This window comes from Streptomyces sp. NPDC101160, from assembly GCF_044768205.1.
Lineage (GTDB): Bacteria > Actinomycetota > Actinomycetes > Streptomycetales > Streptomycetaceae > Streptomyces.
Map to the genome: position 1 here is coordinate 496,791 of NZ_JBIWPJ010000002.1, position 57,671 is coordinate 554,461.

Annotated in this window: 40 protein-coding genes, 1 tRNA gene and 1 pseudogene (1 of these 42 only partly in view); 22 read left to right on the forward strand and 20 right to left on the reverse strand. The window is 72.7% G+C overall.

Annotation, left to right across the window (positions count from 1 at the left end):
* Positions 1 to 110 precede the first annotated feature (110 nt).
* Positions 111 to 7,100: a ricin-type beta-trefoil lectin domain protein gene (locus ACIRSU_RS07845; RefSeq protein ID WP_403789839.1), complete on the reverse strand. Its 6,990-nt coding sequence runs from the start codon at positions 7,098 to 7,100 to the stop codon at positions 111 to 113.
* Positions 7,101 to 7,481: 381 nt separating this feature from the next.
* Here ACIRSU_RS07845 and ACIRSU_RS07850 point away from each other — a divergent pair, with 381 nt between their 5' ends.
* The 6 genes from ACIRSU_RS07850 (at position 7,482) to ACIRSU_RS07875 (ending at position 16,801) form a co-directional block, all read left to right on the forward strand.
* Positions 7,482 to 11,828, forward strand: coding sequence for a ricin-type beta-trefoil lectin domain protein (locus tag ACIRSU_RS07850; RefSeq protein ID WP_403789840.1), 4,347 nt, complete (start codon positions 7,482 to 7,484; stop codon positions 11,826 to 11,828).
* 223 nt (positions 11,829 to 12,051) lie between these two features.
* Positions 12,052 to 12,957, forward strand: a complete 906-nt coding sequence (locus ACIRSU_RS07855) for a site-specific integrase (RefSeq protein WP_403789841.1) — start codon at positions 12,052 to 12,054, stop codon at positions 12,955 to 12,957.
* A 6-nt stretch (positions 12,958 to 12,963) separates the two neighbouring features.
* Positions 12,964 to 13,305 carry a tyrosine-type recombinase/integrase gene (locus tag ACIRSU_RS07860; RefSeq protein WP_403790213.1) on the forward strand — a complete coding sequence of 114 codons (342 nt, stop codon included), beginning with the start codon at positions 12,964 to 12,966 and terminating at the stop codon, positions 13,303 to 13,305.
* Positions 13,306 to 13,467: 162 nt separating this feature from the next.
* Complete coding sequence (locus ACIRSU_RS07865) at positions 13,468 to 15,729, forward strand: tyrosine-type recombinase/integrase (protein ID WP_403789842.1); 2,262 nt, start codon at positions 13,468 to 13,470, stop codon at positions 15,727 to 15,729.
* Between the two features lie 62 nt (positions 15,730 to 15,791).
* On the forward strand, positions 15,792 to 16,247 hold the full coding sequence (locus ACIRSU_RS07870; protein ID WP_403789843.1) for a Ku protein: 456 nt from the start codon (positions 15,792 to 15,794) through the stop codon (positions 16,245 to 16,247).
* The gene (locus tag ACIRSU_RS07875; protein WP_403789844.1) at positions 16,244 to 16,801 is read left to right on the forward strand and encodes a hypothetical protein; all 558 of its coding nucleotides are present in this window, start codon (positions 16,244 to 16,246) and stop codon (positions 16,799 to 16,801) included. Before ACIRSU_RS07870 ends, ACIRSU_RS07875 begins: the two co-directional genes overlap by 4 nt.
* A gap of 3 nt (positions 16,802 to 16,804) precedes the next feature.
* On the opposite strand, the gene ACIRSU_RS07880 is transcribed toward ACIRSU_RS07875, so the two are convergent.
* Genes ACIRSU_RS07880 through ACIRSU_RS07890 form a run of 3 tightly spaced genes read right to left on the reverse strand, consistent with a single transcriptional unit; the run spans position 16,805 to position 19,154 of the window.
* Positions 16,805 to 18,364 carry a multicopper oxidase family protein gene (locus ACIRSU_RS07880; RefSeq protein WP_403789845.1) on the reverse strand — a complete coding sequence of 520 codons (1,560 nt, stop codon included), beginning with the start codon at positions 18,362 to 18,364 and terminating at the stop codon, positions 16,805 to 16,807.
* On the reverse strand, positions 18,361 to 18,804 hold the full coding sequence (locus ACIRSU_RS07885) for a hypothetical protein (RefSeq protein WP_403789846.1): 444 nt from the start codon (positions 18,802 to 18,804) through the stop codon (positions 18,361 to 18,363). The genes ACIRSU_RS07880 and ACIRSU_RS07885 overlap by 4 nt, the downstream gene beginning before the upstream one ends.
* Complete coding sequence (locus tag ACIRSU_RS07890) at positions 18,801 to 19,154, reverse strand: darcynin family protein (protein WP_403789847.1); 354 nt, start codon at positions 19,152 to 19,154, stop codon at positions 18,801 to 18,803. The genes ACIRSU_RS07885 and ACIRSU_RS07890 overlap by 4 nt, the downstream gene beginning before the upstream one ends.
* Before the next feature lie 94 nt (positions 19,155 to 19,248).
* Between ACIRSU_RS07890 and ACIRSU_RS07895 the strand changes: the two genes are divergently transcribed.
* A complete protein-coding gene (locus tag ACIRSU_RS07895; RefSeq protein WP_403789848.1) occupies positions 19,249 to 19,968 on the forward strand; it encodes a TetR/AcrR family transcriptional regulator in 720 nt (239 codons plus the stop codon).
* Between the two features lie 30 nt (positions 19,969 to 19,998).
* Here the strand turns inward: ACIRSU_RS07895 and ACIRSU_RS07900 are convergent, their stop codons facing one another.
* Entirely contained in the window at positions 19,999 to 20,745 is a 747-nt protein-coding gene (locus ACIRSU_RS07900; RefSeq protein WP_403789849.1) for a phosphatase PAP2 family protein, read from the reverse strand.
* A 90-nt stretch (positions 20,746 to 20,835) separates the two neighbouring features.
* Here ACIRSU_RS07900 and ACIRSU_RS07905 point away from each other — a divergent pair, with 90 nt between their 5' ends.
* The 3 genes and pseudogenes from ACIRSU_RS07905 to ACIRSU_RS07915 form a co-directional block, all read left to right on the forward strand.
* Positions 20,836 to 21,447: a Chromate resistance protein ChrB gene (locus ACIRSU_RS07905; RefSeq protein ID WP_403789850.1), complete on the forward strand. Its 612-nt coding sequence runs from the start codon at positions 20,836 to 20,838 to the stop codon at positions 21,445 to 21,447.
* 13 nt (positions 21,448 to 21,460) lie between these two features.
* Positions 21,461 to 21,886, forward strand: coding sequence for a YkvA family protein (locus ACIRSU_RS07910; RefSeq protein WP_403789851.1), 426 nt, complete (start codon positions 21,461 to 21,463; stop codon positions 21,884 to 21,886).
* A 49-nt stretch (positions 21,887 to 21,935) separates the two neighbouring features.
* Positions 21,936 to 22,433: pseudogene (locus ACIRSU_RS07915) on the forward strand (Ku protein); the annotation flags it as partial.
* Between the two features lie 11 nt (positions 22,434 to 22,444).
* Here ACIRSU_RS07915 and ACIRSU_RS07920 read toward each other — a convergent pair.
* Both ACIRSU_RS07920 and ligD read right to left on the reverse strand, forming a co-directional pair.
* The gene (locus ACIRSU_RS07920) at positions 22,445 to 22,816 is read right to left on the reverse strand and encodes a hypothetical protein (RefSeq protein WP_403789852.1); all 372 of its coding nucleotides are present in this window, start codon (positions 22,814 to 22,816) and stop codon (positions 22,445 to 22,447) included.
* Between the two features lie 5 nt (positions 22,817 to 22,821).
* Complete coding sequence (ligD, locus tag ACIRSU_RS07925) at positions 22,822 to 23,751, reverse strand: non-homologous end-joining DNA ligase (protein ID WP_403789853.1); 930 nt, start codon at positions 23,749 to 23,751, stop codon at positions 22,822 to 22,824.
* Positions 23,752 to 23,870: 119 nt separating this feature from the next.
* Between ligD and ACIRSU_RS07930 the strand changes: the two genes are divergently transcribed.
* On the forward strand, positions 23,871 to 25,139 hold the full coding sequence (locus ACIRSU_RS07930; RefSeq protein WP_403789854.1) for a YhgE/Pip domain-containing protein: 1,269 nt from the start codon (positions 23,871 to 23,873) through the stop codon (positions 25,137 to 25,139).
* A 37-nt stretch (positions 25,140 to 25,176) separates the two neighbouring features.
* On the opposite strand, the gene ACIRSU_RS07935 is transcribed toward ACIRSU_RS07930, so the two are convergent.
* Positions 25,177 to 27,723 carry an ATP-dependent Clp protease ATP-binding subunit gene (locus ACIRSU_RS07935; protein ID WP_403789855.1) on the reverse strand — a complete coding sequence of 849 codons (2,547 nt, stop codon included), beginning with the start codon at positions 27,721 to 27,723 and terminating at the stop codon, positions 25,177 to 25,179.
* 365 nt (positions 27,724 to 28,088) lie between these two features.
* On the opposite strand from ACIRSU_RS07935, the gene ACIRSU_RS07940 reads away from it, so the two are divergent.
* Genes ACIRSU_RS07940 through ACIRSU_RS07950 form a run of 3 tightly spaced genes read left to right on the forward strand, consistent with a single transcriptional unit; the run spans position 28,089 to position 30,656 of the window.
* A complete protein-coding gene (locus ACIRSU_RS07940; protein WP_403789856.1) occupies positions 28,089 to 29,159 on the forward strand; it encodes a Dyp-type peroxidase in 1,071 nt (356 codons plus the stop codon).
* 5 nt (positions 29,160 to 29,164) lie between these two features.
* Positions 29,165 to 30,001, forward strand: a complete 837-nt coding sequence (locus ACIRSU_RS07945; protein ID WP_403789857.1) for a family 1 encapsulin nanocompartment shell protein — start codon at positions 29,165 to 29,167, stop codon at positions 29,999 to 30,001.
* A gap of 13 nt (positions 30,002 to 30,014) precedes the next feature.
* Positions 30,015 to 30,656 carry a DUF1345 domain-containing protein gene (locus tag ACIRSU_RS07950; RefSeq protein WP_403790215.1) on the forward strand — a complete coding sequence of 214 codons (642 nt, stop codon included), beginning with the start codon at positions 30,015 to 30,017 and terminating at the stop codon, positions 30,654 to 30,656.
* 110 nt (positions 30,657 to 30,766) lie between these two features.
* Here the strand turns inward: ACIRSU_RS07950 and ACIRSU_RS07955 are convergent, their stop codons facing one another.
* Positions 30,767 to 31,228, reverse strand: a complete 462-nt coding sequence (locus ACIRSU_RS07955) for a GreA/GreB family elongation factor (protein WP_403789858.1) — start codon at positions 31,226 to 31,228, stop codon at positions 30,767 to 30,769.
* 148 nt (positions 31,229 to 31,376) lie between these two features.
* On the opposite strand from ACIRSU_RS07955, the gene ACIRSU_RS07960 reads away from it, so the two are divergent.
* Positions 31,377 to 32,186: an inositol monophosphatase family protein gene (locus tag ACIRSU_RS07960; RefSeq protein WP_403789859.1), complete on the forward strand. Its 810-nt coding sequence runs from the start codon at positions 31,377 to 31,379 to the stop codon at positions 32,184 to 32,186.
* A 172-nt stretch (positions 32,187 to 32,358) separates the two neighbouring features.
* On the opposite strand, the gene ACIRSU_RS07965 is transcribed toward ACIRSU_RS07960, so the two are convergent.
* Positions 32,359 to 32,919, reverse strand: a complete 561-nt coding sequence (locus ACIRSU_RS07965; RefSeq protein ID WP_403789860.1) for a carboxymuconolactone decarboxylase family protein — start codon at positions 32,917 to 32,919, stop codon at positions 32,359 to 32,361.
* Between the two features lie 163 nt (positions 32,920 to 33,082).
* Between ACIRSU_RS07965 and ACIRSU_RS07970 the strand changes: the two genes are divergently transcribed.
* Positions 33,083 to 33,766 (forward strand): HAD-IA family hydrolase, encoded by a 684-nt coding sequence (locus ACIRSU_RS07970; protein ID WP_403790217.1) that lies wholly within the window; start codon positions 33,083 to 33,085, stop codon positions 33,764 to 33,766.
* A gap of 264 nt (positions 33,767 to 34,030) precedes the next feature.
* Here the strand turns inward: ACIRSU_RS07970 and ACIRSU_RS07975 are convergent, their stop codons facing one another.
* From ACIRSU_RS07975 to ACIRSU_RS07985, 3 genes are all read right to left on the reverse strand, one after another.
* The gene (locus ACIRSU_RS07975) at positions 34,031 to 35,140 is read right to left on the reverse strand and encodes a trypsin-like serine peptidase (RefSeq protein WP_403789861.1); all 1,110 of its coding nucleotides are present in this window, start codon (positions 35,138 to 35,140) and stop codon (positions 34,031 to 34,033) included.
* Between the two features lie 92 nt (positions 35,141 to 35,232).
* Positions 35,233 to 40,659 carry a trypsin-like peptidase domain-containing protein gene (locus ACIRSU_RS07980; protein ID WP_403789862.1) on the reverse strand — a complete coding sequence of 1,809 codons (5,427 nt, stop codon included), beginning with the start codon at positions 40,657 to 40,659 and terminating at the stop codon, positions 35,233 to 35,235.
* A gap of 112 nt (positions 40,660 to 40,771) precedes the next feature.
* Entirely contained in the window at positions 40,772 to 41,704 is a 933-nt protein-coding gene (locus ACIRSU_RS07985) for a DNA/RNA non-specific endonuclease (protein ID WP_403789863.1), read from the reverse strand.
* Positions 41,705 to 41,810: 106 nt separating this feature from the next.
* On the opposite strand from ACIRSU_RS07985, the gene ACIRSU_RS07990 reads away from it, so the two are divergent.
* Positions 41,811 to 42,620, forward strand: a complete 810-nt coding sequence (locus ACIRSU_RS07990) for a caspase family protein (RefSeq protein WP_403789864.1) — start codon at positions 41,811 to 41,813, stop codon at positions 42,618 to 42,620.
* Positions 42,621 to 42,632: 12 nt separating this feature from the next.
* Here the strand turns inward: ACIRSU_RS07990 and ACIRSU_RS07995 are convergent, their stop codons facing one another.
* The 6 genes from ACIRSU_RS07995 to ACIRSU_RS08020 all read right to left on the reverse strand — a co-directional run bounded on the left by ACIRSU_RS07995 (position 42,633) and on the right by ACIRSU_RS08020 (position 53,095).
* The gene (locus ACIRSU_RS07995; protein ID WP_403789865.1) at positions 42,633 to 45,818 is read right to left on the reverse strand and encodes an AAA family ATPase; all 3,186 of its coding nucleotides are present in this window, start codon (positions 45,816 to 45,818) and stop codon (positions 42,633 to 42,635) included.
* A 249-nt stretch (positions 45,819 to 46,067) separates the two neighbouring features.
* Complete coding sequence (locus ACIRSU_RS08000) at positions 46,068 to 47,765, reverse strand: S8 family peptidase (RefSeq protein WP_403790219.1); 1,698 nt, start codon at positions 47,763 to 47,765, stop codon at positions 46,068 to 46,070.
* A gap of 514 nt (positions 47,766 to 48,279) precedes the next feature.
* On the reverse strand, positions 48,280 to 49,911 hold the full coding sequence (locus ACIRSU_RS08005; protein WP_403789866.1) for a multicopper oxidase family protein: 1,632 nt from the start codon (positions 49,909 to 49,911) through the stop codon (positions 48,280 to 48,282).
* A 130-nt stretch (positions 49,912 to 50,041) separates the two neighbouring features.
* Positions 50,042 to 50,896 (reverse strand): GNAT family N-acetyltransferase, encoded by an 855-nt coding sequence (locus ACIRSU_RS08010; RefSeq protein ID WP_403789867.1) that lies wholly within the window; start codon positions 50,894 to 50,896, stop codon positions 50,042 to 50,044.
* Between the two features lie 385 nt (positions 50,897 to 51,281).
* Positions 51,282 to 52,298 carry a DMT family transporter gene (locus ACIRSU_RS08015; RefSeq protein ID WP_403789868.1) on the reverse strand — a complete coding sequence of 339 codons (1,017 nt, stop codon included), beginning with the start codon at positions 52,296 to 52,298 and terminating at the stop codon, positions 51,282 to 51,284.
* Positions 52,295 to 53,095, reverse strand: coding sequence for a phosphatase PAP2 family protein (locus ACIRSU_RS08020; protein ID WP_403789869.1), 801 nt, complete (start codon positions 53,093 to 53,095; stop codon positions 52,295 to 52,297). The genes ACIRSU_RS08015 and ACIRSU_RS08020 overlap by 4 nt, the downstream gene beginning before the upstream one ends.
* A 180-nt stretch (positions 53,096 to 53,275) precedes the next feature.
* On the opposite strand from ACIRSU_RS08020, the gene ACIRSU_RS08025 reads away from it, so the two are divergent.
* The 3 genes from ACIRSU_RS08025 to ACIRSU_RS08035 all read left to right on the forward strand — a co-directional run bounded on the left by ACIRSU_RS08025 (position 53,276) and on the right by ACIRSU_RS08035 (position 55,838).
* On the forward strand, positions 53,276 to 53,974 hold the full coding sequence (locus ACIRSU_RS08025) for a TetR/AcrR family transcriptional regulator C-terminal ligand-binding domain-containing protein (RefSeq protein WP_403789870.1): 699 nt from the start codon (positions 53,276 to 53,278) through the stop codon (positions 53,972 to 53,974).
* 41 nt (positions 53,975 to 54,015) lie between these two features.
* Positions 54,016 to 54,396, forward strand: coding sequence for a DUF488 domain-containing protein (locus tag ACIRSU_RS08030; RefSeq protein WP_403789871.1), 381 nt, complete (start codon positions 54,016 to 54,018; stop codon positions 54,394 to 54,396).
* A gap of 179 nt (positions 54,397 to 54,575) precedes the next feature.
* On the forward strand, positions 54,576 to 55,838 hold the full coding sequence (locus tag ACIRSU_RS08035) for a cytochrome P450 (protein ID WP_403789872.1): 1,263 nt from the start codon (positions 54,576 to 54,578) through the stop codon (positions 55,836 to 55,838).
* Here the strand turns inward: ACIRSU_RS08035 and ACIRSU_RS08040 are convergent.
* Positions 55,828 to 56,313 carry a DUF309 domain-containing protein gene (locus ACIRSU_RS08040; protein ID WP_403789873.1) on the reverse strand — a complete coding sequence of 162 codons (486 nt, stop codon included), beginning with the start codon at positions 56,311 to 56,313 and terminating at the stop codon, positions 55,828 to 55,830. The genes ACIRSU_RS08035 and ACIRSU_RS08040 overlap by 11 nt on opposite strands.
* A 116-nt stretch (positions 56,314 to 56,429) precedes the next feature.
* On the opposite strand from ACIRSU_RS08040, the gene ACIRSU_RS08045 reads away from it, so the two are divergent.
* Both ACIRSU_RS08045 and ACIRSU_RS08050 read left to right on the forward strand, forming a co-directional pair.
* Positions 56,430 to 56,503, forward strand: a tRNA-Pro gene (locus ACIRSU_RS08045).
* Between the two features lie 404 nt (positions 56,504 to 56,907).
* Positions 56,908 to 57,671: the 5' portion of a sulfatase gene (locus ACIRSU_RS08050; protein ID WP_403789874.1), read on the forward strand. The gene runs 649 nt beyond the window's last position; 764 of the gene's 1,413 nt are visible here — the first part of the coding sequence; it begins with the start codon at positions 56,908 to 56,910; its stop codon lies beyond the right edge, outside the window.

Here is a 57,671-nt window from a genome sequence, read left to right on the forward strand (position 1 = left end):
CGGGCGATCCGGACGTACGACGAGAAGCCGATGTGCGCCGACTGCAGAGAAGCGGGGGGCGGGGGCCGCCCCCCCCCCCCCCCGCCCGTTTCGTGGGTGAGAGTGCCGGGTCAGCCCTTCGCGGGGCGGACCTGGTCGGTGGCGCCGGCCCCCTTCATGGCGGCGATGGTGTCGAGCATGCCCTGGTGGAACTGCTCCCGGGTCATGCCCGTGCCGTACTGCTTGAACATCTCGATGCCCTGGCGGACGCTGGCCCGGTCACCGGCGTCGTTCCCGCCGACGAGGATGCTCGCGCCCGGGAACGACGCGTCGGCACCGCCCTCCAGGTAGTCCTTTTCGAAACCGGCTGCCGCGCCGACGAAGCCGTAGTGGACGTTCGACCAGACGTCGTAGAACGCCTCGTCCTCGCCGCCGGGTACCGTGAAGAAGTAGTCCGAAGAAGTCGACAGGCCCATCATCTTCTTCAGCTTCGGCTTGTGGTCCCACTCGGCACCGGCGCGGACCTCGGCCACCCAGATGCCGGAGGCGACCAGCCATCCGCCGGCACCGGCCACCGGGTTCGACTCGTCCTCGTGGAGACCGGTGTACATCTTCCCGAAGGCGCCGGACCGCAGGTTCCGCATGATCTCCTCGTACATGTAGTCCTCGGCGATCTTCCAGCGTGCCGCGCCGAGCAGACGCGAGGCGGCCCTCTCCTTGGCGGCGCGCTCGGCCTTGCGGGCCTGGTTGTAGGCCTTCTTGCTCGCCGACATGTGGCCCGAGTGGCCGAAGAGGGGCTGGCCCGGAGCCACGTTCCACTGGCCGGCCTCGTCGGCGGCGTCCTCCATGCGCAGCGCGTCGTCCATGCAGTACGACTGGGTGCAGTTGTTGGAGCCGTCGCCGATGACACCATCGGTGTCGCCGAAGTGTTCCGCGGTGGTCTTCACTCCCGCGCAGACTCCGTCATGACCGCCGCCCGGCGAACCGTGCAGGCACATCTTCCCGTCCGGGTCGGTGTTGGTGACCGGGTTGTTGTCCGCGTACGCGTAGCCGTTCCAGCTCTGCGGGTCGTTGCCGTCGAACAGCGGGTCGGTGCTGATGAAGCGGCCCGCGGTGGGCAGGTACTGGCGTGCCCCGAGGTTGGTCAGGGCCGTCGCCGTGTCCTTGGTGCCGCCGACGAAGCCCTTGTCGCCGGCCCACGCCGACGGCTGGGTGCCGCGGGCGTTGCCGAAGGGGTCGCTGGGGCGCCGGGTGGCGGCCAGCGTCGACAGGTCGATGCTGAGGCCGTTGGTGCCGTGGTGGTCGGCGACCTGGACGACGAACGCGCCCGCGGCGGTGCCCGCGCCCGTGCGGACGATGGTCATGCCGCCGGGGATCGGGTAGTAGCGGACGCCGGTCTGCGGCTGCGGCCTGGTGGCGGAGGTGGTGTCCACGGTCAGCTCGTCGGAGCCGAGGGTGATCGTGGTCTTGCCCGGGTTGCGGCGGACGAGCTGGTTGCCGTCCGCGTCGTAGACGTAGGTCGTCCTCGTGTCGGGGACGGTCCACTTCTGTCCGGCGGGCACCGTGGTGGCGCAGTCGCCGATGACGAGGTCGGTGCCGTCGGTGGTGACGTCGCCGGGGACGGCGAGGCAGCGGCCGGAGGCGGGGTTGTAGAAGGTGGTGTCGGTGCGCGCCGTCCAGGTCTGGGCGGTGGTGCCGTCACAGGGCTGGATCTGGACCGGCGAGCCGGCGGCGGTGCCCATGGCCTGCAGGCACTTGTTGCCGTTGGAGAGCCGGTCGCCGGCGGTGGCGAACTTCTGGCCCGCGCCGGTGTTGCAGGTGTAGATCTGCACCGGGTTGCCGTTGCTGGTGCTGCCGCCCTGCATGTCCATGCACTTGCCGCCGATGCCCTTGATCTGGGCGGCGGTGGTCAGCGAGGCGAGCTTGCCCTCGCTGTTCCAGTTCAGGCTGCTGGTGCCGGCCTTGCCGGCGCGGAAGGACGTGGTGTTGCCGACCGCGTCGTACTGGAAGTTGTCGGTGTTGGTGGTCGTCGCCGTCTTGGCGGTCGAGGTGAGCAGGGCGTGCGGGCCGCCCGTCCCGCCGCCCGTGGTGGGCGCGGTGGTCGGGGTGTTGACGGTGCCCGGAGCGTTGAACGTCTGGGTGGTCGTCACGTCCTTGGTGGTGTCACCGGCCGGGTCGTGGCTGACCTGCCTGGTGCGGTTGCCGGTCAGGTCGTAGCCGTAGTCCTGCCAGTACGGTGCCGGCCCGCCGATGTTCGCGGCCGTCGGCGCCGTGGTGGCGCAGCCGCCTTGGTCCTGGGTCTGTCCGGTCTCGGAGGCCGCCAGGCCGCCGTTGTCGGTCCAGGCCGTCGCGAGCCGGCCGAGCGCGTCGTAGGTGAAGCACTGGCGGTCGGTCTGGGACGGGGTGTTGTCGGCGATGCCGGTGATCGAGGTGACCTGGCCGGAGTCGTTGTAGGTGTAGCCGGTCTGCTGGACGGCGCCCGTGGTGGACGTCTGCTTGTCGACGAGCTGCTGCTTCACCCGGCCGGTGGCCTGGTCGAAGTCCGTGGTGGCGACGACCTGCGAGGCCCACGGGTTGACGGTCGAACGGACCGGACGTCCGAAGGCGTCGTACTCCGACTGCGTGTCGTACGTCGTCGCGCCCGCGTACTTGAACATCTGGCCGTAGTCGTTGTACGAGTACACGATGTCGTCGAGCGGGAGCCCGCCGACCGCCGGGAGCACCGTCTCCTTCGGGTTGCCGGTGATCTTGTCGTAGACGGTGCTGGTCGTGTACGTGAACGTGCCGGAGGCCAGTCCGGCGTCGGCGCCGGGGATGCTCACCGTGGATCCGGTGACGCGGTAGCCGTCGTCGTACCCCTTGATCGTGGTGGTGTAGGCCTGGCCGCCGGTGCCGCCGACATACCGCGTCGAGGAGGCGGGCTTGCCCTTGCCGGCCGTCGCGGTGTCGAAGGTCCACGCCGCGAGCTGCTTGTCGGTGGTGGTGGCGGTGCCGTCGAACATGCCGGCCTTCCGGCCGATCAGGTCGTAGGTGAAGGTGACCGTCTGGCCCTTGCCGTTGGTGGTGCTGCCGAGCCGTCCGGCGGCGTCCCACGTCTGCGTGGTCGTACCGGTGTCGGGGTCGGTCGCGGTGATCTGACGGCCGCGCTGGTCGTAGCCGTACGACCAGGTGTTGCCCGCCGCGTCCTTACGGGTGAGCGGGTTGCCGTCGACCGTGTACGTGTAGCGCGTGACCGTGGCGTCGGCCGGCAGGCCCGTGGCGGTGGGGGTGGTGTACTGCCACAGCTCCGTGGTGTGCCCGCGGCCGTCGGTGAGGGTCGTGGTCGGCGCCGAGCCCTTCGGCGGTACGACGTCGGTCCGGTCGACGCCCTTGTAGTCGGTCGTCGTACGGGACTGCTCCACGTTGTTCGACCAGGACGCGGTGACCACCGCGCGGCCCAGGCCGTCGTAGGTGGTGCGGGTCTGTGACGGGATGCTGCCCTCCGCCGAGGGCAGCAGCGTGCCGGTCGGGCCCGACGCGTCGTTGTACCAGGGCGCGTTGGACGTCCGCGTGCGGCCCTGCGAGTCGAGCAGTGTGTCGGAGACCAGCCGGCCGGTGTAGGCGGGGTTGGCGGGTGACGTCTGCGTCTGCCGGGTGCGGGCGAAGCCGTCGAGGATGTCGACGCTCTTGACGTAGACCGGCGTGTCGCCGTCCTTCGTCAGCTTGTTGGTGGTCGTCGTCGACGGGACGCCGGCCTGGTTGGAGACCCCGTACCCGAAGGTCATGTCGGCGTTCGGGTTGGCCGCGGGGGTGCGGCCGGGGAGCCAGACGGCGGTGAGCCGGCCGAGCGCGTCGTACGTCTCGGTGGTCGTCTTGAGGTTCTGGTCCTTGACGGTCAGCGGCAGGTTGCGCCGGACGTCCATCGTGGTGACGCTGTCCCAGGTGCTCGTCGAGCCGGGCACCGGGGAGGCGACCGTCAGCGTGGCCGGCAGCTCACCGGTCGCGGTGGGCGTGTAGGTCGTCGTGGTGACGGCGCCGTTCGGGTGCTGGTTGTCCTTGCTGTTCGGGTCCGTGACCGTCGCGGTCCGGCCGTAGGCGTCGTAGGTCGTGGTCGCGGTCGGCACGAAGAGGGGCGTGCCGTCCGTCTGGTACCGGTCCAGGATCTCCTGCTTCGTCGCGTCGCCGGTGGCGGCGGCCTGCCCGAACGGCAGGTTGTCGTAGGAGGTACGGGTCCGGGCGACGGTGTTGGCGGCCGCCGCGCCCGCGGTGCAGGCGTCCGTACCGGAGACGACGAGCTTCTCCTTCACCAGGCCGGTGACCTGCGGGTCGGGCCCGGCGGCGTAGTCGAGGCGCGAGCACATGTCCGGCAGGCCCTCGGCCTGCTCCAGGGTGGTGACGGCGCGGTTGTTGTGCGCGGAGTCGGTGGTCGTGGTGGTGACCGTGGAGCGCCAGGTGCCGTCGGCCTTCTTGCCCTGGGCGGTGACGGTGGTCGTGGTGGCGCCGTAGCGGGCGACGAGGTCCGGCAGACCGGAACGCGTCTGGGTGGCGGTGGCCACCTCGCCCGAGGCGCCGTTGACGCTGCGGCTGACGACGCTGCCGCCCGCCTGGTCGTACGTCTCGGTCTGGAGTGTCTGGCCGCTGAGCCAGTCCTGGTCGGTGACCGACCGGCCGAGGGCGTCGGTGAGCTGGACGCTGCGGGTGGAGCCGTCCTTGCGGACGTCACCGTTCATGCCCTGCCGGTAGGTGGTGCGCACCTGTGACTTGGGGCCGTCGCCGCCGCTGCCGGTGGTGGCGGTCACGGTGGCGAAGCCGCGGAACTCGCCCCAGGTACGGGACTTGGGGTCGGTGAACTCGCTGTCGTCCCGGTGCCAGCCGGCCGGTCCGTAGGCGTAGCCGGTGATCTTCTGCGGTGCGTCGGTCGTGGTGTCGTTCTCGGTGAGCGAGGCGACGGTGTAGTGGTTGAACCAGTCGAGCACGGGGTCCGAGCCGACGACCGAGCCGGGCGGGGTCCAGCGGACCGGGTAGCAGGCCATGGTGTTGTCGTCCTCGGCGGGCGGCATCACATGGTTGAGGCGGGAGCAGGCCGGCAGGTTGTAGTCGACGTTGAGGACGCCACCGGTCTCGTTCTTGATCTGCTGGATGCGCGGCCGGTCCATCAGCGGCGGCGCGGGGACGAGGTCGGTGCCGTCGACCCGGTTGGCGAGCATCACGGGGACGAACGTCACCGCGGGCAGCGCGATCTCCGGGCTGCCGGCCTTGCCGGTGCGCTGGACCGAGTCGAGCCACAGGGCCTTCTGGCTGGTGGCGTCCTTCGGGTCGGGGAAGGAGTGCTTCAGGACGTAGGAGTCCACGTCCTGCCAGGCGTTGTTCACCCGGACCTGGGTCAGCACGGTGGCCAGCCGGCGGGTGGTGAAGAACGTCGGCGAGAGGTTGGAGCAGGTGCCGGAGCTCTTGCACTCCTGGTCGACCGGGACGTCGGGCCAGTTGTTCTTGTTCGCCTCGGTGCGCTGTGAGGGGTCGCAGGCGGTCGTGTCGACGCAGCGCTCGGCGGTGCCGAGCGTCACCCGGACGGCGGGCTGGAGGCCGCCCTTGGCCGCGACCTGGTCGGACAGGCGCTGCCCGTACGCGACGGAGGCCAGGGTGTTGGCGCGGGTGTACGCGGTGAGCGTGCCGGCGCCCGGGTTCTGGCCGCCGCCGCGCGCGTAGTAGTTGGTCTCGGGGGCCCAGGTGTACGTCGTCAGGTTGCCGTGGACGTCGACGACGTAGTCCAGCTGGAGCCGCTGCCACATGGTGCACCAGGAGGCGTTGCCCTTGGCCGAGTCGTAGCACGGGTCGCCGGACTTGGGGGAGTACACCGGCACGGCGGAGACGGAGTTCGCCGCCGCGTCGCTCTTGTCGCCGCCGGGCAGGTGGTTGACGCCGAAGTAGTAGACGGTGCCGGCGGTGTCGGTGACCTTGGCGTAGGCCCCGTCCTGGACGCCGTTGGCGGCGCCCGAGCCGAACTCGATCTTCGTGCCGTCGTCGTTCTTCAGCCGCCACACACCGGTCGCCGCGTCGCTGCCGGCCGCGCCGGTGGCGACCCGGACGAGCTGTCCGGAGTGACCGCCGAGCGAGAGGCTCGCGTTGAAGCCGCCCCAGCACAGGTCACCGGAGTGGGTGATGCCCGCCTTGTCGCAGGGCTTGTAGGTGCGCTCGATGAAGCCGGGGTTGAGGTCCCAGCCGTCGCCGACCCAGGACGCCTGGGCGTTGGTGGCGGAGGTGCGGCCGTCCACGGAGGAGGAGTCGTAGCCGAGCGCGAGGGACGGCGGCTGGCCGCCGAGGCCCGGCGGCAGCTGGAACGGGTAGCTGTAGGTCAGCGCGCCCGAGGAGCCGCCGGCGGCCCAGGCCGAGGACGGGTTCAGACCGGACGCCTTGTAGTCGCCGCCACCGCCGGAGGAGCCGGTCTCGGCGGCGAGCAGCATCGGGGCGCTCGCGCCACCAGCCGACGCGAGGAGCGGCGACTGGGCCCCGCCGCCGGTGACCCGGGCGGGTGCGGGCGCCACGGCCGGCACCGCGAGGTCGGCCGTCAGCCGGCCGGTGGCCTTGTCGTAGTGGGCGGCCAGCGGGGTGCGGACCCGGCAGGACGCCAGCTCGGGAGTGGTCGCGGCACACGCGGGCAGCGCCACCAGGCGGCCGCGCGCGGCGAACTGGCCGCCGGTGGCGCGCTGGAGCTCGGCCAGGTCGAGGCCGACCCTGACCGGCACCGTGCCGTGCGCGTCCCGGCCGGTCGCGGCGTCGACCGCGGCGACCGAGAACAGCAGGCCGTGCACGCCGGCGGCGCGGGCCGCCCTGCTGTCGCTGCGTACGACGGTCACCGCGGGCAGCGGGGCCTTGGACGCCTTCGTCGCGGGGCCGACCCAGACGGGGAGCCGGCCGGCGCGGGCCGGGGCCGTCGTGGGCAGCGCGGTGCCGCTCAGCGCGGTGACGGCCGGCACGCCGGGAGCCGCCGTGGCGCGCTTCGGCACCGCGTACGGCGGGGCCACCGGGTGGCGCTTCTTCGCCGTGGTCCCGGATATCGAGGCGGTGTGCGGCAGCGGTGTCTTCGGCGGCTGCCAGATTCTGTCGAAGTCCGGCTTCGCCGGAGCGGCCTGGGCCGCCGGCACTGCCAGAAGGGACGCCGCAAGGGCCACGATCAGCGGAACGGTCGCCCGTCTCCGTGAAAGTCGCCCGGTTCGGCGCATGCCAAAGCGAGGCATCGCTCATCCCCCGTTGAAAGTCGAAAGTAGTGGTGGGCCGCCGGTCCGACTGAGCGACGGCACAATCGGACGGGAAGGTAGCAGTCGCCACAACCGCCCGTATCCCATGAGCAGTTGAAATTTGGACGTGTTCTAGATCACAGTGTGTGCAATTCGTGAAGGCTGGGCACAAGATGGACACGGGCCAGCGTGGCGAATTTTGATCGTTGACCATGTCCTGCCAAAGTGCCCCCGATCTCTGCGCGCCATGCGCCGGGACCACGCACATGCATGGGGGAGTACAGAGGCATGTCCACTGCACCAAGAGCCGGACTGAGACGGCCGGTCGCGGCCGCCGCAGTCCTGGCGATATCGGCCGCGATGCTGGCCGCCACGCCCTACACGGCGCTGGCCGCGCCGTCGCCCCATCCCGATCCGTCGGCCTCCCCGGCCGCTCCCGCCCCCTCCCGGGGGAGCGCCGGGCGCCCGAAGCCGACGGCGGCCCGCACTGCCGCGGAGAAGGCGAAGCTGAAGGCCGCCAAGACCGGCAAGGACGTCCAGGTCCCCGAACTCACCGACGAGTTCAGCACCACGGTCGTCACGCCCCAGGGCAAGCTGCGCACCGAGCGCAGCCTCGAAGCCCAGCGCATGAAGGGCGAGGACGGCGGCTGGGTCGCCCTCGACGACACCCTGGTCACCCGCGCCGACGGCACCGTGGCCCCGAAGGCCGCCGACTCCGGCCTCGTGATCTCCGGCGGCGGCACCGGCCCGCTGGCCACCATGACCACCGAGGACGGCCAACAGCTCGCCGTCTCCTCGCCGTTCCCCGGCGCGCTGCCCAAGCCGGTCCTCAGCGGCAACGGCGCCCTCTTCGAGAACGTGGCGCCCGACACCGACCTGAAGGTCACCGCCACCAAGTGGGGCGGCTACGGCACCGTCGTGATCCTGCGCAGCCCGACCGCCGCCGCCAACCCGGCGGTACGGAACATGGTGTTCCCCACGGAGACCAAGGGCCTCGACCTCGCCAAGGACAAGGACGGCAACCTCACCGCCGCCCACGGCCGTGACACCGTCTTCCGCTCGCCCGCGCCGATCATGTGGTCCGCGAAGGAGGCCCGGCACCCGGGCGTGCGCGGCAGCAAGAACGCCGACATGGACGCCGCCGCGCCTGTCGACAAGACCAACGGCGCCATCGACGGCCTGAGCAGCCCCGAAGGGCCCGGCGCCCGCGCCACCGTCGCCAAGATCCCCGTCACCAAGGCGAAGGTGACCGGCACGGCCGGCAAGGGCCACGGCGCCATCGCCCTGGCCCCCAGCATGGACCTGCTCGACGGCGCGGACACCAGCTACCCCGTCTACATCGACCCGGACTGGTCGCGCGACTCCCGCGGCAAGCAGCACCACGCCTGGGTCATGCAGGCCTGGCCCGGCACCAGCAACTTCGACCGCTCCGGCTCCAACGACCGGGACCACCCCGGATCGGGCTACCAGGGCTGGGAGTCCCCGTACGGCATCGAGCGCGCCCTGTTCGAGTTCGACATCAACGGGTACTACGGCTCGACCATCAACTACGCCAACCTGCGCGTCAACCAGTACATCTCCTCGGACTGGTCCTGCTCCACGACGTACCCCGTGAACGTCTACCGGGCAGGCGCGTTCGACGGATCGGTGTCCTGGAACAACCACGTGGTCGGGGACTGGCTGGACGGCAAGTGGGTGCCCGGCAACGGCACCAACTCCGCCTGCTACAACGACATCCCCGTCGACTTCAACGTCACCGGCGCCATGCGGGACGCGATCCGCGACACCAGCAAGCCGATCGCCTTCGCCCTGCGCGGCAACGAGGGCTCCGGCGACAAGATGGGCTTCAAGCGGTTCAACTACAACGCCACGCTCAGCACCGAGTACGACTTCCCGCCCAACACCCCGGACAACCTGCGCGCCAACCCGGTCCCGCGGCGCGTCGTCGCCGGTGACACCCAGGCCTGCGGCTCGGTGCCCAGCACCTCGTACGGCTGGGTCACCGACACCCACACCGACCTGATCTCCCGGGTCAGCAGCCCCAACCAGGGCCAGCTCACCGAGTGGATCGACCTCTGGGACGAGACCGCGAACGCGACCGCGCACCAGGGCTGGTCCGGCTTCGTGCCGAACTGGTCCGAGGCCACGTACTCCGTGCCGGTCGGCACCCTCCAGAACGGCCACAACTACGCCTGGGCCACCCACGGCGACGACGGCCTGCTGCGCGGTCCGTCCAGCACCACGTGCCACTTCGCCGTCGACATGACCCCGCCGGTGATGTCCTTCGGCCAGTTCACCGACCCCAACACCCAGTACCCGCCGGCCGGCAACGGCCAGATCACCAACCTGCGCCTCGGCGACACCGGCTCCATCCCGATCTCCGCGTCCGACCCGAGCCCCGGCGCCGGACTGCGCTCCTCGGGCCTGGCCTGCGTCCAGTGGAGCTTCGACCCGCAGCTCGCCGGCGCCCAGCAGACCTGCGGCGGCCCGCTCTCCGCGAGCAGCATCAGCGTCAAGCCCACCCACTGGGGCACCAACATCGTCTACGCACGGGTCCTCGACGAGGCCGGCAACGCCTCCCAGACCCTCTCGTACGCCTTCTACGTGCCGTGGAAGGACGGACCGGTCGCCTTCGGAGACACCACCGGTGACGCCCGGCCCGACATCCTGATCCCGGACAACAACGGCAACCTGGTCACCCACGGCCGCGCCACCGACGGCAGCACCGCGAGCTACGTGCCCAGCGGCACCGCCGCGACCGCCCTGCAGGCGCCCGAGGTGAGCTCCGGACGCACCTGGAAGGACTACCGGATCGCGCACCGCGGCTCCCTCGACCCGGGCCGCAACGTCGACGACCTCTTCGTCCACCGCGAGCCCGCCTCGGTCGGCGCGTCCGGCGGGTCCGACCTGTTCGTCTACGACAACACGCTGTCCAACCCGGGACGCTTCACCCTCGGCACCAAGCACACCGTCGACAAGCCGGACTGCGACCCCGCGTACGCGAGCTCCTGCACCGGTTACCGCAACGTCGGCACCTGGCAGTACTCCAGCCAGATCACCCCGACCGGCCCGGCGGGCACCTCGCGCACGCCGAGCCGCAAGGTCTCCGACGCCACTGGTCTGCTCGCCGTCGAGGCCGGCAACCTCTGGTTCTACCCGGTCAAGTCCAACCAGACGCTCGCCCCGCCGTCCCTCGTGTCCGGCACCGGCGACTGGGACGACAAGGACCTGATGATCCCGGGCAACACCCTGGACCTGTCCACCGCCACCACGGCCGACACCGCCCCGGCGCTGTGGGTGCGCAACCGCACCGGTGGCGACATCTTCCAGTACAAGCTCACCACCGGCACCCGCACCGACGACGTCCTGGGCGTCACGTACACCGTGTTCACCGGCGTCACGGCGCAGCCCACGGCCCGCATCGGCTACGGCATCACCGGCACCGGATACCCGCGCGTCGGCTCCGACGGCGACGTCACCGACGACGGCGTGCCGGACTTCTGGGCCCTGGACTCCGCCGGCACGCTGCACGCCTGGGCGGGCACGGTGAACGCCGGCGCGGTGAACGGCTTCACCGGCGAGCACCTGCGCGGCAACACCCAGGCGCCGACCGTGCAGTGGCGCCTGGAGGGCGACACCAAGTCCGTACCGGCAGGCAGTGACGGCACCTCGGCGGGTATCAGCTACGCCCAGGACACCGTCGACGGACGGACGGTCAACGTGGCCGTTCTCAGCGACACGCTGAAGTCGACCATCACGGCGCCGAACAAGATCGTCGACACCCGGCAGAGCTTCACCGTCAGCACCTGGGCGAAGCTCGACAAGCCGGACGGCGTGATCGTCAGCCAGGACATGCTCCACGGCAGCGCCTTCATGCTCTGGGCGGACGCCAACGGCTGGCGCTTCGCGCTGGCCCGCAGCGACGACGACGGCTGGTCGTACGACTACACCGCCACGGCCAACGCGGCCAACGCGTTCAAGGCCGGTGCCTGGACCCAGCTGACGGCGACGTACAACGCCACCACGGGCGCCATGAGCCTGTACGTCAACGGCCGGCTCGCCGCCAGCGCCTACCACCCGGCGAGCACCAGCCCGGCGCCGAGCGGCCAGCTCGTCATGGGCCGGTACAAGTACCAGAGTCAGCCGAGCTCCTGGCTGGCCGGCCGGATCAGCAACCTCGCCGTCTACCAGGGCTACATCCCGCAGGCCACCACGGCCGACAGCCCGATCCGCTTCGCCGCGTCCCCCGACATCTGCGTGGACGCGCCGAACAACAACAGTGGCAACGGCATGCACCCCCAGCTGTGGGGCTGCAACGGCTCCGACGCGCAGAAGCTCAGCCTCAACGCCAACGGCACGCTGACCCAGCAGGGCCACTGCGTCGCGGTCAGCGGCAACCAGACCGCGTCGCAGAGCGCCGTGATCTTCTGGCAGTGCCTGGGCGAGGGCGGCCAGCAGTGGCAGCCGCGCGCCGACGGCTCGATCTACAACCCGCAGTCGGGACGCTGCCTCGACGTGCCCTGGGCCAACCGCACCTGGGGCACCGTGTTCCAGCTGTTCGACTGCAACGGCACCCCGGCGCAGCAGTGGAGCGTTCCGGCGATCTTCACGCCCGCGCTGCCGGTCAATCCGTAGGGCCCCGCGAGGTCGCGCAATCGCCCGCCCGCCCCGTTTCCGGACGGGGCGGGCGGGCATTCGCGTGTCGGAGGGGCGTGACGTGCGTGTGCCTCGGCGGTTGGCGGTGATCGGGATGGCCCGACCGGTCTGGACCGGTGTGCTGAGCTTCGGTCTGTCCCGTTGACTGAACTAGCAAGGGTGTATTCGCAGGTCAGATGGGGTTTCTGCTAGCTTCCCGGCCATGCTTGAGACGGGTGGTTCCGCCCGGGATCTGGTCGGCTTCATGCTGCCGGAATCGGGTGGGTTGGTGGGGTCGGCGGACCCGGCGCGGCCGTACGTGCTGCTGGATGCGGCCGGGGCCGTGGTGGAGCCAGTGGAGCGGTTCTTTAATGAGCTCCAAGCCTGTGGACGGCCACCGGCAACGGTCCGGTCGTACGGGATGGACCTGCTGCGGTGGTGGCGGTTCCTGGCCGGCTGGGGGCTGGCGTGGGATCGGGTGACGCGAGTGGATGCCCGGGACTTCGCCCGGTGGATGCAGCTCGCGCCGAAGCCGGTCCGCGTCCACTGGCGCCGACGCTCCCAGGCAGCTTCCACGCCCCCTCCGGCACAGCCTCTGGTAGGCCTGCCGAATACGGTGACCGGCCGAGCCGCGCCGGGGCCGATGTACTCGGCCAGGACGCGGGTGCACAGCGAGGCGGTACTGAGGTCGTTCTACGCCTTCCACCTGGACGAGGGGACTGGCCCGATCATCAATCCGTTCCCCGACGGCCGGGGTCGCCGCCGTCCACCAGGCTCAGGGCGCTCCTTCCGGGTGCCGAGCGGTGGTCGCTACCGGCCGTCGGTGCCGACTCGGTTGCCGCGGCGGATTCCGGATCACCGGTTCAATGAGCTGTTTGCCGCTCTGAAGTACAACCGGGACCGGGCTCTGCTGGCGTTCTGGGTCTCCAACGGTGCCCGGGCGGAGGAGCTGTTGACGAGCCGGCAGCGGGATCCGCTGCCCGGCGATCAGCTGCTGGGGGTGGTCCGGAAGGGCACGCGGGCCTATCAGCAGCTTCCGTCGTCTCCGGACGCGTTCGTGTGGTTGAGGCTCTACCAGGAGGAGTCGTGGCGGGCCGGGACGCCACGGGATCCGGCGGCGCCGTTGTAGTGGACACTGCGGCGGCCGTTTCGGCCGCTGAACTATCACGCCGCCCGGGCGATGCTGAACCGCGCGAACGCCCTGCTCGGGGCGAACTGGACCCTTCACGACCTGCGGCACACGGCCGCGTACCGGATGGCCCGGGACCCGGAGCTGGCGTTGACGGACGTGCAATGGGTCCTTGGCCACGCCCACCTGACCACCACGCAGATCTATGTGCCGGCCGGTCGCGACGAGATCGTCGAGGCCGTGCGGGCCCATCATCTACGCCAGGAGCGGCTGGCACGCATCCCCGCAGTGCCCGCGGCCGGGTATCGGCCCGAGGCCCTCAACGATCTGTTCGGAGGAGGCTGGTGACGGCACGCGTCCGGCACCTCACGGGCACGCCCGTCGCCGGCCCCGGAGAGCGGGCGCCAGTGCCCCAGGCCGCAGGCGGGCCCCTGGAGCAGGCCCGCGCCCGGTTCCCCGCCCGTGCAGCCGGGACGCGGTGGCCGATGACGTGCAGGTCCCGCGGACGAGGTGCTCGCCGCACTCCAGCTCGCGCCGTACGTCGGGGCCAGCGTCAACACGCGCTGGTACCGGCTCACGGGGGCACGTGCGATCCTCACCTGGCTGGCCACCTTCTCCGGGAGCAGCTGGCAGGAGCGGTGGGAGGCCTCCCCCGCGGCGGTGTCCGCGCGCGGATGGGCCGATCATGGGCACATCTGGGTCTCCTCGGTCACCGAGGTGAAGCGGCGGTCGACGGTTTTGTCGGGTCTGCTGTTGCTAGCCGGAGCTGACGTGCTGCGGCTCCCGGTGGCCTGGCTGGCCGGCCACAGCAGCAACCATCTGCGGGACTTCGTCGAGGAGGTCCGTGATCCTGCCGGATACGCACGGCTGAAGGCACACGTCGGCCCGAAGCGCTGGGAGGAGCTCGGCGCCGGCAAGGCTCGCCGGGCACTGGCCCGGATTCTCCTCGCCAAGGGCGGAGCTCTGGCGGACATCACCGTCGGCGACGCGATCGAGCACCACACGCTCGTACGGGGCGAGGGCGGGAGCAGCCTGTTCTACTCGTGGCTGCGGGAGCTCGGCGATCTGCCGTCCGACGCACCGGCGACGCTGCGGCTGCTCGGCCGGGTCACCGGCCAGCTCACCACCGAGCAGCTGGTGGACCGGCACGGTGTGGCGTGCGTACCTGTGCGCGGGCTGCTGATCGACTACCTGGAAGAGCGTCGGCCCCGACTGGACTACGCCTCGCTGGACGGCCTTGCCCGCCATCTGACCAGGAACTTCTGGTCAGACCTGGAACGGCACCACCCCGGCATCGCCTCTCTTGACCTTCCTTCGGAAGTGGCAGCCGCGTGGAAGGAACGTCTGCGGACCCGAATCCAGCGCCGTCGGCGACTGGACGGCACGGTGGAGGAGACGGTGGTCGAGCGGGCGGACCAGGCCATCGTGCTGATGTCCGTCCGCGCGCTCTACCTCGATATTGCACGCTGGGCGGCGGAGGAGCCGGCCCGCTGGGGACCCTGGGCGGCCCCGTGCCCGATCAAGGAAGCGGAGACCTTGAACGGCAAGCGCACCAAACGGATCAAGGCCCGCATGGACCAGCGCACCCGCGAACGGCTGCCGGCCCTGGAAACCTTCGCACGGGCCGCACTCGACCACCACCGCCACCGCCTGGCCTGCCTCGAAGCCCTGCGAGCCGTACCGCGCGGCGCGACCTTCACCGTCGCCGGCGCGACCTTCGTCCGCACCAGACACGGCGCCGACAGCGCCCGTAACGCAGCCGGCAAGCTCATCTACTTCGACCTCGCCGAGCACCGCGCGTTCTGGGCCTGGGCGGCGGTGGAGTTCCTGCGCCACACCGGCGCCCGCATCGAGGAGATGCTGGAGGCCAGCCACCACGCCCTGGTCCAGTACCGGCTCCCCACGACCGGCGAGATCGTCCCCCTCCTCCAGATCGCCCCCTCCAAGACCGACCAAGAGCGAGTCCTGCTGGTCAGCCCCGAACTCGCCGACATCCTCTCCGCCGTCATCCGCCGGGTCCGCGACCCGAAAACTGGCACCATCCCCCTGCTGGCCGCCTACGACTACGAGGAGCGCACCTGGAGCCCGCCCGCTCCACTGCTTTTCCAATGGGACTGGGCCGGAGAGCGCTCCCGGATGACCGGCGAGCTGATCCGAAAAGCCCTAGGAGAGGTCCTCGACTTCATCGGCCTCACCGACACCAGTGGTCCAGCCCTGGACTTCGCCCCCCACGACTTCCGGCGGATGTTCATCACCGACGCCATCCGCTCCGGCCTGCCACCCCACATCGCCCAGGTCATCGTCGGCCACTCCGACATCAACACCACCATGGGCTACAACGCGGTCTACCCCACCGAGACCATCGAAGCCCACCGGGCCTTCATCACCCGCCGCCGCACCCTGCGCCCCGCCGAGGAGTACCGCACCCCCACGGACGCCGAGTGGGAGGACTTCCTCGGCCACTTCGAACGCCGCAAACTTTCCGTCGGCACCTGCGCCCGCGCCTACGGCACCGCCTGCATCCATGAACACGCATGCGTGCGCTGTTCTCTCCTGCGCCCCGACCCCGCCCAGCGCGGCCGGCTCGTGGAGATCCGCGACAACCTCCTCGACCGGATCGCCGAAGCTGAGCGCGAGGGCTGGCTCGGCGAGATCGAGGGCCTGCGCGTCAGCCTGGTCGGCGCCGAATCCAAGATCGGCCAGATCGACTCGGCGGCGCGCGGGCCCGTCCTGCTCGGCCTGCCCACGCCGAGAGCGGACCGGCACGGGTGATCAGAGCGCAGGCAGGGAAGAAGCGGGAAGCACGGCACAGCAGGCCAAGGTGGTGATCCAGGATGGCCAGACCCGTATGGACAGGGGTCGTCAGCTTCGGACTCGTCTCCCTACCGAGCGCGCTCTACACCGCAACCGACAGCCACACGATCCGCTTCCACCAGCTCCAGCGGGGCACCGCCGACCGGATCCGCAACAAGCGGATCAACGAGCGCACTGGCGACGAGGTCGACCTCGGGGAGATCGTCAAGGGCTACGACACCGGCGAGCAGTACGTGATCGTCGAGCCGGCCGAGCTCGACGACATCGCGCCCGGCCGCTCCAAGGCCATCGAGATCACCGGCTTCGTCGACCTCGACGCGGTCGACCCGATCTTCTTCGACAAGACGTACTACCTCGGCCCCCGCGGCGAGCAGTACAGCAAGATCTACGGGCTGCTGGAACGCGCGCTCACCGAGTCGAACAAGGCCGGCATCGTGACCTTCGTCATGCGCGGCCGCGAGTACCTCGTCGCGTGAAGGCGGAGGACGACCTGCTGACCCTGCACACCCTGCACTGGGCCGACGAGATCCGCGACCCCCACCAGGAGATCCCCGACCTGCCGGGCAAGACGCAGGCGACGGCCGCCGAGGTGAAGATGGCCACCCAGCTGATCGACGCCCTCTCCACCGACTGGGACCCCGAGGCCTTCCACGACACCTTCCAGGAGAAGGTCAAGGCGCTGATCAAGGCCAAGGCCGCCGGCGAGACCGTCGAGAAGGCCGAGGCCGCACCGAAGGCCACCGGCGTCGTGGACCTCATGGAGGCCCTGCGGGCCAGCGTCGAGCGCGCCCGCAGTCCAAAGGACCCCGGCGAGAAGGCCGCCACCGGTGCCGCCCGCGCCACCCGCGACGAGAAGAAGACCGGAGCGAAGAAGCGGGCCACGAGCAGCAACGGCCGCCGGCCGCTGAAGGAGCTCACGAAGGCCGAGCTGTACAAGAAGGCCACGGCCGCGGGGATCGAGGGCCGCTCCTCCATGACCCACGACCAGCTCGCCGACGCCCTCGCCCACACCCGCCGTGGACGGCCTTGAGGGTCAGGTGACCTGGAAGGTGCCCATCATGGCCATGTCCTCGTGTTCGAGGTTGTGGCAGTGGAGCATGTAGCGGCCCTTGTAGCCGGTGAAGCGGACGAGGGCCTCCACGACCTCATAGGGGCGTACGTCCACGGTGTCCTTCCAGCCGGCGTCCATGGCGTCGGCTGGGTGCCCGCCGCGAGCGATGACCTGGAATTGGGCGAGGTGGACGTGGACGGGGTGGTGGAAGTCGCTGCTGAAGCGCCAGCGTTCCACGCTGCCCAGGCGGGGGCAGGCCAGCACGGTGTCGGGGTGGAACGGCTTGCCGTTGATGGTCCACATCTGCTGGTCGTCGCCGCTACTGGTGCGGCGGAAGTCGAAGGTGCGGACCGGCATGCCCTCGGTGGGCGTGAGGGCTTCGAAGCGGTTGGAGAGGCGGGCCGGCACGCGGGTGGAGTCCCGGGCAGCTCGTACGACGTCGAAGCGCATGACGTCGCGCATCGGGCCCTGGCCGGCGGTGTTGCGCAGGGTGATGCGGCTGCCGACGGGGTGGTCGGCGAAGTCGACGATGACGTCGAAGCGTTCCCCGGGCGCGAGGTCGATGGCGTCCAGGTGCTGGGGTGCGGGCAGGAGGCCGCCGTCGCTGCCGATGTGGACGAAGCGGCCGCGGCCGCCGCCTTCGACGTCCAGGCGCAGCTGGTAGCGGCGGGCGTTGGAGCCGTTGAGGAGGCGGAGGCGGTACCGGCAGCCTGAGACCTCCAGCAGGGGCCAGGGTGCGCCGTTGACGAGCTGGACGTCGCCGAGGACGCCGTCGGGGAAGGTGTCGTGGGCGTGGTCGGGGTAGCGGAAGGAGCCGTCTTCGTTGAAGGAGCGGTCACAGAGCATGAGTGGGATGTCGCGGTCGCCGCGTGGGAGCGGGAGGCGGTCCTCCTCGTCGTCGGTGATGAGGAAGAAGCCGGCCAGGCCGCGCCAGACCTGGGGGGCGCTGTGGTCCATGCGGTGGTCGTGGTACCAGAGCGTGGCCGCCTGCTGCGGCACCGGGTAGTCGTACGTGCGGTAGGCAACGGTGGTCTGCCCGCCGTGAGCATCCCCCGCGTGCGGACGGCTCTGGCCGGGCGCGCAGCGGGTGGGCAGGAGCAGGTCGGTGGGGTAGCCGTCGGAGTCCGGCGGGGTGATGCCGCCGTGGAGGTGGGTGACGGTGGGGACGGTCAGGTTGTTGTGGACGCGCACCTTGGTGCGGCGTCCGGAGCGGGCGGTGATGGTGGGGCCGGGGAAGATGCCGTCGTACCCCCAGACCGTGGTGGTGAGCCCGGGCAGGATCCGGGCCTGGCCTTCACGCTGCTCCAGTTCGTAGACGTCCGCGCCGTCTTCGGTCCGCGCGGGGCGTGCGGTCGGCGGAATCGGCAGCGGCACCGCGAACGGGGCGGGGGGCAGGGGCGCCGTGCTCGCCAGCACGCGCCCCGTGGCCGCGCCGGCAAGCCGGGAGAAGCCCGCCGCGCCGAGGGTCATCGCAGCCCCTGCTGCGGCCAGCCCGAGGAAGGCGCGCCGGCCGGGAGCGGGCGGGCGCAGACGCTGGCTCACTGGGCCACCTCCACCGGTTCCGGGCGTTCCTGCTCCGTCCGGCGGGGGCGGGGGCGGGGGCAGTAGGTGAAGGCCCAGCAGACCATCGCGGCGGCACGGCCGAAGATCGCCATGCCGAGCGGCATGTGTGCGGCCAGCACCCGAGCCTCTCCGAGCGCCTGCTGCGCGCCGACGAGCGCGGCCAGCGCGATGCTGGCTGCGAGCGGCCATGCGGGCCCGCCGAGCCGGCGCCACACGGCTGCGGCGGCCGCTGCCTGGAGGAGGGTGAGGGCGGCGAGGATGTCGGCGTTGGCCGAGTGCCAGACCAGCAGGTCGAGGTCGCCGGTGACGAACAGGCCGGCCAGCGCCGCCTGCGCGAGGGTGTCCAGGAGCACCAGTACGGCCGTGGCCCGCATCAGGCGCACCGGCCACCGCCGCCCGCGGCTGTCGTAGCCGCTCATGCGCGGGCCCCGGTCTGCGCCGCGGCGAGCGTGCGCTCGTACGCCTGGAAACCGTCTTGTACCCCGATGAGGATCTCGCCGAGGACGAGGTAGCCGCCGCTGATGAGCGGGGTGTCGCGCAGGGCCTCGATGAGGAAGTAGTACGCGCCCAGGTCCTCGGTCTCCAGGACGGCGAAGTCGGACATCTTCCCGTTGAAGGCCTCGGCGTCGAAGAAGCGGGCCGTGATCCGGTCCGCGTACGCCGCGAAGATCGGCTCGATGTGCGTGGCGCGCATCGCGCTGCGCTCAGCCCGCGACAGTCCCAGCCAGCGCGGCGTGAGCGTGTACGTCAGCACGATCCCGTGGTTCATGAGCCCCCCAGAGCAATTGTTTACAGCGTTAACTCTGATGGGGAGCTAAAGTGATACCTGTTAACTTTGTCAAGTGGAGGGCAGGCCGACGGCCATGACGGACACTCCGGGAACCACGGCGGCCCGACGTCGCCACCGCGTCCGCGAGGAGGCGCTGGCCGACTCCATGCGCATCGCGCGACGGCTGCTGGTCGAGGAAGGACCGGAGGCGGTGACCGTACGGGCGGTGGCCCGCGAAATGAGCCTGACCGCACCGGGCCTGTACCGCTACTACGCCGGCCACCGGGAGCTGGTCCAGGCCCTGGTCTCGCACCTGTACGACGAGCTCGCCGAAGCCCTGGCTGCGGCGCGCGAGGTAGGGCCGGCCGATGAGCCCGGGCGGCAGCTGCGCGAGGTCTGCCGCGGGCTGCGCCGGTGGGCGCTGGCCCACCCCCGCGAGTTCGCCCTGCTCTTCGCCAAACCCGTGCCGGATGCCGACACCACGCCGGGGGCCGCCGCCCACGACCCCAGCTGGCGCTTCGGCTCGGTCATCCTCGGCCTGATGGTCCGGCTCTGGCAGCGCGGCACGATCCAGGCCCCCGCCGACCTCTCCCCCGAGTGGATCGTGCAGCTGGAGGAGGTGCGCGAGCACCTGGGGGGCGAGCCAGTACCGCTGGAGGTGATCTACGTCTTCGTCAGCTGCTGGGCGCGGCTGTACGGGGCGGTCGCGGTGGAGGTCTTCGGGCACCTCGACTTCGCCCTCACCGATGCGGAGCCGCTCTTCGAGCGCACCGTAGGCGAGATCCTCGCCGCGCTGGGCGACCCGGCCGCGTAGCCGTCAGCCGGGTCGCTCTGCCGGGCGAGGTCAGCGGCGGCGACTGCGTGAACGCGCTGTCGGCTCAGCCGCGGAGCGGGTGCTGCTCTGCTCGCCCCGCGCGCGCCGGAGCATGCCGTAGCCGAGGTCGGCGGTAACGAAGGCGAGGGCGGCCGCGGCACCGAGGGCGAAGCCGGCGGTGACGTCGGTGGCCCAGTGCACGCCCAGGTACACGCGGCTGGAGGCCACCAGCCCCGACAGGGCCAGCGCCGCCACCCACCACAAGACGGACGTCTTGCGGGAGCGGGCCCGGCGGGCGGCGAGGTAGGCCATCACGAGCAGCAGGGCGGTGGCGACGGTGGTGTGGCGGGAGGGGAAGGAGAAGCCAGTCTCCTGGACGACGGCGGTGGCCAGCGGCGGGCGGGTACGGGTCGCGACCTCCTTGACGAGGGTGGCCAGCAGCACCGACAGGCCACCGGCGCCGCCGGTGACTACCAGCGGCCGCCAGCTGCGGCCCTGCCAGGCGACGGCGCACGCCAGAAGCACGGCCGCGACCAGCAGCGGGATCTCGGCGGCGGTGCTGACGGCCTCCATGAACACGGTCATCGCGCTGCTGCGGTGTTCAACGGCCTCGCTGAGGACCGTGTGGTCGAGCAGGCCGGCGTGCCGTTCGGCCAGCAGGTCGGCGACCTTCACGAACAGGGCGAGGACGGCGGTCAGCGCGACGACGGCAGCCGCGGCCGTGCCGGCCTCGCGGACGGTGGGAAGGCGCGGCGGCCCGGCCTGGGTGTGGATCATCGACGAAAAGACCTCCGAGGTGGTGCCGGCAGCCGGACCCGCCAGAGCCCGGCGTACTCTGAGTTTCAGGCCGAATGTTACGGTCGTTACATGACCAGTGAGACGACGGTACCCGGGGGACGGTTCCTGCTGGTATCGGTCAGCACCGCCGACGCCCCCGCCGCCACCCGCGTACGGGTCTGGCGCAAGCTGCGCTCCCTGGGCGCGCTCTACCTCCAGCAGTCGGTGTGCCTGCTGCCCGACCTCGACGCCGTGCGCCGCCAGGTCGCCCGCCTTCTCGCCTCCGTGCGTACCGACGGCGGCACCGCGCGGCAGATCACCGTCGACGTTACCGACCCGACGGAGTACGCCCACCTGGTGGCGGAGTTCAACGCCGAGCGGGACACCGAGTACGGCGAGGTTGTCGAACGGGCCCCCGATCTCCTGGCCGAGCTGGAGAAGGAGACCGCCCGAGGCAACGCCACCTACGCCGAGGTCGAGGAGTCCGAAGCCGACCTCGAACGATTCGACAAGTGGCTCGCCAAGATCGCCGCCCGCGACTACTTCCACGCCTCCGGCGCCGCAGCGGCACGGGAGGCGGTGGAGCGGTGCCGCACGGCGCTCGCCGCGTTCGAGGACACCGCGATCGCAGCCCAGGCCGGCGAACACCTCACGACCAAGCCTGAACTGCCCGCATCGGCACGGCTGCGCGCCCTCGACTAACCCGGAGCATCACATGTGGTGGGACATACTCCTCGCGATTGGCGCCGGCCTGCTCGCCACCTGGCTGGCCCTGCTCATCGCCCTGCTCATCGTCCGCCCCAAGGGCGCCCTGCTCGCCGAGGCGATGCGCCTCCTGCCGGACCTGGTCCGGCTGCTGCGCAGGCTGGCCGCCGACAAGACCCTGCCGCGAGGCGTCCGGGTCCGCCTCGGGCTGCTCATGGCCTACCTGGCGCTGCCCATCGACCTCATCCCCGACTTCCTCCCCGTCATCGGCTACGCCGACGACGCCATCATCGTCGCCTTCACCCTCCGCGCCGTCGTCCGCCGAGCCGGCATCGACGCCGTACGCGCCCACTGGCCCGGCACCGACGACGGCTTCACCGCCCTCGCCCGCCTCACCAGACTCCACAACACGAGCGAGACCTCCGACGCCTCCTAAGCGCCCGGCGTCGCCGAGCACCGGCCGCTAGCGGTTCAGTTCAGAGAAGGTGAGCGTGCCCGTCGGCATCCACACCGCGACCGCCGCGCACACCCTCCGCTTCCACCAGCTGCAGCGCGGCACCGCCGACCGGATCCGCAACCGGCGGGTGAACGAGCGCACCGGCGAGGAGGTCGCCGCCGAGGACATCGTCAAGGGCTTCGACACCGGCGACGAGTACGTCGTCGTGGAACCCGAGGAACTCGACGACATCGCACCGGGCCGCTCACGGACGCTGGAGATCAGCGGGTTCGTCGAGCTGGACGCGATCGACCCGGTCTTCTTCGACCGGACCTACTACCTCGGCCCCAAGGGCAAGGAGTACGCGAAGGTCTATGCCGTCCTCGAACGCGCCCTGGCGGAGAGCGGCCGGGCCGGCGTGGCCACTTTCGTGATGCGCGGGCGCGAGTACCTCGTCGCCCTCACCTCCGACGACGGCATCCTCAAGCTGCACACGCTGCACTGGGCCGACGAGATCCGCGACCCCCACGAGGAGGTCCCAGCCCTCAAGGAAGCCCCCTAGGGCTCCAGAGGCGGTTCCGCCGGCATGTAGACGCGCAGCGCGCGTTCGGTCGTCTCCGGCTCCGGGGCGGAGACGGACACGCGGCTGAACGGCGCCTCGGGGGAGAGGTCCATCCAGAGCGCGGGGCCTTCGGCGTGCACCGCGACGAAGTCGGTGCCGTCCGGGCCGTGCCGGAGCCCCACGCAGCGGCCCGGCAGCCACAGGCCCCGGCCCGCCTCGCCGCGCAGCACCCGCCACCAGCTGGTCTCGACGCCGACCTCGCGCAGCGTCGACACCGGGAACCGGATCGTGCGCCGGCGCGCGACGAGCGTCTCGCGCAGGCCCAGCCGGACGACGACCTCGCTGCCTTCCACCGTCACGCGTGCCATGGTGCTCAGCCTCCTTCGCCCGGGCCCGTGCCCTCGTCCTCGCGCAGGGCGTCGAGCCGTCGGTGCGCCGCCTTCGCGGACCGCCCGCGCGGGGTGTCCCACGGGTCCCGGTCGGCGAGCCGGCCGGCGTCGGCGAGGGTCCAGCGGCGCGCGGTGAGGCCGGGATCGTCCAGCTCCGCCCAGTCCAGCGGGGCGGCGACGGGAGCGCCGGGCCGGGCGCGGACGGCGTACGGGGCCACGGCCGTCTGGCCGTACCCGTTGCGCTGGACGTCCAGGTAGAGCCGCCCGCGCCGGGCCCGTCGGCGTACCTCGGTCGTCAGCTCGTCCGGATACCGTGCGGCGAGGAGACCCGCCAGCTCACGGCCGAAGGCCCGTACCTCGTCGAAGGTGTCCCGGCGCTGCAGCGGCACCACCACGTGCAGGCCGCGCGAACCGGTCGTCATCACCTGCGACGGCAGATCGAGCTCGTCGAGGAGCGCGCGCAGCCGCCGCGCGGCCCGCCGCACGGTGGCGAAGTCCTCGCCGTCCGCCGGGTCGAGGTCGAGGACGAGGCGGTCCGGGTGGTCGGGCCGGTCGGCGCGGGAGAGCCAGCGGTGCGGGGTGACGCAGGCCTGGCCGGCCAGATAGACCAGCGAGGCGGTGTCCTCGCACAGCACGTAGTCGACGGTCCCGTCCTCCTTGGGCAGCTCCGCATGGGCCACCCAGTCGGGGAAGTGGCCGGGGATGTCCTTCTGCATGAAACCGGAGTCGTCGATGCCGTCCGGGTGCCGCTCCAGCATCAGCGGGCGCCCGCGCAGGTGCGGCAGCATCCGCGCGGCCACCCGCTGGTAGTAGTCGGCCAGATCGGCCTTGGTGATGCCGTCGTCCGGGAAGAGCACCTTGCGCGGGCGGGCCAGCTCGACCGTCCGCCGCCCGATCCGGAGTTCCGCCGTCATGAGCCGTCCTCCTTGTTTTCGCGCATACCCCGCCTGGCGGTGTCAATACCGGGCAAATCATCCCCGGGCGTCGACCATGGGCACGGACCGATACCGCCCCTTCCACCCCTCGGAGAACCATGGCCTCCGCGACCCCCCGCCGCGCCGGCGAGCTCGTCCGCCGCCCCGGGCTCTGGCCCGTCCCGACCGTCCTGTGCGCCCTCGTCACGATGGTGCTCGCCCTGCTCTACATGGGCGGCATCCTCAGCCCGGGTGACGCGATGCGCCGGCTGCCCATCGCCGTCGTCGACGAGGACCGGGGCGCGCTGGGCAAGGAGATCACCGGCTCCCTCGGTGCCGCGACGCCGCGGGGGCGGGTCCAGTGGCGCCTGGTCGACGCGGCCACGGCACAGGACCAGCTGTCGTCCGGGAAGGTGTACGGAGCACTGGTCGTGCCGGCCGACTTCACCGCCTCCGTGCAGGCCCTGGCCACCCGCCGGGCGACCGCGCCGCCCACGCTCACCGTCCTCACCAACCCGGGCTTCGGCAGCCTGGGCTCCTCGCTGGCCGCGCAGCTCAACCAGGGCGTGGCGCACCAGGCGTCGCTGAACATCGGCAAGAGGCTCGCCGCCGCGGCACCCGACCCGACGGCGAAGGTCCTGCTCTCCGACCCGGTGACCGTGGTGACCCGGGTCGGGCATCCGATCGGCCGGCACAGCGGCCTCGGGCTCACCGCCTTCTACTACACCCTGCTCCTCGTCCTGTCCGGCTTCATCGGCGGCAACCTCATCCACACCGGCGTCGACACCGCCCTCGGCTACACGGACAGCGAGATCGGCCCCTGGCACAGCCGGCACCCCACCGTGCCCATCAACCGCACCCAGACCCTGGTCCTGAAGATGGTGATGACCGCGGGCATCGCACTGCTCACCACCACGCTCCTGATGGTGGCGACGATCGCGATCCTCGGCATGGACGCCGCCCACCTGCCGCTCCTGTGGATCTTCTCGTACTGCGCGACCGTGGCCGTCGGCCTGGGCGTGCAGGCCATCAACGCGGCCTTCGGCGGCGTCGGGCAGCTGGTGTCCATGTTCGTCTTCATCGCGCTCGCCCTGCCCTCCTCCGGCGCCACCGTCCCGCTGGAGGCCGTCCCCGGCTTCTACCGCTTCCTCGGCGCGTTCGAGCCGATGCGGCAGCTCACCGGCGGGGTGCGGGCCATCCTGTACTTCGACGCCCGCGGCGACGCCGGGCTCGGCCGCGCCTGGGCGATGATCGCGATCGGGTTCACGGCCGCGCTGCTCTTCGGCTTCGGGATGACGCACTACTACGACCGCAGGGGCCTGGCCCGCTACACGCCGCAGCCCGCGCCCCCGGCCGAGACGGCGGAGGCGCGGGCTGCGGAGTCGTAGCGCGGAGGCACCGGCTGCGGAGTCCGGCCGCGGAGCCCTACGCCGTCGCCGCATCCGCATCCGCATCCGCATGTGCATCCGTGTGCGTCGCCGCCCGTTCGTCCCTGCGGACCGTGCAGTGCAGCGAGTCCCCCAGCACGTCCGCCACGATCGTGTCCCCCGGGCCGGCCTCGCCGCCGAGCAGCAGCGAGGCGATCCGGTTGTCGAGCTCGGCCTGGATCGTGCGGCGCAGCGGGCGGGCGCCGAACTCCGGCTGGTAGCCGTGCGCGACGAGGAGCTTCTTCGCCGCCTCGGTGACCTCGAGCGTCATGCCCTGCGCGTGCACGCGGTGCTTGCTGCGGTCGAGGAGGTGCTCGACGATCTCCGACAGGTCCTGCTCGGTCAGGCTGTGGAAGACGATGATGTCGTCGATCCGGTTGAGGAACTCCGGCAGGAACCGGCCGCGCAGATCCTCCATCAGCTCGTCCTTCAGCTCCGCCGCGTCGCCCTCGTGGGCGAGGATCCGGTGCGCGCCGATGTTGGACGTCATGATGACGACGCAGTGCCGGAAGTCGACCGTGCGGCCCTGACCGTCCGTGAGCCGCCCGTCGTCGAGGATCTGCAGGAGCGTGTTGAAGACGTCCGGGTGCGCCTTCTCCACCTCGTCGAAGAGGACCACGCTGTACGGCTGGCGCCGCACCTTCTCGGTGAGCTGACCGGCCTCCTCGTACCCCACGTATCCGGGCGGCGCGCCGACCAGCCGGGCCACCGTGTGCTTCTCCTGGAACTCGCTCATGTCGAAGCGGACCATCCGGCTCTCGTCGCCGAACAGCAGCTCCGCGAGCGTCTTGGCCAGCTCCGTCTTGCCGACGCCGGTGGGGCCGAGGAAGAGGAACGAGCCGACCGGACGGTTCGGGTCGCCCATGCCGGCGCGGTTGCGGCGCACCGCCTCGGAGACCGCCGTGACCGCCTCGGCCTGGCCGACGATCCGCTCGTGCATCTCGTCCTCCAGCCTCAGCAGCCGCTCCTTCTCGCTGGTGGTGAGCTGGGCCACCGGGATGCCGGTGCGGCGGGCGACGATCTCGGCGATGTCGGAGGCCGTGACCGACACGACGCCCTCGCGCCGCTCCTCGATGCCCGCGAGCTCGCCCTCGATCTCCGCGATCCGCTGCTTCAGCTCGGACGCCTTCTCGAACTCCTCGCCCGCCACCGCCTGGTCCTTCTCGCGGCGCAGCTTGGCCAGCTGGTCCTCGCGGCTGACGACCTCCGTCGAACGGCCCGCGCTGCGCAGCCGGACCCGGGCGCCGGCCTGGTCCATCAGGTCGATCGCCTTGTCGGGCAGGAAGCGGTCGCTGATGTAGCGGTCGGAGAGCTCGGCCGCCGCCGCGAGGGCGCCGTCGGCGAAGCGGACCTGGTGGTGGGCCTCGTACGCGTCCCGCAGCCCTTCGAGGATCTGGACGGTCTCCTCGACCGTGGGCTCGGGGATGAGGACGGGCTGGAAGCGCCGTTCGAGGGCGGCGTCCTTCTCGACGTGCCTGCGGTACTCGTCGATGGTCGTCGCGCCCACGACGTGCAGTTCGCCGCGGGCCAGCGCGGGCTTGAGCATGTTGCCCGCGTCCATCGAGCCCTCGCCGGTCGCGCCCGCGCCGACGACGGTGTGCAGCTCGTCGATGAAGAGGACGATCTCGCCCTCGGCCTGCTTGACGTCCTCGATGACCTTCTTGAGGCGTTCCTCGAACTGGCCGCGGTACTGCGCGCCCGCCACCATCCCGGACAGGTCGAGCGAGACGACCCGCTTGTCCTTCAGGGTGTCGGGCACCTCGCCCGCCACGATCCGCTGGGCCAGGCCCTCCACGATCGCGGTCTTGCCGACCCCCGGCTCGCCGATGAGCACCGGGTTGTTCTTGGAGCGCCGGGAGAGGATCTCCACCGTCTGCTCGATCTCGTCGGCCCGGCCGACCACCGGGTCCAGCTTGCCGGCCCGTGCCTCCTCGGTGAGGTCGCGGCCGAACTCGTCCAGGGCGGTCGCCGGCTGCTTGGGCGCCGGGGCCGTGCTCTCCGGCCGGGCCGCCTGCTCGGCGAGGCCGCGCAGCTTCTGCACGTCCGTGTCCTCCGCCCGCAGGAAGCGGGTCGCGCCGGAGTCGGGGTCGGAGAGCAGCGCGCCGAGGATGTGCTCGGGACCGATGTACGAGACGCCGGCCGCCTGTGCGTACGCGTGCGCGGCGGCCAGGGTGCGCTTCGCCGCCGGGGTGAGCCCCGGTTCGGCCGACGGCTCGCCGGACTCGCGTGAGAGCATCCCGCCGGAGGCGATCTGCTCGGCGAGCTTGTCGGGGTTCACTCCGGCCCGGTCCAGGATCCGGCGCGAGGGCTCGACCTGGGTGGCCGCCCACAGCAGGTGCTGGGTGTCGAGGTCCGTGGTGCCGTCCTGGACCGCCTTGCGGGTGGCGAGGCCGAGCAGCTCGTGCGACGACTCGGTGAGGAGGCGTCCGATGGGCACGCGCTGCACGGCGGGCGGCGAGGACTGCGGCGACATGCCGAAGAAGTGGTTCAGCAGGTCGCCGAACGGATCGGAGGAACCGAAGGGGGAACCGAACGCCATCGACATCTGAAGCTCCTGATGGGTGGGGGTGACCCACCGTGATCGAACCGAGTGATCGAACCGTCCTGATGGGGCCGTTCCCACTCAAACCCGGGCGCCCGCACCCCGCAAGCGGGGTCACGCACGTGCCCGGCGCGGCTGGGGAGACGGGCGCGGCCCGGGCTGCGCGGGGCGACGGGCGCGGCTAGGCTGGCCGCGATCTTCGTGTCCGGCATGCCCGGAGATCGCCGGAATTGCGTGCCACCCGCCGTCCACCACCCGCCGTCCACGATCTGCCGTCGACCACCTGTCGCCCCCGACCCGCCGCCCACGATCTGCCGTCGACCGCCTGTCGCCCCCGACCGGCCGTCCACCACCTGCCGAGGAGTTCCGTGGTCACCCCCCAGCCCGTCATCGCACCGCCCACGCAGGCCGCCGTCTTCCTGGTCGCCACCGTGCACCCCGGTGGCGAGGCCGTGGTGCGCGACCTCCTCGGCGACCTCGCCGGAATCGTCCGCTCCGTGGGCTTCCGGGCCCGCGAGGAGGAGCTCACCGGAGTCGTCGGCATCGGTGCCGCCGTCTGGCCCCGGCTCTTCGGCGGCCCCCGACCGCGCGAACTGCACCCCTTCCGGCCGCTGCGCGGTCCGCGCCACAGCGCCCCCGCCACCCCCGGCGACCTGTTGCTGCACATCCGCGCCCGGCGCCCCGACCTGTGCTTCGAGCAGGCCCGCCTGGTCATGGAACGGCTCGGCGCGGCCGTCACCGTCGTCGACGAGGTGCACGGCTTCCGCTACTTCGACGACCGCGACCTGCTCGGCTTCGTCGACGGCAGCGAGAACCCGGAGGGCGGGGCGGCCGTCGCGGCCGTGCACGTCGGCGACGAGGACGCGGAGTTCGCCGGCGGCGCCTACGTCATCGTCCAGAAGTACGTGCACGACCTCGGCGCCTGGGACGGCGCCGGCACCGACGAACAGGAACGGGTCATCGGCCGCACCAAGCTGGCCAACATGGAGCTGCCCGACGACGTCAAGCCCGAGGACTCGCACGTCGCGCGCACCACGATCGTCGACGAGGACGGCACCGAGCGCCAGATCGTGCGCCACAACATGGCGTTCGGAAGCCCCGGGCGCGGCGAGTTCGGCACGTACTTCATTGGCTACGCCCGTACGCCGGCGGTGACCGAGCAGATGCTCGACCGCATGTTCCTCGGCGACCCGCCCGGTCTGACGGACCGGATCCTCGACTTCTCCACGGCCGTGACGGGCGGTCTCTTCTTCGTCCCGAGCGCCGACTTCCTCGACGACCTTCCCGACCCGCCCGCCGCCGCAGCCGCCGCCGCAGCCGCCGCCGCAGCGGCCGATGCGGCGGAAGCGGCCGACCCGGCCGAGGCCCTCGGACACGTGGTCCTGCCGTCCGGCGGGTCCACGGAGGGCCTCGGCATCGGCAGCCTGAAAGGAGCGTGAGCGCCATGACGCCGTCCGGTGACCCGTCCGTCGCGCCTTCCGCCACGAACAACCTGCACCGCGAACTCGCCCCCGTTACGCCGGCCGCCTGGGCGCAGATCGAGGAGGAGGCCCGGCGCACCTTCCGGCGCCACCTCGCCGGCCGGCGCGTCGTCGACGTACCCGACCCGGCCGGCCCGCGCCTCGCCGCCGTCGGCACCGGCCACCTCACCGGGATCGCGGAGCCCGCGCCCGGCGTCACCGCCCGGCTCCGCGAGGCGAGGCCGCTCGTCGAACTGCGGGTGCCGTTCACCGTCACCCGGGACGCCGTCGACGACGTCGAGCGCGGCTCCGAGGACTCCGACTGGCAGCCCGTGAAGGACGCCGCCCGCGCGATGGCCTTCGCCGAGGACCGGGCCGTCTTCGACGGCTACCCGGCCGCGGGCATCGAGGGCCTGCGCGACCGCACCTCCAACCCGGTGCTCGCCCTCCCCACCGGCCCCCGCGACTACCCCGACGCGGTCAGCCGCGCCCTCACCGAGCTGCGCCTCGCCGGCGTCGACGGGCCCTACGCCCTGCTCCTGGGCGCCGACGAGTACCGCGCCGTCAGCGAGACCTCCGACCACGGCTATCCGATCGCCGCCCACCTCGCCCGGATGCTCGACGGCCCGCCGATCTGGGCCCCGGCCCTCACCGGCGCCCTCGTCCTGTCCACCCGCGGCGGCGACTTCGAACTCAGGATCGGCCAGGACCTCGCCATCGGCTACAGCGCGCACGACGCGCACGGCATCGAGCTGTACTTCCAGGAGACGCTCACCTTCCTGATCTACACGGACGAGGCCGTCGTCGCCCTCCAGCACTGACCCGCCCGTGTCCATGGTCTCCTGGCTGCCGCGCTCCGCGGTCGTACGGCTGGTGGTCGCGGCCGGCGTCGGCGCGGCCATCGGGGGCCTGGTGGGCGTGCTCACGCGGTTCCCGCTGGGCATCCTCGCGGGCATCGCCACCACCGGCACCGCCTTCGTCACCGCGGGCTGGGCCGTCCTGTGGCCGATGGACGCCGCCACCACCCGCCGCAACGTGCACCGCGAGGACTTCCGGCCGCTCCTGGAGGAGATCGTGATCGTCACCGCGGCCCTGGGCGGCCTCGTCGGCATCGTGATGCTCCTGCTCACCCGCGGAGACGCCGGCGAGCCCGGTCACGCCGCCGCCGGCGCCGCGCTCGCCGGCGTCTTCACGGGCTGGGCGTCACTGCACCTCATGTACGCCACCCGCTACGCCGACATGTACTACCGCGCCCCCGAGGGCGGCATCGACTTCAACTCCGACATCCCGCCCCGCTACAGCGACTTCCTCTACTTCAGCTACAACCTCGGCATGACCTACCAGGTCTCCGACACCAGCGTCTCCAGCCCGGAGATCCGCGCCGTGGCGCTGCGCCACTGCCTGCTGTCGTACGTGTTCGGCGCGAGCATCCTCGCGACGACGATCAACCTGGTGTCGACCATCGTCACGGGATGACTGGTCGTCAGGAGATGGCCTGTCGTCACGGGGTGACCGGTCGTCAGGAGATGGCCAGTCGCCCGGGGATGACCGGTCGTCAGGGGGTGACCGGCGGTCCGGCTCGGGCCTCAGCCGCCGAGCGAGACCACGACCGCGGTCGTCTCTCCCGTGGGCGTCCGGTAGGTGACCGTCTCCCCGGCCCGGCGGCCGAGCAGCGCGAGGCCCAGCGGGCTGTCGGAGGTCACCAGGTCGGGGTCGTCGGCGTCGGCGAGCTCGCCGATGTGGAAGGTCGACTCGTCGCCGTCCTCGAAGCGCACGGTGACCCGGGAGCCGACGCCGACCACGCCGGCGGCCGGGGCGCCCGCGACGGACGCCGCGCGGATGCGGCCCTCGATCGTGGCGATCCGCTGGTCGAGCCGGGCGACCTCCGTGACCCGCTGCAACTCGTCGGCCTCGTCGGCCCGGTCGCCGACGGCGTCCACGTCCTTCAGGGTGGCGGCCACCGAGCCGCGTTCTGCGCGCAGTTCGGAGAGCTCCCGCTGGAGCGCCTGGAGGGCGTCGGCACTGATGGGCTCGGGACCGTCGGTCATTCCTGCTCCCGTGTCACTGGTCAGGTCGGGGACGGATGTCGGGGATCCGGGAATTCCATTAGGTCATCGCCGGACGGACCCGGCAAATCATCGACTGACCCGTCCGGAGCACGCGGGCGCCAGGCCCCGCGGGGCCTATCGTGCCCGCATGATCACCACATTCAGCCGTTCTGACGACGCCCGGGTCGCCGTCTCCGCCGCCCGGGCCGGCGCCGAGGTCGTCCGCGGCCTCTACGGCGGCCGCCTCGACCGTATCGACAAGGGCGACGGCGACTTCGCCACCGCCGCCGACGTCGCGGCCGAGCGGGCGATACTCGACGTCATCCGCGCGGCCCGGCCCGAGGACGCCCTGCTCGGCGAGGAGGGCGGGGAACAGGGCGCCGCCGGGGCCGGGCGCCGATGGCTGGTCGACCCGCTGTGCGGCACCCTGAACTACGCCGCCGGAACCCAGGTCGTGGCCGTGAACGTGGCCCTGCGGGGCGGGGCGGCGCGGGAGGAGGTCGCCGCGGTCGCCGATCCGTTCGGCGACGAGGTCCTCTGGACGGACGGCGAGACCGCCTGGGCCCGGCGCGACGGCGCCGACACGCCGCTGGTGCCGTCCGGCGCCGTACGCCTGGTGGACGTCAACCTGGACCCGCCCTTCCCGCACGCGCCCGCGTTCCGCGCCGTGGACCTGCTCGCCCACACCGGCTTCGCCGCCGCCGGCTTCCGCCCCCGCGTCGTCTCGTCGACGCTCGCGGTCGCCTGGGTCGCGGCCGGCCGGCGCGCCGCGTACGTCACCGACGGCGGCGACCTGTCCGGCAGCGTCCACTTCGCCGCCGGCATCGCGCTGTGCCGTGCGGCCGGCTGCGTCGTCACCGGCATCGACGGCCGTCCGCTCGGCCCGGAGGGCCGCGGCCTCGTCGCGGCGGCGGACGCCGCGACCCACGAGGAGCTGATGGCACTGATCCGGCGCTGACCCGACGCCGAGCAGTGCTGAGCAGCACGGTCCCGCCCGGACCCGACCCGGCGGGGTTCCGCCCGGACCCGACCCGGCGGGTTGGCGTGATCGAGCCCTTTCCGGCGCGGCGGCTCCCTCGATGACAGCCGTCGCGCCGGGGAGGCGCCGGGCAGGCAGCCGAGGGGATCCGCTACTCGCCCTCCTCCTCCGGCTGGATCCCCGCCAGCAGGTTGAACGCGCCCGTCAGCATGTTCAGCGTCACCACGCCCACCACCTCCGCGATGACCCGGTCGCTCCAGCCGTGCTCCCGCAGCTCCGCCACGTCCTCGTCGCCGATTCCGCTCGGCTCGACCAGGACCTTCAGGGCCACGGCGATCAGCGCGGCCTCGCGGGCGTCCGTCGAGGTGCCCTGGCGGGCGAGGACGATGTCGGCGTCGGTGAGGCCGGCGGCGCGGGCGGCCGCGACGTGGGCCTCGCGGCAGGTGCCGCAGCCGATCCACTCCTGGACGGCGAGGGAGATCTTCTCGCTGAGGGCGCGGGGGATCCTCACCCGCTTCATCGCGCGGGAGAGGCTGAGATAGCCCTCCAGGACGGCGGGGGAGTGGGCCATCGTCGACACCATCTCGCCCGCCGAGCCGTGTCGCTCGACGATGTCGGCGAGCAGCTCGCGCGCCGTGCCGGTGGCCTGCTCCGGCTGGAGCGCGGCCAGCCGCCGCGCCGTCCTGCCGCCCCGCGTCGTCGTCTCCTGCACGCTGCCTCCTGGTGCTCCGCTGTCCGGCCGTTGCCTGGACCGCCATCCTGGACCGACATACCCTTGGGGGGTATAACGCGGATGTGCTTGCCGGAGTTCCCCACCCGGCCAGCCCCGTCCCGTCGGTTTCGCGTTCTACGATCGGAGGGTGATCAAAGGTGTCATGTTCGACTTCTCCGGCACGCTGCTCCGCGTCGAGTCCGTGGCCCACTGGCTGGACGCGGGCCTCGCCGCGTCGGGTGTGCGGCTCTCCGGCGACGACTTCGCCCACGCCGTGGAACGGCTCACCTTCCACGGCGCCCTGCCCGGCGGCCCCTCGCCGCAGAAGGTGCCCCGCAGACTGAAGAAGCTGTGGGCGGAGCGCGACCTCGACGCGGAACGGCACCGCGCCGCGTACACCGCGCTGATCCACGAGGCGGGGGTGACCGACCCCGGGCTCGCCCGCGCGCTCTACGACCGGCACATGGCCCCCGAGGCATGGCACCCCTACCCCGACACCGCGCGCACCCTCGCCGACCTGAGCCGGGCCGGCGTCGCCGTCGCCGTGGTCAGCAACATCGCCTGGGACCTGCGCCCGCTGTTCCGCGCCCATGGACTCGACGAGTGGGTCGACGTCTACGCCCTGTCGTACGAGGTCGGTGCCCAGAAGCCGGACCCGGAGATCTTCCGCTTCGCCTGCGAACGCCTCGGCCTCGCCCCGGCCGACACCCTGATGGTCGGCGACGACCGCACGGCCGACGGCGGCGCCGGTGCGCTCGGCGCCCGGGTCCACTTCGTCGATCACCTGCCCGTCGACCGCCGCCCGCACGGCCTGCGCTCCGTCTTCGGCCTCCTCGGCGGCTCCTGAGCCTCACCGGACCGGGGCGGTTGAACGGGTCCGTTGAACCGGGTCCGCCGGACCGGGCTTCTCCGCCCCCGCCCCCTGTACCGCCGCAGGCCCACGGCCACGCCGAACAGGACATCGGGATCGGGCAGCAGCTCGACGCCCGTCTCGCCCGCCTGACCGAGGCCGAACGGGCCGCCGCACGCGGCCGAACGGATCACCTTCGCCAAGGCCCTCAAGGCCCTGCACGACGCCAAGAAGGGCATCTCGCCCTGAACAACCCTCCGCTCACACCCAGTTGACGTTCGCCTTCGCGAGCAGCGGGTCGTCCACCAGCTCCCACAGCGGCACCGCCACGTTCCCGATCCGGTACTTGCCGCCGAAGTGCAGCCCGAGCACCCGGTGGTCGGTCAGGTCGAACACCGGGGAGCCGCTGTTGCCGCCCAGCGTCGAGCAGTCGTGCTTCACCACCAGGCCGCCCGGCGTGAACTCGGTCGTCATGCCCGGCTGCAGCCGCTTCACGTTGTAGATGTCCATGAAGATCCGGCGCATCGACTCCGGCTCGTTGCGCCGCCCGTCCCAGGCCGGATAGCCGATCACGTACACCGGCCGGCCCGGCACGCTCGCCGGGGCGTCCGCCGCGACGGCCAGCGGCGTCGGCAGCGGCTCGTCGTCGGGCGGCGCGATCCGCAGCAGCGCCATGTCGACGTCCGGGTGGATGCCGATGACCTCGGTGATCTCGTACGGGAGGGGCGCCGCGGCCGGCACCGGCACCGGGCCGGGCGCCGGGTGCACGGGCAGCTCCTCGCCGGGGTCGACGCGCGCCGACATGCCCTCCTGGAAGGTCCAGCCGGCGCCGTCGGCGCGGCTGAACTCGGCGGCCACGTGCCGGTTGGTCATCACCGTGTCCGGGCCCACCAGGAAGGCCGTGCCGATCCAGGCCAGGCTGGGGTGCCCGGTCACGTCCACCCGGCCCACCCGGGCGATCGACTCACGGATCGCGGGGCGCGCCGCGTCGAGCACCGACCAGTCGCCGGGCTGCGAGGCGAAGTCCTGCCCCTGCACCAGGATCGCGGGCCGGCCCTCCAGGAGGACGATCGCCTCCACCCCGAAGTACTCGTCCTCGTCGACCTCGTCCGCCCGGCCCGCCGCCAGCTTCTCCAGGCCCGTCACGCCCGCCTCCAGGACCCGGGCGCGCTCCTCCTGGGCGAACCGGGAGATCTCGCCGGCCGGTACGGCGCCGGGTGGCAGCTCCTCGGCGGACTCCTGGATCTCCAGCTCCTGTTCGAGCCGGTCGCGCACCCGCGCCGCCACCTCCGTCAGATCGCCGAAGACCTGCTCGGGTCCGGTCGCGACCGGTGAGCCGGTGTGCGAGCCGCTCCGTGATCCGTAACCCATCTCCCGTCACCTCCGCCGTCCGCTCTCGCTCTCTTTCGCCGACTTCCGGCGTCCGCTCTCGTCAGGCGTCTCTTCATGCGTCTCTTCCGGCGTCAACTCTCCGGGGCCTCCGGCGGCAGCGCCGCCTGCGCCGCCATGATCTCCGCGTACAACTCGGGCCGGCTCTCCCGCAGATGGCCGAGGATCGCGCACATCTGGGTGCCGACGTTGACGACCGCGGTCGTCCTGCCCTGGTACTCGACCCCGCTCTTGCGGCGCGCGCCGCGGTGCAGGGCCACCACCGTCCAGCGGTCGGTGAACACCGGCGAGCCGGAGGAGCCGCCCTGGGTGTCGGTGAAGTACGCGACGTCCTGGTCGTTCGCCTCGTACACCAGGTTGTTGCGCAGGGCCACCCGCTTCGGCTTGCCCTCCGGGTGCTGGATGATGTTGACCGCCTGGGGGTCGTTCCCGCGGCACTCGAAGAGCGAGGTGGTCACCCTCAGCACCGCCCGCTGCGGCTGAGCGGTCCGCAGGCGCAGGATCGCGTAGTCGAGTTTCGGATCCCAGGCGACGAGTTCCTCGGCCGTGGCCTCCTCGGGCTCGACCTCCTCGGCCGCGTAGTCGAAGCGTGAACGGGAGTTGCGCACCTGCATCTGGAGGTCCTCCTCCGTGACCAGCTCCCGGCCGCCGCTACCGCCGCTGCGAGCGTTCACCACATGGTGATTGGTGACCAGGAGCCCGGGAGCGATCAGCCATCCGGTGCCCAGATGGGGATACGGCGGATAGAGCGGCTTCTGGTCCCGGTACGGCGGCACGCTGACCCGGGCGACGGCGGCCCCCGCCAGCAAGCCGTCCTGCAGGAACTCGATGGGGACCATGTCGTCGCGGACGACGATCTCCTCCTTGAACTCGCCCGTCAGGAGGTCGGCCGGCAGCTCCGGCTCGCCCGTCGAGGCCCGCACCACCCGGTCGAGAGCCCGCTGGAAGACGGCGACCGCGCCCGGGTCGGCGGCCATCGCCGTGGCGTTGCGCAGCCACAGCTCCAGCGGCACCTCGCCCTCCAGCAGCCGCTCGGCGATGTTCATGGTGTCCAGGTCCTTCCGCACCTGGAGGAAGGGCGTCGGCTGCGGCGGCAGCATCGCCCAGAAGTACTCCTTGATCCCGCTGAACAGCGAGCCGCGCAGCCCCCGGTCGGCGAGGCCGGCCTCCACGGCCGCGTTCGCCACCGCGAGCAGTTCCTCCGGGTTCAGATACGGTTCGTCCCGCCACTTCGCATCCACCTGGGTCGGCGCCGGCGTGATTCCCACCAGGCCCGCCCCTGCGGCCACCCGCCCGTAGCCGAACCGGGTGTCGGCGCCCGGACCGGCCATCCCCGAGCCCGCGTCCACCGCCGCGGCCACCCCGCGCAGCAGGTCCCCGCTCCGGTCGCTCAGCATCAGCGTCCGCCACGCCAGACCGTCCAGCGTGCCGTGCCGCTGCGCCTCCCGCAGCGCTCCTTCGACCTGGTCGGCGGGTACGGGCTGTCCGTACGGTGCGGGCTGTCCGTAGGGCCCGGGCGGCACGGGCTCGCTGCCCGCCGCAGCCCCGGTCGCGGCATCCGCCGAGCCGCCCGTCGCGGCCCCTGTCGAGCCGCCACCCGCGGCCCCGGCCGAGCCGCCCGGCGGACCCGGCGGCGCCGGGGTCCCGGCCCCCGGACCCTGCGCGCCCGCGGCCGCCGCCTGCAGGATCCGGGTGAGCGGCTCGCGCAGCCGCGGCTCGTCGTCCATCGCGGTCCCGATCCACCGGGTCAGCGTCGCCACCACCGCCTCGTCCTCGTCCGGCAGGCCCACCAGGCGCAGGGTGCGGGCCAGGGCCGGCGGGTCCGCGCGGCAGGCCGAGGCGGCCGCCGCCCGGGCCAGGGCCGGCTGCGCGGCCAGCGTCTCGTCGTCGAGTCCGCGCAGCCGGTCGGCGAGCCGGGCGTCCGCCTCCGCCGAGTCCGCGTTCGCGGCCTCCGCGAGCCGGGAGCGGGCCACCAGGACGCCGATCGACTCGTACGGCATCCGGAGTCCGGCCGCCACAGCCTCCGCCTCCTGCAGGTCCCGGTCGGCGTCGTTGAAGTCGCCCGCGTCCTGCGCGAGCCGCGCCGACAGCTGCAGCAGTTCGAGCCGCGTCTCCGCGCAGCCCGCCTCCTCGGCGCGGTCGACGGCCCGCTCGCAGGCGTCCCGGGCGTCCTCGGCGCGTCCGGACCGGGCCAGGTACTCCACGAGCAGCCCGTGCAGCCTGCTGCACGGCGTCCACGGCTGCCGCTCGGCGAGCCGCTGCCCGGCCGCGTCCAGATAGCCCTGGGTGAGCAGGTCCTCGACCTCGCGCGCGGCGATCCGCTCCCAGTCCTGCTGGTCGGCCTCGGCCATGATCGAGTCGGGTACGTGCCCGCCGATCCGGCCGAGCAGGAAGGCGGCCGACCGCGCCGGCATGTCCCGCTCCGCGCCCGCCAGGTGCTGCTCCACACCGGAGCGCCAACGGGCGTCCACCGTACGGGGGTTCTCGCCGAGCCGCAGCCGGTGGTAGATCTCCTCGGCCCGGTCAGGGACGCTGTCGCGGGCCGCGTAGTAGGCGACCGCCCGGGTGTCCACCGCGCGCATCAGGTCGGTGCGCGCCCCGTCCGACAGCCGCAGCATGATCGAGCGGAGGTCCGGCCGGTGCCGGATCGCCCCCGGTCCCGCCGACTCCATCAGGTCGAGGCGGGAGGTGAGCAGACCGAAGAGCCGGCCGGCCTCGGCGGACGACGACACCTCGAGCCCGGCCGGCCCGGCGAGGACCTCGCGCACCAGGTCGGGGGTGATGAACCGCAGCGCGAGCCCCGCCAGGACCAGCGAGCGCACCTCCGGGTCGGCGATGTGCTTGAGGATCCGGTCGTACAGCGTGCCCTGGATCAGCATCTGGTCGACGCTGTTGTGCAGCCGCCGCTGTGAGCGCAGGCTCGCGAGCAGCTCACCGAGCGAGTCGGCCTCCTCGCCGAGTGACATCGCGGTGCGCGCGGCGAGCTTCAGGCTCAGCGGATGGCCGCCGACCTGCTCGTACAGGGTGTGCGCCACCGACTCGTGGTCGACGCCGCACTCCATGAGCAGCGCCACCGAGGACGGCTCGTCGAGCTCCTCCAGCTTCATGGTGCGCGGGGCGATCACCTTGGCCGGGTGGTCGATCGGCGCGCGCCCGGCGACCACGAACCGCAGCCGCGGATAGGCGGCGCGCAGCGCCGTCCACACCGCCCACATCCGGGAGATGAGCGGCGAGCCCCGGTACTGCGCCTCCTCGAAGGAGTCGACCGCGATCACGAACGGCGGGTCCATCGTGCCCGGCGGGGTGGCGACCGCGCCCGCGACGAGGGTCGCCAGCTCGCGGGCGAGGTCCTGCTCGCGGGCGCTGGCGCGGGCGTGGAAGCCGGCCGAGTAGTCACGGCCGTAGGTGGCCCGGGTCGAGGAGAGCCGGGACAGCTCGTCGAGCTCCTCCAGTTCGCCGCGCTGCACGGAGGTGGTCTCGCCGCAGCGGTCGGCGAGCGAGTCGAACGCCTCGCGGTGGGACGGATACTGGATCCCGAGCTGCCGGGCCGACTCCGCGATCACCGTGGCCGGCTCTTGGATGGACAGCGTCGGACGCTCGAAGTCGATGTACGCGAAGGGGAATCCGTCCGGGGCCGCCTCGCGCAGCCCGTCCAGGAGGAAGCGGGCCAGCAGGGTGCTCTTGCCGATGCCGCCGATGCCGTGCAGCAGCACGGGCGGCTCGGCGGGCTCCGCCGGCAGTGCGATGTACGCGCGCAGCGCGTCGAGTTCGCGGCCGCGGCCGAGGAAGGCGGTCCCGGCCAGGCGGCGCAGCGGTTGGAGCAACCGGGCCCGCTCCAGGCGCTGTTGGACGTCCTCCACGGCGGGCAGCAGACCGGCCGTGCCGGGCACCCGGGACAGCCAGAGCACGGCCTGGAGGGCGTCCGAGAGCTCCTCCACGCCCACCTCCGCCAGATCGGGCGGCACGCCTGAGAGCAGGGCCAGCGCGGACCGCTCGACGCCGGGCCCGCCGGGCAGCGCGTCGGCGTTCGCGAGGAGCGCGGCCCGGGCCGCCTCGGGGCCGGAGAGGCCCGCGAGGGCCGTCTCGCGCACCTCCGGGGTGAGCACCCAGCGCACCGAGCGCTGCGGGGCGGAGAGCGCCGTGCAGTCGTCGACGAGCTCCAGGACCGCCCGCCCGGTCGGCATCCGCTCACCCGGCAGCCGCAGCTGTGCCGGGTCGAACTCGGTGAGCAGGCAGGCGACTTCACGGTAGGCGCGGCGCAGCCCGTGTGGTTCGGAGACGGCCTGCGGGGTCGGGGCGCCGAGCGTGGCGTGCAGCACGCCGGTGAAGTCCTCGCGCGCGCGGACGCCCGCGCCCGGGGACCGGCCGAGCCGGAGCCGTACCGCTTCCTCGACCGCCGTGCACACCCGGCGCATGTAACTGTCCGCGGGATCGGCCGCCTCCGCGGCCGACAGCACCTCGGTGACCGTCGACGCCACGAGCTCCGGCGGCGGCTCCCCGGCGGGCGGGTCGCCGGGTGCGCTGGGCGCCTCGCGGAAGAACCGCGTGAAGAAGTCGCGGAGTTCGTCCGGGCCGACCGCCGTCGCCGTGTCCCGGCACTCGTTGTTCCTTATGTCGTACGGGAGTTGGTGCAGCGTCGTCGAGTAGCCGAGGAGCACCAGCCGCGGCACGGTCTCCTGCCGCACCGGCGTGTGCTCGTAGATCGCGAGCGCCAGCTTGCCGATGCAGTCCCAGACGTCCGAGTTCGGGTCGAGCGCGTCGCACTCGTCGAGCACCAGCCAGAAGCTGTCCTCGGCGGCGGTGGCCCGGCTGACGATCCGGTGCACGGCGTCGTCGATCGACGGCAGTGGATCGTTCAACCGTGTCGGGTTCAACGGCATCCGGGCGGCGTCGTCCGGGGGCGACACGAACTCCGCGAGCCGCCGCACGAGCCGCGCCGCCGTCGACGTCCGCGACAGCGTGACCCGTACCGGACGGAAGCCGCAGTGCGGCCCCAGATGGCGGATCAGGCGGTAGGTGTAAGAACGGCCGCTGTCCGGCTCGCCGTCCACCACCAGGACCGACAGCTCCGGGTCCGCCACGAACCGGCGCAGCGTCCCGCGCAGCTCCGCCCGGTCGATGAAGACCTCCGTGCCGTGCCGCAGCACCACCGACTCGAACGGGTCCGCCTCCGAGTGCAGCACCTCCTCGTCCTCGCGCACCCGCCCGAGCAGCGCCCGCGCCTCCGTGCCCCGCCCCACCGCGTCCGTCTCGTCGAGGTGGTCGAGGGTGCCGAGCCGCGCCAGGGCGTCGAGCAGCCGCCGCTGGTGCTCCAGATCCCGCCGGGCCGCGCCCACGATCATCCGCGCGTTGGCGTCCCGGTCCGGGGTGAGCGGCAGATCGGCCACGAAGTCGGTGGTCAGCGCCGTGCGCTGCAGCCGCGTCCGTGGATCCGGATCGTCGAGAAGATGGTCCCGCACCCAGCTGGTGACGAGGCCCCACTCCGTCTCGGTGAGAGGCATGACGCACCTGCCCGGTGTCCCTGCGCTGGAGGGACACCTGCTCGCTGCTGTCATCGTCCCGCCGCCGGGAGGCCCCCGCAATCGCTGCCGGGCCCGCGGAGGAGGCCGGCGCTCAGTCCATCATCAGGATGTCCTCGTACGACTCCAGACGCCGCCACCGTTCCTCCGGCGCCCGCATGGGCGGCATCAGGTCCACGTCCGGCAGCGGCCCGAACTCCAGCTCCGTGATCTCGGCGACGTCCGAGACCGGCACCTGGTACGTGCGGAACGGCCCGAGCGGCGGCGGGTCGCCCGCCTTCGCCCCGGCGAAGGCCCGGTCGGCGTCCCGGCCGAGGACCGGGCTCTGGTCGAGGACGTACGCCGTCGCCGCCAGCGCCCCGTCCTGCATGAACGCGACCACCTTCCAGAACCGCAGCGGCACCTGGATGCCGCGGTACGGCGGGTCGGAGTCGTGCAGGACCGGCCCGGTCAGCACCACGAGCTTGCGGTCGAACTGGGCCGCGTGCTCCAGGAGGTAGTTCTCCAGGCCCTGCCACAGCTCCTTGCCCTGGTTGAACACGTCCATCTGCGGCGCCGCGTTGGTGAAGTGGAAGGTGTCCGTGTTCGCCGTGCCGGCCACCGCCGCCGCGCCCCAGACCGGATCGAGCCGGCGCACCAGATGGCCGCGGTCCAGCCGGTTGTCGCGGTAGATCTCCTCGCCCGCCTGCTGCTCGCGCGGCAGCCGTGGGTCGTACGCCCACACGTCGTCGCGCGGCACGTCCTCGAGGAGCTGGCCGCCCTCGATGCAGACGGCGGTCGAGGCGGCGAACCGCCGGTCGGGGCGGAAGACGACGGTGAAGTGCGTGTACGGCAGGATCACCGTCTGCACCGCGGCGCGCGCGGGCAGCGCGAGCGGCACCGCCGGGCCGAGGAAGGTCTCGTCGTAGCCGGCGCGGTCGTCGAACTGACCGTGCGCGGCGGGCGGGCCGGGAGCGGCCGGCTGACCGTGCGGGGCGGGCGGGCCGGGAGCGGCCGGCTGACCGTGCCGGGAGTCGCTGGTGTTCATACGATGTAAGTACCGCGCGGGGGAGGGCTGCCCACGGCACCGGACCCGCAGGCCACTCGAACAGACGAGGCCCCCGGTGCCCCTCCGCTCCGGCCAAGGAGGCACCATGCCCACCGGAATCTCCCTGCACATCGGGCTCAACAGCGTCGACCCGGACCGCTACGGCGGCTGGGACGGCACCCTCGTGGCCTGTGAGAACGACGCCCGCGACATGGCCCGCATCGCCCGCGCGAGCGGCTTCACGGACACCGTGCTGCTCACCCGCGAGGGCACCGTCGACCGCATCACCGCCGCACTGCGCGCGGCGGCCGAACGGCTCGCCGCCGGCGACATCCTGCTCTTCACCTACTCGGGCCACGGCGGCCAGGTCCCCGACGTCGCCGGATCCGACGCCGAACCCGACCGCCTCGACGAGACCCTGGTCTTCTTCGACCGCCAGTTCATCGACGACGAGCTCCACCAGGAGTTCCTGCGCTTCGACGACGGCGTACGGATCGTCACCTTCCTCGACTGCTGCCACAGCGGCAGCAGCATCGAGCTGCCGGGCGGCGGCGAGGAACCCGGCCGCTACATACCGGAGCCGAAGCAGGCCGAGCTGTACGAACGGGACCGCGACTTCTACGACGACCTGCAGCGCACCCTCGCCAAGGCGGCCACCGTCCGGGGCGACGGGCAGGGCCCGCCGGTGATCCTCGTCTCGGCCTGCCAGGACAACCAGGTCGCCGCCGACGGCAGGGTCAACGGCGCCTTCACCGAGGCGCTGCTCGCCGTCTGGAACGACGGCACCTTCCGCGGCGACTACCGCACCTTCCACCAGGCGATCCAGCGGCGCCTGCCGCCCACCCAGAGCCCGAACCTCTACACGACGGGCGCGCCCTCGAACGCCTTCCTGAGCCAGCGTCCGTTCACGGTCTGAGCGGGCGGACGGTCACGGCCGCAGCGCGGTCGCGAGCTGGGCGCGGGAGCGCACGTCCAGCTTCTGGTAGATCCGGGTCAGCCGGGCCTCGACGGTCTTGACGCTCAGGTACAGCTTGGCCGCCGCCTCCTGGTTGCTGGCGCCCTGCCCGACCAGGCGCGCGAGCCGCAGCTCGGCCTCCGTCAGCGAGGCGAGGCCGGGCGGCGTCTCCTCGCGCGCCGGGCCGCCCTCGACCGCCGGGCCCGCCGGTGCCTCGCTCGTCAGCGCGAGCCACGGCACCGCCCCGGCGCGCTCGAACAGCGCCGTGGCCGACTGCAGCGCCGCCTGCGCCGCCGAGCGCCGGCGCCGCCGCCGCTCCACCCGGGCGAGCGCGATCAGCGCCCGGCCCTGTTCGAGCGGCAGCTCCGCGTCCGCGAACCGGCCCGCCGTGCCCGCGAGCAGCTCCGCCGCCTCGTCCGTACGGCCCTCCGCCGCCAGACACAGCGCGTACGCCCGGTCGATGCCGAGCAGCACCCGGGTCCGCCCGAGCCGCTCGCCCACCGGCCGCACCGCCGCGAGCACCGCCACGGCCTCGTCCACCTCGTCGTGCGCGAGCAGCGCCTCGGCCAGCTCCTCGTGCCAGCGCAGCATCGACGGGTCAACCGTCGACTGGGCCCGCTCGTTGGCCTCGACCCGGCGCAGCGTCTCCAGGGCCGCGGCGACGTCCCCGTTGATCAGCTGCACCCGCCCGAGCGCGTACAGACTGCGCGACAGGAAGACCCGGTCGCCCTCCTCCTCCGACGCCTGCACACTGCGCCGGGCATAGCTGGCCGCCCGGGCGAAGCTGCCGCCGGCCGTCTCGGCGAGCGCGAGCGAGTACCAGGCCGGCCCGGGGGAGAGCCCCGCCTCCAGGGTCAGCGCGAGCGCCTGCCCGGCGTGCGCGAGCGACGCACCGCACGGGCCCATCCGCGACTCGATCTCCGCGAGCGTGCTGAGCAGTTCGATGGAGTCCTCCACCGAACCGCGCCGCTGCACCAGCGGGAGCAGCGCGTTCAGCTCCGCCCGCGCGTCCACCAGCCTCCCGTCGAACAGGGCGTGACGGATCGTCAGGATCTGGGCCGTGTTGCGGACCCCGGCCGGCCGCTCGGCCATCTCCAGGGCCCGCGCCTGCGCGAGCACCGCCTCCGCGTCCGGCGTGCCGAGCGCCCGCTCCATCCGCGCCTGTACGGTCATGGCCTGCGCGGCCGTCCGGGGATCGCCGATCGACGCGGCCAGCTGCGCCGACTCCATCGCCGCGGCCCGCGAACGCACCGGATCGCCGTCCGCGAGGACGTACTTGACGGCCAGCCGGAGCTGGACGGCGGCCCGCAGCGCCGTGTCGCCCTCCGAGTCCTCCATGGCGTGCACGTACATCTCGTCGAGCCCCGTCAGGCCCTGCCCCGCCGTGTCCAGGACGGCGAGCCGGGCCCGTACCCGGTCCACCGGCGTCGCGTCCCGGGCCAGCAGATCGGTCGCGGCCCGCATCGCGAGGTCGGCCCGGGCCGCCCGGGCCGCCTCCTCGGCGGCGTCCACCAGGCGGGCGATCCGCCGCTGGCCGTGCGCGCCCGGCGTCGACTCGGCGGCGAGCAGGGCGAGTTCGGCCGCGAGCGCGCTGTTGCCGCGCCGCCGGGCGAGGTCCGCCGCCGCCGCGACCTCCGCCGCCAGCTCCTCCTGCGGCGCGTCGGTGGCGAGCGCCCGGTGCCGTACCGCCTCCACCTCGTCGTCCACGACCTTCGCCAACGCCGCGTGCCCCGCGCTGCGTTCGGCCCAGCAGGCGTCGTGCACCAGCGTGGACGGCAGCAGCCCGGCCGTGAACGCGACCGTGCCGTCCTCGGCGAGCGACACCAGACCCGCCCGCTCGGCCACCGCCAGGTCCGCCTCCGCGTTCGGCCGCCCGGCGCGCCGCACCAGGGCCGCCGTCGGCCGCAGCGCGAGCGCCGCGAGCAGCAGCGTCTGCCGCACGTCGGACGGCGCGGCGCCGAGCAACTGCCGCGCCAGGTCCCGGGCCCGCCCGGACAGGGTCAGCGCCTCGGCGTGGTGCACCGGGGTGCGGGCGTCGGCGAGCGAGCGCCCGACGGCCAGCGCGAGCCGCGGATTGCCACCGCTCGCCTTGTGGATGCGGCCGGCCATCCGGGACGGCAGCCGGTGGTGGATGAGCAGTTCGGCGATCTCGTCGGCGTGCAGCGGCGGCACGAGCAGCACGTCCGCCTCCGACGGCACCCACAGCCGGCTGTCGTGCGCGTCCGCGCCGCCGTACCCGGTGTCGTCCGAGGTCCCGTACACCTCGGGGGTCTCGACGGCGACGACCCGCAGCGCGGGCGGCGCCAGGTGCAGGGCGAACCGGAGCAGATCGGCGCTGTCCGCGTCGATGTGCTGCACCCCGTCGACGACGAGCAGCGCGGGCCCGCGCGCGGTCAGCGCCCGCAGGATCCCGGCGATTCCGAGCCGCAGCGCGATCGGGTCCCGGCCGCCGTCCTCCGGCGGCGCCTCCCGGCACAGCATCGCGACGGCGGCCCGCTGTGGCCCGGGCAGCCCGTCCAGGGCTCCTGAGGCGGTGACGCCGAGGCGGGCGGGCGTGGAGTCGGCGGCGCCGCCGTGGCCGGCGGGGGTGGCGTCGGCGCGCTGCGCGGGCAGGGTGGCGGTGCCGGACGGGTTCGATGGGCTCGCCGGAGCGGTGGGGCTGGTCGGGCTCCCGGGCGCGAGGGGGCCTGGGGGCCGGTTGTAGCCGCTTCCGCTCCCGTAGCCGTCTTCGTAGCGGTTTCCGTAGCCGTTCGCGGTCGTGTTCGTGTTCGCGTTGGAGGTCCCGGTCCCGGTCCCGGTCCCGTTTCCGTACGCGTAGCCGTGCTCGGCCGGGGCGCCGGGGCGCGGCGGAGCCGTCGCGCTCTCCTCGGCGGCGGCCACCGCCGCGGGGTCCGGCCAGGTCAGGCTGGTGGCGACGGAGGCGACCAGGGCGGCCGCGGCCGCGCCGGGTATCTCGCGGTCGCCGGGGAGCGTCGCCAGCCAGAGGACGGTCTCGCCGCGGCCCTCGGCGCGGGCGGCCGCGGCGAGCGCAACCTCGGTCTTGCCGACCCCGGCGGGGCCGGTCAGCAGGGCCCGGCCCCGGGCCTGCAGTACGCGTTCGAGGCGGCCGAGGAGTTCCTCGCGGCCCACCGGCGCAGGCCGGAGCGGCGCTGTCGTCACGTATCCACCACCCTTTGCCCCGCGGGCCCGGCCCATGAGCCCCGTTGCGCAGAGGATACGGAGCGAGGCGATTCCGTCCAGGCCCCTTGTCCGGCATACGGACAGCACACCCCGGTGAACCGAGCGTGAACCGGGGACGGCCAACTGCCGGAAGCGCCCGTGGTGTAGACCACGGGCGCTTCGCTGACCAGCAATGATGCTGGTTGTGGGGGGTGGTTCTGAGGCGATCCGTGGGTGGATCGCGGTGGATCAGAAGGTCAGGCTCCAGGAGTCGATGTAGCCGGTGTCACCCGAGGCCACATCGCGGACCTGGAGCTTCCAGGTGCCGTTGGCGACCGAGGTCGACGCGTCGACCGTGTAGGTCGCGAGGACGTTGTCGGCGCTGTCGGAGGACGACGAGGTCTTCAGGTTGCGCACGGTGCCGTCCGGGGCGATCAGGTCGATGACCAGGTCGCCGCGCCAGGTGTGCTTGATGTCGACCGCGACCTTGAGGGTGGCGGGCGCGTTGCCGGTGAGGCCGGAGACGGTGATCGGCGAGGTCACGGTGGAGAGGTCCGGGATCTGGACGTCCGTCGCGTTCGTGAAGACGTTGCCGGCCGGCGGGGTGGTGCCGGTGACCGCGTTCACGGTCGCGGCGGCGTCGGCGATGCCGGTGCCGCAGCCGCCGGTGCAGGTGCCGGGCAGCGGGCGGGCGTTGGCCTTGATCGCGGCCTTGATGTCGGCCGGGGTCAGGCTCGGCTTGGCCGCCTCCAGGAGCGCGGCGAGACCGGCGATGTGCGGGGCCGCCATCGAGGTGCCCTGGTAGGGCTTGTAGGTCTCGGTCGACTGGACGGTGGTGCCGGAGTTCAGCGTGGAGTAGATGCCGTTCTCGGGCGTGGTCACCGTGCCGGGCGTGTCGGTGGCGTTGCGGGTCTCGCCGCCGGGCGCCGCGACGTCCACCCGGGTGCCGTAGTTGGAGTAGAAGGAGCGGCTGCCGGCGCGGTTGGTGGCCGCGACCGTGATGACGCCGGTGCAGTTCGCGGGCGTGAAGCCGGAGGTGTCGGCGTTGCTGTTGCCCGCGGCGACGACGACCGTGGTGCCGCGCGAGACCGCGCCGTTGATGGCGTTCTGGTAGACGCTCGGGCAGGTGCTGCTGGCGCCGCCCAGGCTCATGTTGATGACCTTGGCCGGGTTCGGGTTGGCCGGGACGCCCGGCACGGAGCCGCCGGAGGCCCAGGTGATCGCGTCCGCGATGTCGGAGGACGAACCGCCGCACTTGCCGAGCACACGAACCGGCTCGATCTTCGCGTTGTACGCGATACCCGCGATGCCGTTGGTGTTGTTGGTGACCGCGGCGATGGTGCCGGCCACGTGCGTGCCGTGCCAGGAGGAGTTCGACGCCTTGGAACCCGTACCGCACTCGCCGTCGGTGGCGTTCCAGTCGCCCTCGTCCTTCGAGTCCGCGTCACGGCCGTTGCCGTCGCGGGCGGCGGCGGAGTCGGAGATGAAGTCGTAACCCGGGATGACGTTGGTCGCCAGGTCCGAGTGGGCCGCGTAACCGGTGTCGATGACGGCGACGGTGACGCCCGCACCGGTCGTCTTGTCCCAGGCGGCGGGCACGTTCATGCCGCCGGTGGGCTCGAAGAGGTCCCACTGCTTGGCGTAGTCCGTGTCGTTCGGCGTGACCGCCATCGCGTAGGCCCGGATGTCGGGCTCGACGGAGGCGACCTGCGGGTCTGCCTTGAACGCGGCCATGACCTCGGCCACGTCCTGCTTGGTGGCGGCACCGCCCAGGTTCACCAGCGCCGCGCCGCCGGCCAGACGCCGCTCGAAGGCGAGCTTCTCACCGGTCTTGGCGCCCTTCTCGGCCGCGTCGCTCTTCGCGGCGGCGTTGGAGCCGGCCTCGGCGGACGAGGACTTGTAGGTGACGATGACCTTCTCGACCGGAGCGCTGGGCAGCGCGGTCATGGCCTGCGAAGCCGGCGCCGGCTTCGGGGACGTGGCGCCCGGGACGGCGGCGAACGCCCCGGTGGTGGTGGCTGCGGCACCGAGGATCGCGGCGCTCGCGACCACCACGGATATGACTCTCCGCCTGGAACCGTTCAAGGTGTGGCCCTTTCGAGTACGACGTAGGTGGAGCAGTGGCGGCGGCGCGGGAACCTCGGGGCGAAGTGGGGTCGCGTCCGCGGTCCCCTGGGCGTGGGGGCCCGTGCGCCGCCACCGGCGCTGACGGCCGGGGTCAAGGCCGCCCCGACGGACACCACCCACTGCTCCTCATGCACCTGACAGGGGCGGAGGTGGGGTGGGGATCTGCCGGTGCGGCAGACAGTAGGGAACGCCGAGGTGAACCCGATACGGGGAAAACCCTTGTAGGGCCGAGGGGGAGGGAGGGGGGAGGGGCCGAGGGGGAAGCGGTTCACACGTGCCCGGCGCGGGCGCCCCCCCGGGGGGCGCCCGCGCCGGGCACGTGTGACGCGTTTGTCTAGGGCTTCGGATGTCCGACGTAGTGGACCGTCTGCATCATGCCCAGGTCTTCGTGCTGGAGCTGGTGGCAGTGGACGGCGGTGCGGCCGGTGAAGTCCTCGTACCTGACCAGGAAGGTGACGGACTCTCCGGGCTTGCCGCCGGCCAGGCCGATGGTGTCGTGCCAGACCGGCGGGTCGAGCCGCCTGCCGTCGCGGTGTGTGAGGAGGACCTGGTTGGTGTGCAGGTGGAAGGGATGGCTGTGGGCCGGCAGCGTCTCGTCGGTTCGGACGGTCCAGCGTTCGACGGTGCCGAGGCGCAGCGTGTGGTTGGTGTAGCCGGGGTCGAAGAGGCCGTAGGCCGGGTCGCGGGTGAGATCCCCGTCGGGATCGGATGCCGGGGTCGCGCCGGTGCCCAGGACGCGGAAGGCGTTCGGGAACGCCCCTTTGAAGACGCCCGCATCGGCGTGGAAGACCACCTGCCGATCCGCGTGGGGGTTGGTGATGTCGTTCTCGTCGAGGAACGGCCTGCCCGGTGGCAGCGCGGCGGGCAGCCCCATGGGCGGATCGACGGGCTCGCCGGCGACCTCGATCGTCATCAGCGGTACGGGCACCATGTCGGCTCGCAGTTCGTACCTGCCGGGCTCACCGCCCCGGACCAGCACGTCGGCGCGGTTGCCCATGGCCAGCTCCACCACCTTCAGGGAAACGGGCGCGGAGAAGGTGACGCCGTCCTGCGCGATCTGGTGCAGCGGCAGACCTCCGCGGCCCCCGCTGAGCTGGAGCCGCAGGCCGGTGAAGGCGGTCGCGGCGACCAGCCGCCAGCGCTGGACCTCGCCAGGGCGCAGCCGGAGGGTGGGGTTGACCGTGCCGTTGACGGTGAAGGTCGAGGGGATGCCGGTCACCCAGCGGCCCGAGGTGAAAGCGGGGACCTTGCCGTCCTTCAGTTTGAGTTCGTTGATGCAGACGACGATGTCGGCGGCCGCCTCGATCTCCGGGACCTCGTCGACGTCGCCTTCGACGATGATCACCCCGGCCATGCCCCCGGCGATCTGCTCGGCGATGGATCCGTGCAGGTGCGGGTGGTACCAGTAGGTGCCGGCCGGGTGGTCGGCCGGCACGTGAATGGTCGTCACGTACCGAGGCTCCGCGGCCCGGGCCGCGGCCTCGTCCGCGGTGCGTGGCGCGAACTCCCGCAGGACGTTGTCGGCGTGCCCGCGCGGGGAGACGTGCATCCCGTGCGCGTGAAGGTTGAAGCTGTTGGGGCGGTGCGGTGTGTTGTGGCCACCGGTGTGGGGCGGGTTGGGCGGCAGGCCGTTGATGTGCGTCAGCCGCAGGGTCTGCCCGCCGCGGACGCGCAGGGTCGGGCCGGGAACGGCCCCGTTGTACGTGCGTGTGGTGATCCGGCCGTAGCCCGGAACGGAGACGTCCGTAAACCGGACGTCGAGCGTCTCCTCGACCAGCGGCCACACCGAACCGGGCACCGGCCGCGCGGCCGACACCGCCGGTTGCGGGAAGGACGCCGGTTGCGGGGAGGGCGCCGGTGCCGCCGTGTGCCGCTCGTCCCACAACCCCCTGGACGCCCCTGCGAGGCCCACGGCCGGGAAGGCCTTGAGCACCGACCGGCGGCTGATTTCGCCACTTTCTCCCATAACCGGGCAATCTATAGGATTTTGACCATGGGGCCCGGGTGGCGCGCGCCTGGTGGGTGGTGGCGTGTGGGCCGTTCCGGTGGCCGCACGACCCCCGCTCCCGTCCGGTGGGGGGCTGTGGCCGTCACCCTCACCCCAGCTCCAGCGTCGTCACCCCGAACACCCGCTCCCGCGCGATCTCGCGAATCGGACCCGTGTACATCCGCGCCGTCTCGAACGTCGGCTCCAGGCCCCGTTCCTCCGCGAGGCGCGCCGCCGCCGGGTTCGCCTCCGGCATGTCGACGGCGACGCGCGGAGCGCCGAAGGCGCGTGCCTCGGACGCGAGGGCGTCGAGGAGGGCGGCGGCGTCGGCCGGGGTGTCGGCGAAGAGGGGGCCGATACGGGCCTCGGACTCGGCGGGGCGGACGACGCCGTAGCCGGTCGGGCGGCCGTCGGTGACGCGGACCAGGGCGCGGTGGCCCGGAGTCGCCAGCCAGGGCCGGAGGAAGCGCGGCCGGTCCGCGGGATGGCAGGCGCTGTCGTACGCGGCGAGGGCGACCGGATCCACCCGGTCCGCGGCCACCACACCGGATGGCGCCCGGTCGGGAAGCGGCACCTCGCCCACGTACCGCGCGGTCCGGTACGCCGTCACGAACCCCGAGCGCCGGTAGTTGTCCTGCTGCGCCGGCACCCCGTCAAGACCCACCGTCCGTCCGCCCGCGTGCGCGAGCGCCGCCTGCCAGGTCGCCAGGCCGTGGCCGAGCCCGCGCAGATCCGGCCGTACGAGATAGAACCCCAGGAAGGAGTAGTCGTCGCTGTAGTTGACGACCGAGATCGCCGACACCGGCTCGCTGTTGATGCGCCCCAGGAAGAACCCGGCCGGATCCTGCGCGAAGAACGACTCCGCGTCCGCGAGACCCGGGTTCCAGCCCTCGGCCGCCGCCCAGGCGCGCACCAGCGCCCAGTCCTGCAGGGAGGCGGGGGCGATGGTCAACGTCTCGGCCATGAGGCTTCCTTCGGCGCGCGGAGCGGACGGGCGGCGGTCGAGCATAGTGCCGCACGCACGCCGCCCGGACCGCCACCGTCGCTTTCCGGCCGCCTTGCCCGGCGCTGGTGCCCGTCGCCGAACCAAGGCGCCGCGACGCACGTCCTCCCGTCGTGGCACAGTCGTCCGACACCCCGACCGCAAGACCTGCTGACTGCCGCCGGCGCCATACGGATCGGCGGTCCTAGGGGGTGTCTCGCCGATCATGCCGGGCTCGCGGCGTCTGGCACCGCGCCTCGCCGCGTTGTCGTCGGTCGCCGATGCTCCGCATGGACTCCCTCCTCCGCCTTGCGATCCACGGCACCAGACGCCGCTCCCTGATCCGGCCTGATCGACGAGACACCCCCTAGCGCGCCGGCTCGGGCAGGGGATCCGGTACGAGGAGGGGCTCCGGCGCGGCCGGCGATTCCGGTACGTCGGGCCCGCGTACGGCGAACGCCACAGGTTCGTCGTCCGTGACGCCGGACCGGGCCCCGGGCACCACGCCCGCCTCGCCCTCCGTCTCCAGGCCCGTCGTCAGCAGCACCACCCCGCGCGCCGCCACCACCGCTCCGGCCGCCGCGATCAGCCAGCCCCAGGCGCCGGCGCGGAAGGTCTCGCCGAGGAGGGCGACGCCGATGACGGCCGCGGCGGCCGGGTTGGAGAGGTTGACGACGGCGAGGGGGGCGGCGAGGCCGCCGCGGTAGGCGGCCTGGGAGAGGAGGAGGCCGCCCGCGGCGAACGCGGCGATCAGGGCGGCGAGCAGCGCCGTCTGCCACCAGCCGTTCGGGCCGCCGGGCAGGTCGCGGGCGAGGGCGGTGGTGAGCGTCTGGGTGAGCGCGGAGCCGACGGCGGAGGCGACGCCGGACGCGGTCGCGTGTCCGAGGCCCCGGCCTCGCGCGCCGGTGTGCATGCGGGCCCGGGAGCGGGACGCGAGCAGCGCGATGAGCAGGAGCGTCACCGCCGTGACGACGAGGGTCTCGCGGAGGTTCAGGGCCTCGTCCGGTTCGACGGGACCGGTCACCGCGACGAGCCCGACCAGGCCCGCCAGGGTCCACAGCGCCCCGCGCCACTCGGCCCGGCTGACCCGGCGCCGCGCCCCGTACGCGCCGATCGGCAGCGCGGCGACGAGCGTGAGCGCGCCGAGCGGCTGGACGAGGGTGAGCGGGCCGTAGTGCAGGGCGGCGACGTGGGCGAGCGCGCCGGCGGCGTTGAGCCCGACCGCCCACCACCACTGCGGGCGGCCGAGCAGGCGGCGCAGCGCGCCGTGTCCGCCGGCGGAGGCGGACGCGAGCCGTGACTGGGCGACGGCGGCGAGCGCGTACCCGGCGGCGGAGACGAGGGAGAGGAGGACGGCGAGGACGGTCCCGGTGGCGCCGCTCATCGCAGGGCTCCCGCGGTCGCGGCGGCGGTGACGGGGGTGAGCGGCGGCAGCGGCCGGGGGCCGTGCCGACGCCACGGCGCCGGTACGGCGAGCAGTGCGATGCCCAGCAGGACGGCGGCCGCGAGGGCGTCGAACCAGTAGTGGTTGGCGGTGCCGACGATCACGAGCAGGGTGACCAGCGGGTGCAGGAGCCAGAGCACCCGCCAGCGCGTCCGGGTGGCGGCGATCAGGCCGATCGCGACCATCAGTGCCCAGCCGAAGTGCAGCGAGGGCATCGCCGCGAACTGGTTCGCCATCGAGTCGGTCTCGGGCGTGGCGCCGTAGACGGACGGCCCGTAGACCTGCGCGGTGTCGATCAGGCCGCTCTCGGTGAGCATCCGGGGCGGCGCGAGCGGCATGAGCAGGTGCAGCGCGAGCGCGGCGGCGGTGACGAGGGCGAGCACGCGGCGCGACCAGACGTAGTGGTCGGGGCGGCGCCAGTAGAGCCAGGCGAGGAAGGCGATGGTGGCGGGGAAGTGCACGGCCGCGTAGTACGTGTTCGCCGTCCTGATCAGGGCCTCGCCGTGCAGGAGGAGGTGCTGGATCACGCCCTCGGCCGGCAGGTGCACCGCGCGCTCGGCGTCCCACACGCGGTCGGCGTTGTGGAAGGCGCGGGTCTCGTGACCGTTCGCGAAGAGCCGGCCGAACTTGTAGACGAGGAAGAGCGCGGTGACGAGCAGCAGCTCGCGCACGAGCGGCGGTCTGCGTATGCCGCCTCTTCCGCCCGTCCCGCCCGTCTCGCCTGTCCCGGCAGCCATGGCGCGGCCCCTTTTTTCCTCAAATCGGACAACAAACGCAGGAACTCTAGATCCGATTTCATCGAGACGCAAGCGTCTCGATACGTTTGCGTCTCGATTGCGCACCCCCTACTCTCGTATGTGCAGGGAAAGGTGTCCGGCAGGAGGCCGGCGGGGTAGGGGATCTCCGGGAGGAACTCGATGTCCACGCAGGCCGCGACTGCCGCCGCCCGGCGCAGTAAGCTCACCCCCGAGCGGGAGGAGGAGCTGTACGAGGCGGTCATCTGCCTGCTGCGCGAGGGCGGCTACGACTCCGTCACCATGGAGGGCGTCGCCGCCCGCACCAAGTGCGGCAAGGCGACCCTCTACCGCCAGTGGGGCACCAAGCCCCGGCTCGTCACCGCCGCCCTCGACAAGCGCCGCTGCGCCGTCTTCACCGGCATCGACACCGGCTCCCTCGTCGGCGACCTGCGCGAGGCCGCCCGGATCGCCGCCTCCCGCCGCGAGCGCGACGCCGAACTGATGGAGGCCGTCAGCCAGGCGTACATCGCCCACCCCGATCTGCGCGCCGCGCTGCGCGAGACCGTCATCCAGCCGGAGGTCGCCGCCCTCGACGCGATGCTGGCGCGCGCCGTCGAGCGCGGCGAGCTCGCCGCCGACAACCCGGCGATCGCCTTCGTCGCCCCCTGCTTCATGGGCATGCTCCGCATCGAGCGCCTCTTCGAGGACCGGTTCGCGGACGCGGTGACGATGCGGACCTTCGTGGACGCGGTGCTGCTCCCGGCGCTGAAGGTGGATCCCGGCACCGCGCCGGACTCCCGGGATCCCCAGGACGCCGAGGAGACCGCCGGCTCCGACGGTCCCGCCGGTTCCGCAGCTTCCGACGGCTCCGAGGCGTGATCCGAGGTGTGAAGCGCCCGCCCGTCCGGCACCCTGAAGCCATGCCCCACACCCGGCCGCCCGGCGGCCCCCGCGTCCGCGTCCGGCGCGTCTACGAGGCGCCCGCCCCCGACGACGGCCTGCGGGTCCTCGTCGACCGCCTCTGGCCGCGTGGCCTCTCCAAGGCCGACGCGCACATCGACGAGTGGCCCAAGAGTCTCACCCCCTCGAACGAGCTGCGCCGCTGGTACCACGGCACGGAGGGGGAGTACGAGGAGTTCCGGCGCCGGTACGAGGCGGAGCTCGCCGAACCGGCCGCCGCCGAGGCCCTCTCGGCCCTGCGCGCCAAGGCCGCCGAGGGCGCCGTCACCCTCCTCACCGCCGCCAAGGACCCCTCCCGCAGCCACACCGAGGTCCTGCTCCAGGCACTCGACGCGACCTGAACCCGCCCTCGTCCCGTACCTTTCGCGCCAGCTCCGCACGCGCCCCTGGTCACCCGCCCGCGCCCCCTTCACCATGGCCGCATCGCATCGCACCACCTGGCATCACACAGCACCCACCGCACAGCACCGCACCGCACAGCACCGCACCGCATCGCACCCGATTCGTGAGGAGGCACCGCGTGGACCCGGCCCAGCGGCGACGGCACGCCCGGCTCGACGAGCTCCAGCGCGACCCGTACCCGCTCTACGACCGGGCGCGCCGCACCGCCGGACTCACCTACGAGCCCCTCCTCGACGCCTGGCTCGTCACCCGCGACGCCGACGTCCGCGAGGTGCTGCTGCGACCGCAGGACTTCTCCTCCGCCCAGTCCCTGCGCCCCGACGTGCAGCCGTCACCCGCCGCCCTCGCGGTGCTCGGCAGCGGCTTCGCGCCCCGGCCCACGGTCGTCTCCACCGACGGCCCGGCCCACCGCCGCCACCGGGCGCCGCTCAACAGCGGCCTGTCCGTCACCCGGATCGCCGCCCTCACCCCGTACATCACCCGGCAGGCCGAGACGCTCGCCGAGGAGTTCGCCGACGCCGTCGCCGCACACGGGCGGGCCGACCTCATGGCCCGGTACGCCCGCCGCCTCCCCGGCGCCGTCGTCGGGCGCCTGCTCGGCCTCGACCCGGTTGACGTGCCGGCCGCCGTCCACGGCTCGTACAGCGCCGAACGGCTGCTCTTCCGACCGCTGCCCGAGGCCGAACAGATCGCCGCCGCCCAGGACGTCCTCGCCCTGCAGGAGCTGCTGGACCGCTACGCCCGCGACCGCCGCGCCCGGCCCCGCGACGACCTGATCACCGCCATGGTGACCGCCCTCGCCCCCGACGCCGGACTCGGCCCGGGGCCGCGCGAGCTCACCGACGACCAGCGCTGCGAACTCGTCGCCAACCTCCAGAACCTGCTCATCGCCGGCCACCTCACCACCACGGCGCTGATCGGCACGACCGTGCTCCACCTGCTGCGCCACCGCGACCAGTGGGAACTCCTGCGCACCAGGCCCGAGCTCGTCCCGGCCGCCGTCGAGGAGGCCGCCCGCTACGACACCGCCGTGCAGGGCTTCCGGCGCACCACCACCCGCCCGGTCACCCTCGCCGGCACCGAACTGCCCGCCGGCGCCTCTGTCTTCGTCGCCTACGGCTCCGCCAACCGCGACCCGGCCCGCCACCCGGACCCCGACGTCTTCGACATCACCAGGACCAGGGCGCACTCCCGCCACCTGGCCTTCGGCCACGGCCCACACGGCTGCCCCGGCTCCCAGCTCGCCCGCGTCCAACTCCGGGCCGCCCTCCAGGCGCTGTCCCGGCGGCTGCCGGGACTGCGGCCGGCCGACGCCCGTCCCGTACCGATGCGTCCCACCCTCATCCACCGCTCGCCCGAGGAACTGTTCCTCACCTGCTGAGCCGAGGCGCCTCCGCCGCGGCGTCCGGCACGACCCCGCCGGCCTCCACCCGGCCCGCCAGCCCGCGGGCCCACGCCGCGAGGCCGGCGACATCGATCCCGTACGTCTCCGAGCCCGCTCCCCGCCCCGCGTACTCCTCGACCCGCCCGGCCCCGCGCCGCAGCAACCGCGCCCCGCCCGTCGCGTTCCCCCGCGCCGCGTGCGTCAGCCCCACGGCCAGCTGCGCCAGCCCCTGCCACAGATCCCGCTCCCCGGCCGGCCCCGACTTCCACGCGTCCTCGAACACCTCGTGCGCATGGAACGGCATCCCCGCGTCGAGCAGCCTCTGTGCCTCCCGCACCGTCTCCCCGGGCGTCCGCGCCACCCCCTCCGGCTGCCGCGCCACGCCCTCCGCCCCGTACGCCAGCGGCCGCCCCAGCCCGTCCCGCGGCCGCGCACTCCGCGCCCGCCCCGCCCGATCCCGGTCCCTGTCCATCCGCCCATTCTCCTCCGCACCCCGCGGTGACACCCCGTGTGCTGATCCACCCCGTGAAGTGAGGTAATGTTCTCTTGCACGCCGCCGCGGGACTCGAACCCGGGGCGGAAGGGCACCGGGACGTGGCGCAGCTTGGTAGCGCACTTGACTGGGGGTCAAGGGGTCGCAGGTTCAAATCCTGTCGTCCCGACTCGAAAGAGTCGCAGGTCAGAGGCTGTTTTGGAGCAATCCGAAACGGCCTCTGACCGTTTTCGGGGACCAGTCCGGCTTGCGCGCTCGACGGCGCGGCCGAGGTGGGGGCATCACGGCGCCCTCCTTTTCATCTGCCGTACATGGAACGGCGGTTCCGCTTCACCTACTCTCGTCGCCATGGCAGCACCCATCCTTACGGTGCGCCGCCACGTCGACCAAAGGCGTACGGCGAGCGCCCTGTGTACGGTCGCCCCGGCGCGCTGAACGCGCCCTCTCCCCCCACGGGATCCCCACCTGGCGCCCCCGCCTGACTCCCGTCTCTTCCCCTTCACACCGCAGAGGCGGCGCGAAGCCGCTCTGCCGTGCCCTCATGCGCGGACGCATCCAGGAGGAATGGACATCATGAGCGAGAACAGCGAGAACAGACGACCCCCGGTGAGCCGCCGCGGCTTTCTCGGCGGCGCCGCCGCCGTGGCAGCCGCCACCGCCGTGCCCGCCCTCGCGCAGGTCGCCGGAGCCGGCGCCGCCGCTGCCGCGGGCCGCCCGAACATCCTGCTGATCGTCACCGACGACCAGCCGAAGCACACCGAATGGGCCCTGCCCAAGACCGTCGCCTGGCTCGCCGACCAGGGCGTGAAGTTCACGAACGGCCATGTCACCACCCCGCTGTGCGCGCCCTCGCGGTCGAGTGTGTTCTCCGGCCGCCACGCCCACAACCACGGCGTGCGCAACAACAAGTCCCCGTACGCGCTCGACCAGAGCACCACCGTGCAGAAGTACCTCAAACAGGCGGGCTACCGCACCGGCCTGTTCGGCAAGTACCTCAACTCCTGGACGCTGGCCGAGAACCCGCCGCACTTCGAGGAGTTCGCCCTCCTCCAGCCCGCGTACGTCGACGCCCAGTGGAACGTCAACGGCACCGTCCAGACGATCAACGGCTACACCACCAACATCATCAAGAACCGCACGCTGAACTTCCTCGACAAGGCCGCGACCGACACCCGGCCCTGGTTCGCGTACGTCACCCCCTACGCCTCCCACGGCCCGCGGACCCCCGAGGCGAAGTACGCGGACACCCCCGTCCCGGACTGGAGCGGCCGGCCCTCGGTTCCCGAGAACGACCGCAGCGACAAGCCGGCCTACGTCAGGAACGCCACCGGCACCCT

What these genes read in the sequence shown, in the direction of transcription:
- ACIRSU_RS08025 (WP_403789870.1), top strand. Translation starts at nt 53,276, where the DNA reads ATGTCCACGCAGGCCGCGACTGCCGCCGCCCGGCGCAGTAAGCTCACC.
- ACIRSU_RS07870 (WP_403789843.1), top strand. Translation starts at nt 15,792, where the DNA reads ATGGCCAGACCCGTATGGACAGGGGTCGTCAGCTTCGGACTCGTCTCC.
- ACIRSU_RS08000 (WP_403790219.1), bottom strand. Translation starts at nt 47,765, where the DNA reads ATGACCGCGCTGCCCAGCGCTCCGGTCGAGAAGGTCATCGTCACCTAC.
- ACIRSU_RS07895 (WP_403789848.1), top strand. Translation starts at nt 19,249, where the DNA reads ATGACGGACACTCCGGGAACCACGGCGGCCCGACGTCGCCACCGCGTC.
- ACIRSU_RS08020 (WP_403789869.1), bottom strand. Translation starts at nt 53,095, where the DNA reads ATGGCTGCCGGGACAGGCGAGACGGGCGGGACGGGCGGAAGAGGCGGC.
- ACIRSU_RS07855 (WP_403789841.1), top strand. Translation starts at nt 12,052, where the DNA reads ATGCTTGAGACGGGTGGTTCCGCCCGGGATCTGGTCGGCTTCATGCTG.
- ACIRSU_RS07970 (WP_403790217.1), top strand. Translation starts at nt 33,083, where the DNA reads ATGTTCGACTTCTCCGGCACGCTGCTCCGCGTCGAGTCCGTGGCCCAC.
- ligD (WP_403789853.1), bottom strand. Translation starts at nt 23,751, where the DNA reads ATGACGGCGGAACTCCGGATCGGGCGGCGGACGGTCGAGCTGGCCCGC.
- ACIRSU_RS07885 (WP_403789846.1), bottom strand. Translation starts at nt 18,804, where the DNA reads ATGAGCGGCTACGACAGCCGCGGGCGGCGGTGGCCGGTGCGCCTGATG.
- ACIRSU_RS07945 (WP_403789857.1), top strand. Translation starts at nt 29,165, where the DNA reads ATGACGCCGTCCGGTGACCCGTCCGTCGCGCCTTCCGCCACGAACAAC.
- ACIRSU_RS08005 (WP_403789866.1), bottom strand. Translation starts at nt 49,911, where the DNA reads ATGGGAGAAAGTGGCGAAATCAGCCGCCGGTCGGTGCTCAAGGCCTTC.
- ACIRSU_RS07975 (WP_403789861.1), bottom strand. Translation starts at nt 35,140, where the DNA reads ATGGGTTACGGATCACGGAGCGGCTCGCACACCGGCTCACCGGTCGCG.
- ACIRSU_RS07935 (WP_403789855.1), bottom strand. Translation starts at nt 27,723, where the DNA reads ATGTCGATGGCGTTCGGTTCCCCCTTCGGTTCCTCCGATCCGTTCGGC.
- ACIRSU_RS07985 (WP_403789863.1), bottom strand. Translation starts at nt 41,704, where the DNA reads ATGAACACCAGCGACTCCCGGCACGGTCAGCCGGCCGCTCCCGGCCCG.
- ACIRSU_RS07980 (WP_403789862.1), bottom strand. Translation starts at nt 40,659, where the DNA reads ATGCCTCTCACCGAGACGGAGTGGGGCCTCGTCACCAGCTGGGTGCGG.
- ACIRSU_RS08040 (WP_403789873.1), bottom strand. Translation starts at nt 56,313, where the DNA reads ATGGACAGGGACCGGGATCGGGCGGGGCGGGCGCGGAGTGCGCGGCCG.
- ACIRSU_RS07960 (WP_403789859.1), top strand. Translation starts at nt 31,377, where the DNA reads ATGATCACCACATTCAGCCGTTCTGACGACGCCCGGGTCGCCGTCTCC.
- ACIRSU_RS07950 (WP_403790215.1), top strand. Translation starts at nt 30,015, where the DNA reads ATGGTCTCCTGGCTGCCGCGCTCCGCGGTCGTACGGCTGGTGGTCGCG.
- ACIRSU_RS08015 (WP_403789868.1), bottom strand. Translation starts at nt 52,298, where the DNA reads ATGAGCGGCGCCACCGGGACCGTCCTCGCCGTCCTCCTCTCCCTCGTC.
- ACIRSU_RS07930 (WP_403789854.1), top strand. Translation starts at nt 23,871, where the DNA reads ATGGCCTCCGCGACCCCCCGCCGCGCCGGCGAGCTCGTCCGCCGCCCC.
- ACIRSU_RS07850 (WP_403789840.1), top strand. Translation starts at nt 7,482, where the DNA reads ATGTCCACTGCACCAAGAGCCGGACTGAGACGGCCGGTCGCGGCCGCC.
- ACIRSU_RS07990 (WP_403789864.1), top strand. Translation starts at nt 41,811, where the DNA reads ATGCCCACCGGAATCTCCCTGCACATCGGGCTCAACAGCGTCGACCCG.
- ACIRSU_RS07890 (WP_403789847.1), bottom strand. Translation starts at nt 19,154, where the DNA reads ATGAACCACGGGATCGTGCTGACGTACACGCTCACGCCGCGCTGGCTG.
- ACIRSU_RS07900 (WP_403789849.1), bottom strand. Translation starts at nt 20,745, where the DNA reads ATGATCCACACCCAGGCCGGGCCGCCGCGCCTTCCCACCGTCCGCGAG.
- ACIRSU_RS07920 (WP_403789852.1), bottom strand. Translation starts at nt 22,816, where the DNA reads ATGGCACGCGTGACGGTGGAAGGCAGCGAGGTCGTCGTCCGGCTGGGC.
- ACIRSU_RS08010 (WP_403789867.1), bottom strand. Translation starts at nt 50,896, where the DNA reads ATGGCCGAGACGTTGACCATCGCCCCCGCCTCCCTGCAGGACTGGGCG.
- ACIRSU_RS07905 (WP_403789850.1), top strand. Translation starts at nt 20,836, where the DNA reads ATGACCAGTGAGACGACGGTACCCGGGGGACGGTTCCTGCTGGTATCG.
- ACIRSU_RS07955 (WP_403789858.1), bottom strand. Translation starts at nt 31,228, where the DNA reads ATGACCGACGGTCCCGAGCCCATCAGTGCCGACGCCCTCCAGGCGCTC.
- ACIRSU_RS08030 (WP_403789871.1), top strand. Translation starts at nt 54,016, where the DNA reads ATGCCCCACACCCGGCCGCCCGGCGGCCCCCGCGTCCGCGTCCGGCGC.
- ACIRSU_RS07910 (WP_403789851.1), top strand. Translation starts at nt 21,461, where the DNA reads ATGTGGTGGGACATACTCCTCGCGATTGGCGCCGGCCTGCTCGCCACC.